The 57,671-nt window shown below is 37.9% G+C and carries 44 protein-coding genes (2 of these 44 cut by a window edge); 22 read left to right on the top strand and 22 right to left on the bottom strand.

The annotated features are described in order from the left end of the window. From QNI22_RS34930 to thiL, 4 genes are all read right to left on the bottom strand, one after another. Positions 1-649, bottom strand: partial view of a SulP family inorganic anion transporter gene (locus QNI22_RS34930; protein WP_314518548.1) — the start only. 968 nt of this gene lie to the left of the window's left edge; only the first 649 of its 1,617 coding nucleotides appear in the window; the start codon lies at positions 647-649; its stop codon lies beyond the left edge, outside the window. A gap of 171 nt (positions 650-820) precedes the next feature. Next, the gene (locus tag QNI22_RS34935; RefSeq protein ID WP_314518550.1) at positions 821-2,227 is read right to left on the bottom strand and encodes a hypothetical protein; all 1,407 of its coding nucleotides are present in this window, start codon (positions 2,225-2,227) and stop codon (positions 821-823) included. A 139-nt stretch (positions 2,228-2,366) separates the two neighbouring features. Beyond that, complete coding sequence (corA, locus tag QNI22_RS34940) at positions 2,367-3,311, bottom strand: magnesium/cobalt transporter CorA (protein ID WP_314518552.1); 945 nt, start codon at positions 3,309-3,311, stop codon at positions 2,367-2,369. A gap of 219 nt (positions 3,312-3,530) precedes the next feature. Beyond that, positions 3,531-4,562 carry a thiamine-phosphate kinase gene (thiL, locus tag QNI22_RS34945; protein WP_314518554.1) on the bottom strand — a complete coding sequence of 344 codons (1,032 nt, stop codon included), beginning with the start codon at positions 4,560-4,562 and terminating at the stop codon, positions 3,531-3,533. Between the two features lie 190 nt (positions 4,563-4,752). Here thiL and QNI22_RS34950 point away from each other — a divergent pair, with 190 nt between their 5' ends. The 3 genes from QNI22_RS34950 to wecB are packed head-to-tail and all read left to right on the top strand — an operon-like array spanning position 4,753 to position 9,125. Next, positions 4,753-5,562, top strand: coding sequence for a polysaccharide biosynthesis/export family protein (locus QNI22_RS34950; protein ID WP_314518556.1), 810 nt, complete (start codon positions 4,753-4,755; stop codon positions 5,560-5,562). 18 nt (positions 5,563-5,580) lie between these two features. Continuing rightward, positions 5,581-7,995: a GumC family protein gene (locus tag QNI22_RS34955; RefSeq protein ID WP_314518558.1), complete on the top strand. Its 2,415-nt coding sequence runs from the start codon at positions 5,581-5,583 to the stop codon at positions 7,993-7,995. A 29-nt stretch (positions 7,996-8,024) separates the two neighbouring features. Next, positions 8,025-9,125 (top strand): non-hydrolyzing UDP-N-acetylglucosamine 2-epimerase, encoded by a 1,101-nt coding sequence (gene wecB / locus QNI22_RS34960; RefSeq protein WP_314518559.1) that lies wholly within the window; start codon positions 8,025-8,027, stop codon positions 9,123-9,125. Between the two features lie 26 nt (positions 9,126-9,151). On the opposite strand, the gene mce is transcribed toward wecB, so the two are convergent. Next, positions 9,152-9,568 carry a methylmalonyl-CoA epimerase gene (gene mce / locus QNI22_RS34965; protein WP_314518562.1) on the bottom strand — a complete coding sequence of 139 codons (417 nt, stop codon included), beginning with the start codon at positions 9,566-9,568 and terminating at the stop codon, positions 9,152-9,154. A gap of 113 nt (positions 9,569-9,681) precedes the next feature. On the opposite strand from mce, the gene QNI22_RS34970 reads away from it, so the two are divergent. The 3 genes from QNI22_RS34970 (at position 9,682) to QNI22_RS34980 (ending at position 12,798) form a co-directional block, all read left to right on the top strand. After that, positions 9,682-10,008, top strand: coding sequence for a HesB/IscA family protein (locus tag QNI22_RS34970; protein WP_313978188.1), 327 nt, complete (start codon positions 9,682-9,684; stop codon positions 10,006-10,008). A 166-nt stretch (positions 10,009-10,174) separates the two neighbouring features. Next, positions 10,175-12,409 (top strand): ATP-dependent helicase, encoded by a 2,235-nt coding sequence (locus QNI22_RS34975; RefSeq protein WP_314518564.1) that lies wholly within the window; start codon positions 10,175-10,177, stop codon positions 12,407-12,409. Between the two features lie 74 nt (positions 12,410-12,483). Further along, complete coding sequence (locus QNI22_RS34980) at positions 12,484-12,798, top strand: hypothetical protein (protein ID WP_314518566.1); 315 nt, start codon at positions 12,484-12,486, stop codon at positions 12,796-12,798. On the opposite strand, the gene QNI22_RS34985 is transcribed toward QNI22_RS34980, so the two are convergent. Further along, positions 12,795-14,906, bottom strand: coding sequence for an ATP-binding protein (locus QNI22_RS34985; protein WP_314518568.1), 2,112 nt, complete (start codon positions 14,904-14,906; stop codon positions 12,795-12,797). The two genes, QNI22_RS34980 and QNI22_RS34985, sit on opposite strands and share 4 nt — an antisense overlap. A gap of 218 nt (positions 14,907-15,124) precedes the next feature. Here QNI22_RS34985 and QNI22_RS34990 point away from each other — a divergent pair, with 218 nt between their 5' ends. Both QNI22_RS34990 and murA read left to right on the top strand, forming a co-directional pair. Next, complete coding sequence (locus tag QNI22_RS34990) at positions 15,125-15,820, top strand: DUF4290 domain-containing protein (RefSeq protein WP_313978196.1); 696 nt, start codon at positions 15,125-15,127, stop codon at positions 15,818-15,820. A gap of 194 nt (positions 15,821-16,014) precedes the next feature. After that, positions 16,015-17,331: a UDP-N-acetylglucosamine 1-carboxyvinyltransferase gene (gene murA, locus QNI22_RS34995; protein ID WP_313978199.1), complete on the top strand. Its 1,317-nt coding sequence runs from the start codon at positions 16,015-16,017 to the stop codon at positions 17,329-17,331. Positions 17,332-17,368: 37 nt separating this feature from the next. Here murA and QNI22_RS35000 read toward each other — a convergent pair whose 3' ends face one another. Both QNI22_RS35000 and QNI22_RS35005 read right to left on the bottom strand, forming a co-directional pair. Further along, the gene (locus tag QNI22_RS35000; RefSeq protein ID WP_314518569.1) at positions 17,369-18,142 is read right to left on the bottom strand and encodes an SDR family NAD(P)-dependent oxidoreductase; all 774 of its coding nucleotides are present in this window, start codon (positions 18,140-18,142) and stop codon (positions 17,369-17,371) included. A gap of 133 nt (positions 18,143-18,275) precedes the next feature. Continuing rightward, complete coding sequence (locus QNI22_RS35005) at positions 18,276-19,106, bottom strand: phytanoyl-CoA dioxygenase family protein (protein ID WP_314518573.1); 831 nt, start codon at positions 19,104-19,106, stop codon at positions 18,276-18,278. A gap of 113 nt (positions 19,107-19,219) precedes the next feature. Here QNI22_RS35005 and QNI22_RS35010 point away from each other — a divergent pair, with 113 nt between their 5' ends. Further along, positions 19,220-20,341, top strand: coding sequence for a BamA/TamA family outer membrane protein (locus tag QNI22_RS35010; protein ID WP_314518574.1), 1,122 nt, complete (start codon positions 19,220-19,222; stop codon positions 20,339-20,341). A gap of 111 nt (positions 20,342-20,452) precedes the next feature. Here QNI22_RS35010 and QNI22_RS35015 read toward each other — a convergent pair whose 3' ends face one another. The 3 genes from QNI22_RS35015 to QNI22_RS35025 form a co-directional block, all read right to left on the bottom strand. Further along, the gene (locus tag QNI22_RS35015) at positions 20,453-21,088 is read right to left on the bottom strand and encodes a phosphatase PAP2-related protein (protein ID WP_314518576.1); all 636 of its coding nucleotides are present in this window, start codon (positions 21,086-21,088) and stop codon (positions 20,453-20,455) included. Between the two features lie 102 nt (positions 21,089-21,190). After that, on the bottom strand, positions 21,191-22,195 hold the full coding sequence (locus tag QNI22_RS35020) for an aspartate-semialdehyde dehydrogenase (RefSeq protein ID WP_314518578.1): 1,005 nt from the start codon (positions 22,193-22,195) through the stop codon (positions 21,191-21,193). 233 nt (positions 22,196-22,428) lie between these two features. Beyond that, complete coding sequence (locus QNI22_RS35025) at positions 22,429-23,709, bottom strand: OmpA family protein (RefSeq protein WP_314518580.1); 1,281 nt, start codon at positions 23,707-23,709, stop codon at positions 22,429-22,431. Positions 23,710-23,873: 164 nt separating this feature from the next. Here QNI22_RS35025 and QNI22_RS35030 point away from each other — a divergent pair, with 164 nt between their 5' ends. The 3 genes from QNI22_RS35030 (at position 23,874) to QNI22_RS35040 (ending at position 27,941) form a co-directional block, all read left to right on the top strand. Beyond that, entirely contained in the window at positions 23,874-26,189 is a 2,316-nt protein-coding gene (locus QNI22_RS35030) for a lamin tail domain-containing protein (protein ID WP_314518581.1), read from the top strand. A gap of 26 nt (positions 26,190-26,215) precedes the next feature. Next, positions 26,216-26,731 carry a hypothetical protein gene (locus QNI22_RS35035; protein ID WP_314518582.1) on the top strand — a complete coding sequence of 172 codons (516 nt, stop codon included), beginning with the start codon at positions 26,216-26,218 and terminating at the stop codon, positions 26,729-26,731. A gap of 79 nt (positions 26,732-26,810) precedes the next feature. Continuing rightward, positions 26,811-27,941 carry a CapA family protein gene (locus QNI22_RS35040; protein ID WP_314518584.1) on the top strand — a complete coding sequence of 377 codons (1,131 nt, stop codon included), beginning with the start codon at positions 26,811-26,813 and terminating at the stop codon, positions 27,939-27,941. Between the two features lie 6 nt (positions 27,942-27,947). Here the strand turns inward: QNI22_RS35040 and QNI22_RS35045 are convergent, their stop codons facing one another. The 3 genes from QNI22_RS35045 to gap form a co-directional block, all read right to left on the bottom strand. Continuing rightward, positions 27,948-28,685, bottom strand: coding sequence for a hypothetical protein (locus tag QNI22_RS35045; RefSeq protein WP_314518586.1), 738 nt, complete (start codon positions 28,683-28,685; stop codon positions 27,948-27,950). Positions 28,686-28,707: 22 nt separating this feature from the next. Next, positions 28,708-29,424 carry a hypothetical protein gene (locus QNI22_RS35050; protein WP_314518588.1) on the bottom strand — a complete coding sequence of 239 codons (717 nt, stop codon included), beginning with the start codon at positions 29,422-29,424 and terminating at the stop codon, positions 28,708-28,710. Positions 29,425-29,659: 235 nt separating this feature from the next. Next, entirely contained in the window at positions 29,660-30,667 is a 1,008-nt protein-coding gene (gene gap, locus QNI22_RS35055; protein WP_314518591.1) for a type I glyceraldehyde-3-phosphate dehydrogenase, read from the bottom strand. A 577-nt stretch (positions 30,668-31,244) separates the two neighbouring features. On the opposite strand from gap, the gene dprA reads away from it, so the two are divergent. The 4 genes from dprA (at position 31,245) to QNI22_RS35075 (ending at position 41,523) form a co-directional block, all read left to right on the top strand. Further along, the gene (dprA, locus tag QNI22_RS35060) at positions 31,245-32,360 is read left to right on the top strand and encodes a DNA-processing protein DprA (RefSeq protein WP_314518593.1); all 1,116 of its coding nucleotides are present in this window, start codon (positions 31,245-31,247) and stop codon (positions 32,358-32,360) included. Positions 32,361-32,481: 121 nt separating this feature from the next. After that, a complete protein-coding gene (gene pafA / locus QNI22_RS35065; protein WP_314518595.1) occupies positions 32,482-34,131 on the top strand; it encodes an alkaline phosphatase PafA in 1,650 nt (549 codons plus the stop codon). Between the two features lie 104 nt (positions 34,132-34,235). Further along, on the top strand, positions 34,236-40,253 hold the full coding sequence (locus tag QNI22_RS35070; protein ID WP_314518597.1) for an alpha-2-macroglobulin family protein: 6,018 nt from the start codon (positions 34,236-34,238) through the stop codon (positions 40,251-40,253). A 58-nt stretch (positions 40,254-40,311) separates the two neighbouring features. Further along, positions 40,312-41,523, top strand: coding sequence for a DUF2252 domain-containing protein (locus tag QNI22_RS35075; protein ID WP_314518598.1), 1,212 nt, complete (start codon positions 40,312-40,314; stop codon positions 41,521-41,523). A gap of 100 nt (positions 41,524-41,623) precedes the next feature. On the opposite strand, the gene QNI22_RS35080 is transcribed toward QNI22_RS35075, so the two are convergent. The 4 genes from QNI22_RS35080 to QNI22_RS35095 all read right to left on the bottom strand — a co-directional run bounded on the left by QNI22_RS35080 (position 41,624) and on the right by QNI22_RS35095 (position 46,916). Then, complete coding sequence (locus QNI22_RS35080) at positions 41,624-42,394, bottom strand: AMP nucleosidase (RefSeq protein WP_314518600.1); 771 nt, start codon at positions 42,392-42,394, stop codon at positions 41,624-41,626. A 233-nt stretch (positions 42,395-42,627) separates the two neighbouring features. After that, positions 42,628-44,346 (bottom strand): GMC family oxidoreductase, encoded by a 1,719-nt coding sequence (locus tag QNI22_RS35085; RefSeq protein WP_314518602.1) that lies wholly within the window; start codon positions 44,344-44,346, stop codon positions 42,628-42,630. A gap of 106 nt (positions 44,347-44,452) precedes the next feature. After that, a complete protein-coding gene (locus tag QNI22_RS35090) occupies positions 44,453-46,174 on the bottom strand; it encodes a GMC family oxidoreductase (protein WP_314518605.1) in 1,722 nt (573 codons plus the stop codon). Between the two features lie 85 nt (positions 46,175-46,259). Then, positions 46,260-46,916: a gluconate 2-dehydrogenase subunit 3 family protein gene (locus QNI22_RS35095; protein WP_314518607.1), complete on the bottom strand. Its 657-nt coding sequence runs from the start codon at positions 46,914-46,916 to the stop codon at positions 46,260-46,262. A gap of 370 nt (positions 46,917-47,286) precedes the next feature. Here QNI22_RS35095 and trxA point away from each other — a divergent pair, with 370 nt between their 5' ends. Continuing rightward, complete coding sequence (gene trxA, locus QNI22_RS35100) at positions 47,287-47,580, top strand: thioredoxin (RefSeq protein ID WP_314518610.1); 294 nt, start codon at positions 47,287-47,289, stop codon at positions 47,578-47,580. Positions 47,581-47,627: 47 nt separating this feature from the next. On the opposite strand, the gene QNI22_RS35105 is transcribed toward trxA, so the two are convergent. Next, positions 47,628-49,256 (bottom strand): phospholipid carrier-dependent glycosyltransferase, encoded by a 1,629-nt coding sequence (locus QNI22_RS35105; RefSeq protein ID WP_314518617.1) that lies wholly within the window; start codon positions 49,254-49,256, stop codon positions 47,628-47,630. 332 nt (positions 49,257-49,588) lie between these two features. Between QNI22_RS35105 and QNI22_RS35110 the strand changes: the two genes are divergently transcribed. The 3 genes from QNI22_RS35110 (at position 49,589) to ctlX (ending at position 52,520) form a co-directional block, all read left to right on the top strand. Beyond that, positions 49,589-49,858 (top strand): hypothetical protein, encoded by a 270-nt coding sequence (locus QNI22_RS35110; RefSeq protein WP_314518618.1) that lies wholly within the window; start codon positions 49,589-49,591, stop codon positions 49,856-49,858. Between the two features lie 177 nt (positions 49,859-50,035). Next, complete coding sequence (locus tag QNI22_RS35115) at positions 50,036-51,505, top strand: arginine deiminase family protein (protein WP_314518759.1); 1,470 nt, start codon at positions 50,036-50,038, stop codon at positions 51,503-51,505. A 61-nt stretch (positions 51,506-51,566) separates the two neighbouring features. Then, on the top strand, positions 51,567-52,520 hold the full coding sequence (gene ctlX / locus QNI22_RS35120) for a citrulline utilization hydrolase CtlX (protein ID WP_314518620.1): 954 nt from the start codon (positions 51,567-51,569) through the stop codon (positions 52,518-52,520). A gap of 1 nt (position 52,521) precedes the next feature. Here ctlX and QNI22_RS35125 read toward each other — a convergent pair whose 3' ends face one another. The 3 genes from QNI22_RS35125 to QNI22_RS35135 form a co-directional block, all read right to left on the bottom strand. Further along, the gene (locus tag QNI22_RS35125; RefSeq protein WP_314518622.1) at positions 52,522-53,796 is read right to left on the bottom strand and encodes an ATP-binding protein; all 1,275 of its coding nucleotides are present in this window, start codon (positions 53,794-53,796) and stop codon (positions 52,522-52,524) included. Positions 53,797-53,862: 66 nt separating this feature from the next. Further along, the gene (locus QNI22_RS35130) at positions 53,863-54,237 is read right to left on the bottom strand and encodes a hypothetical protein (protein ID WP_314518624.1); all 375 of its coding nucleotides are present in this window, start codon (positions 54,235-54,237) and stop codon (positions 53,863-53,865) included. A 73-nt stretch (positions 54,238-54,310) separates the two neighbouring features. Next, complete coding sequence (locus tag QNI22_RS35135; protein ID WP_314518626.1) at positions 54,311-56,407, bottom strand: ComEC/Rec2 family competence protein; 2,097 nt, start codon at positions 56,405-56,407, stop codon at positions 54,311-54,313. Between the two features lie 140 nt (positions 56,408-56,547). On the opposite strand from QNI22_RS35135, the gene QNI22_RS35140 reads away from it, so the two are divergent. Beyond that, positions 56,548-57,417, top strand: coding sequence for an SDR family oxidoreductase (locus QNI22_RS35140; protein ID WP_314518628.1), 870 nt, complete (start codon positions 56,548-56,550; stop codon positions 57,415-57,417). An 83-nt stretch (positions 57,418-57,500) separates the two neighbouring features. After that, a protein-coding gene (locus QNI22_RS35145) for a type I restriction enzyme HsdR N-terminal domain-containing protein (protein WP_314518630.1) crosses the window boundary here: on the top strand, positions 57,501-57,671 show its 5' portion. The gene runs 276 nt beyond the window's last position; only the first 171 of its 447 coding nucleotides appear in the window; its start codon is at positions 57,501-57,503; its stop codon lies off the right edge, out of view.

Consider the following 57,671-nt stretch of genomic DNA (forward strand, 5'->3'; position numbering starts at 1 on the left):
CCAATAAGACAATAAGAAAAGCAGGAATCTTTTTAATTATCTTATTCTGGATCAATGGCATTCCAAACATGATCAGTAAACTTATAATACCAATCATGGCAATAGAAGTATTCATTTCCAGTAAACTAGTAGGTATACGCTCCAATAAAGCAATCGAGCTTAATCCTTCCAGATCTTTGGGATCAGCACCTAGTAAGGTGTGAATCTGTTTGGCAAAAATCGTGATCCCTACAGCTGCCAGCATACCATGAATAGCTGATACTGGAATAAAATCAGAATACTTACCAAGTTTCAGAAAGCCTAAAACAACCTGTATTACTCCTGCCACAACGATTGCACCTAAAGCCAAATGCCATCCATGTTCACCGCCTCCAAACTCAGTTACAGCTCCAGTACAGATTACAATCAACCCGGCAGCAGGTCCCTTGATAGTCAGAGGAGACCCCGCAAACAGACTTACAACAATACCTCCTATTATAGCTGTAATCACACCATATATTGGAGGAAAATCACTTGCCTTTGCAATCCCAAGACTTAGAGGTAATGCCAATAGAAACACCAAAAATCCTGATAAAACATCAGAGTTGACGTTCTCTTGCAACCCACCCAAACCATCTTTGGGAATCACAACAGGCTCTGATTTTTTCATTGTTTGTTGGCGCATTTCAACCTAAGATTATTTGTAAGGGTTTTTCTGCTATGACACTACAAATGTGCTTTTGTACTATTAAACTCGAATTAAATACAGATTAAAAATCAATTAAAAATAAATAGCTCCAGCCTGTTACAGGCTGGAGCTATTTATTTTTCTACTTCTATACTAAATAAATATCTGATATTGCATCAATACTGTTCCTTTACGATCACCTGTTTGTACATTTCCATTTGAATCAGTTTGATATGTGGGACGATTCTGATAGTCAAGACTAAGCTTGGAATTATGTCCTTTAATCAACCAATTCAATCCAATATCAATTACATCCATTGGCTTACCATTCAATCTGTCATAACTGGCATGCATCCACGTTGCATAAGGCATCAATTGCCCATGTTTCTCTCCAAGTAAACTGGTTGGCAACAGATATCCCAATTGGCTGTAAAATACTTTACCGGTTCCAAACATAGGAAATGCATTACCATATGTTCCTCCTGCTCCTGAAATCGCATTTGTTGCATTACTGCTAGTAGCAGGATTCATGCTACCATTGAAACGTAAATAATTAGGGCCATAATTGGTGCTAAAGAAACCTGCATAGGCAGATAAAGCAGTTCCTTTCGATTTATTCAGAGGCATATCCAGGAATGACTCTACACTCCACAGAAGCATTTTAGTATATGTTGTATCCCCATTACTTTCTGCATACCACATAGCATCAGGCTGTGTAATAATTCCTGCAGCTAAATTAAATATCTTTTTCTTACCTAGATAAGTGCCTGTCATATACCCTGGAGTGGTATGTGACTCATGCTCGAAGAATTGGTACATCAGATAAGACTGAAACTGATGAGAGTGCCCTTTTTGTGCAAATGTAGCATTAGCAGTAGGTTTAGAAGCAGTAGATCCATTACTCAAAACAGGAAACGGATCACTAATAGCTACACGATAGTCAAATTTCCCAATCTGCCCACGAGCATATATACTTAGTTTACGGGAAAACTGATCTGTCTGATCTACAGTAGCCTGCGCAAAGACAGGTACATCCAGTGTCATAATACTGCTTACGCTAGGCTGGGAAAAGCGGGAAAGACCATTCACAATTGTCAGCCCTCCCCCTAACTTCAACTGATTTCCTTTGGTAGCTTTATATTCCCCAACAGCATCATGAAAGAAAGGCGCATTCTTACGATTAAGTCCACCTGAGGAATTATAATTATACTGTGAGTTAAAGTTGTTTTGTCCAAACTGAAAATACACAAATACATTATCGGTTATCTGTCCAAACATCTGAATACGCGTACGACGCAAACCAATATCAAACGTATTTGACTTTGCCATGCCATCTACCATAGTACCAGGATTACTCTGATTCCATCTCACCCAAGTTTGATTTAAAAAAGTAACCTGAAAAAAATGAGAACCATTTTCATTCAGATTAAACTTTAAAGCGTCTTTTTCTTTAGATGCAACCGAAGGACTAGCTGAATGGGAAACCTGTGTAGTATCTTGAGCATTAACATATTGTTGAATAGTCAATACACAAGCTACAAATAGAAAAGCTTTTTTCATCTGATAGCTGATTAATATCTAATAATCTGTTAATGACAGATTAAAATTAGTTTTAAGAATCTAGTAAAGTTTAGGAAAGCACCAATGAATGCAATGGTAAAATTACATTCATCAGGTAAAGGTATAAGTAGCCGGGGAATTAAATCCAGCGTTTTCGGCGAAAAAAGTACAGGATAAAGGCAGAGGATAAAATCATTAGTAATAAGGCAAAATAAAATCCCCATTCTTTTCCAGATGTAGGTAATGCCTGATAGTTCATCCCAAAAATGCCTGCAATTAATGTTGGAGGAAGAAAAACTATTGTAAATACTGTGAATATTTTGATAATCTGGTTTTGCTCCAGATTAATAAGTCCTGTGATAGTATCTTGCAGATACTCTAGTCGTTCAAAATTAAAAGTAGCATACTCCAGAAGAGAAGAAATATCTTTCAGAATAATGCGTAATCTTTCTTTATGATAGTCTGAAAATAACGCACTACGCAGCACAGCAGACATTACCCGTTGTTTATCAATGGTACTTTCTCTGACCATCATGGCATATTCCAGCAATTCACTGATTTTCAAAACGTAACTCTCGTTAGGCTTCTTCTCCAGATTCAATTTTTTACTCATCACTGTAATCTCCCGGGAAATACCTTCCAGCAAATCAGCATCTGATTCGATTCGAGTTTCCAGTAAGGTCAGAAACACATCATCTCCTGTAGAAAACATTTCTGCATTCACCTTCATTTTTCGAACCGTATCAGCAAAAGTTTTGGAGTCTCCTGTACGATACGTAAACAAAATATTGTTTCGCAGCATAAAGGAAACCGGATACAGATGATAGCCATTGTGATCTGGCTGTAAAAAGTTAGAGTTGGCATTGATGGTGCTGTTTTGTTCAAAATAACGGGCACTACTCTCGATTTCAACAATCTCCTGAGGTGTCTGAAAGCTAACATTACACTTCGTTTCAATCCATTCTTCATCATCACGAGTTGCCCCCTGCAGATCAATCCAAAGAATATTTTCCAAGTGACTCAACTCCCGCAGATCCGTTTCTTTCTGAATAAACCTTCCCTGTTTATAAAAAATACGCACCATAACAATTTCTGTTTAAGGCAATAAAGTACAATGCCCTCTGAAAAATACGACCTTTCAAAGAAAAAAAATATTCGTCCTAATTTTTTAGGATAACATATAGATAAAGAAGCCCTTTCTTTGTCAAAGAGAAAGGGCCATTAATATTTTAAAATAACTCTTATTCAAGTCACAAGTTCAGTTGTGATTATGAATCAATAAAACTCGAAAGATCTAGTTATATTAAAAATGAACCCATCCCTGAGCTTGAAGAGCGATTCGATTACCGGATTTTGTTACCAGTTCATTGCCTTTTGCTGCTTCCTGTATATATCCAATAAGTGAAATATCTGCATGATTTTTTATTTTTTCATAGTCAGACTGCTGTATGGTAAACAACAGTTCATAATCTTCACCCCCATTCAAAGCACATGTAATCGGATCTAACTTTAATTCTAAGGCTGTATCGTAGGCTGTAGCATCAATGGGGATTTTATCCTCAAACAAGGCAACTCCAACATTCGATTGTTTGCAAATATGCAGAATATCTGAAGCAACACCATCAGATACGTCGATCATAGCAGTCGGAACAACACTCATTTCACGGAGTTCATGAATAATATCCATACGAGCAGAAGGGCGTAACTGGCGTTGTAAAATGTATTCCCGACCCGTTAACTCTGGCTGCATAGACGGATCCTGCATATACACTTGTTTCTCTCGTTCCAAAACTTGCAATCCAAGATAGGCAGCCCCCAGATCGCCTGTCACACAAACAATATCAGTAGGTTTGGCAGTATTGCGATAGACTACCTTATCATGTTCTGTCACACCCACAACAGATATTGAAATAACCAATCCTGAACGGGAAGAGGTAGTATCTCCTCCAATCAAATCTACTTTAAAGGTATCGCAGGCTGCTTTTACACCTTCATAAAAGGCATCTATAGCTTCTACAGAAAACCTGTTACTTACAGCTAATCCTATAACAATCTGTTTAGGGATTCCATACATTGCTGCAATATCCGAGACATTTACGGCTACAGCTTTGAAACCCAAATGAGGTAATGGCGTATAACTAAGGTCAAAATGTACGCCTTCTACCAACATGTCTGTAGAAAGAAGTGTGTAATGTGTTGCATCCTGTGCAATTACAGCAGCATCATCGCCTATACCTTTAATTGACTCAGGATTTTGCAATGAGAAACGTGAGTTTATGTGATTTATGAGTCCAAACTCTCCTAATGAAGCAAGTTCTGTACGTGTTATATCCATAAAAAGGTAAAATCGGTAAGATGTAAATTTTCACAAACAATTAACAAAGCAACAAAAATAATGCTCATTTAAGAATCAAAATACAGGGATTTATTCAGATTAGTAATACAATTACCTGAGAATCGTTTTTTTGTCATACATTTGTCTATCACATTCTATTGATTGAGAGTTTGAAGCATATAGCTTATTTATGAAATATTACATCTGGTTTCTATTTATAGTTCTACTTATATCATCTTTTGGTTGCATTCCATATAAAAGAGTTGTCTACTTTCAGAAAACAGCAGCAGATGCACCGGACTCTACCTATCTGAACCAAGATTATGAGTTCACAATAGCTCCATTTGACATTTTGGCACTAAAGATGACAGGCTTTATCAATGAAGAAGGTCAAAATGTATTAAGCCCTTTTAATACTCCTGTAAATGCAAGTGGTGCTTCAGCAGGGGCAGCTTATGGGGCTGGAATTCTAGTAGATAAAAATGGAGAAATTGAATTACATTATGTTGGAAAAGTAAAAGTTGCAGGTTTAACACTTGATCAAGCTGCAGATACTTTGAAATCAGCGTTGGCAAAGTATATTATTACTGCAGATAATGGAATTAGTGTAGATATTAAAATACTTAACTATTCTATAACTGTTTTGGGAGAAGTAGGATCACAAGGAATTTTAAAGGTAGAAAATGAATATATAACTCTTACAGATGCAATAGCAAAATCTGGAGGGGTAACACAATTTGGCAATATGAAAACTGTCAGAATTATCAGATCAGATAGATTGACAAAGAAAACTACAACCTATCGTGTTGACTTAACGACCCAGACACCAGTATCTCCTATATTATCCAGATTGCAACCAAATGATGTTATTGTAGTAGATCCTCTTCGTCGAAAACAATTTAGTACAGCAAGTCAGGTAATTGCCCTGCTATCTACTGTTATTACAGTACCGCTACTAATTATAAGTACCGTCAATACTATTAACAATTTTACCAAATAACCAGCTTGGCCATTTAATATGAATCAGGAGTTTTCCTCCCCCTTGGAGAATAAGGATATTGATTTTGGACAAATATTTAAACTAATTCTAAGCCATTGGTGGGTGATTGTATTGTGTTTAATTATAGGTATAATAAGTGCCAATCTGTACAATCGATATACTGTTCCTATATATAGTTCTACAGGAACTATCATTGTCAAAGATGAATCCTCTACAACATTGGGAGCAGATGCGGCTCAACTACAAGAATGGGACATTCTTCATTTGAAAAAGAATCTGACTACAGAGATTGAGATAATAAAATCTCAGAGTGTTATAGAACGCGCTGTAAGTCATATGACTTTTGTTGATGTATCTTATTTTGCAATGGGTCGATTTAAAACCACCGAACTATATAAAAACACTCCATTTATTGTTGCTATTGACACATTTTATGCCAGAGAACAGAAATTTAATATTCAGTTTCTTGATACTGCTAGGTTTAAATTCAGCTATCAAAGGGGGGAAGAAGAGATTAGTTCCGTGCATAGAATCAATGAAAAAATTAATAATCAATTTGGTATATTCTCTATAACTAAAAACATCCAAAGACCGAGCAATCCTACTCTTAATGAACCTTACTCTTTTATTGTACATTATCCCTGGACACCTATAGGTAAATTCAGAGGAAGTGTAGGCATATCTCGAGGAAATGAAGAAACATCTATGCTCTATATTTCCTGCCAAGACAATGTTCCTGAAAGAGCTATGGATTTTGTCAATGCATTAATTAAAGCATATCAGGAGCGATCTGTCGAAGAAAAGACCAAAGTGGCTAAAAACACATTAAAATTTATTGGAGAGTTATTAGCTGCATATAGAGATTCATTAAATTCATCAGAACAACAGATTGAAAGATTTCAACGTAGCAAAGGTATTATTAATCTGACACCTGATTTTTCACAGAGCCGCCTTGTAAAGTATATTGATCAAAAAGCAAATCTGGAATTGGAACTTCGGGCACTGGATTCATTAGAAACATCTGTACGTAAAGGCAAAGATCCGAGCTTGATTTCCACAACAAACATGGGAACAGAAGATAGTCGTTTTGCTAGTTCTTTGTCACAGATAAGCCAGTTACAAATTAGAAGAAATATGATGCAGACATCATTAACTCCTAATAACCCTGAATTAAAACGTATTGACAGACAGCTAGAGCTAGCTCGAAAAAATTTATTCACAACACTGCAAAGCTATAAAGACGCACTGGAAAATAATTTGCGTACCATTAACCAGGAAATACGAAAATACGAAACTGAACTTGACAAGATACCATCAACACAACGCGAAAATACAGGTATTCGTCGGCGCTATGAAATACACGCATCTAATTATCAGTCCTTATTGGCAAGAAGAGAAAGCTATAGTATTGCAGAAGCAGCTACATTATCTGATGTAGTTGTTCTCGATTATGCATACCTTCCTGGTGGTCCTGTTCGTCCCAAGCCTAATTCTGCATATGTCATAGCAATATTTGTTAGTCTATCAATAGCTGCAACATTTATTATCATTAAAATCCTTTTAAAAGATACTATAACAGATCGCAGTGAGGTTGAGAAAAACACACGAGTTCCGATTTTAGGTATTGTCAGTCATAGCCCACGGCCAGGGAAATCTAATCTGGTAGTAATTGACAGGCCTAAATCTATAATTTCGGAATCTTTTCGTTCTATTCGAACTAATCTTCAGTATTTGGCAAGCCAGTCTGAACATAAAGTTGTTTTGGTTACCTCCACTATTAGTGGCGAAGGAAAAACGTTCTTTACATTAAATATTGGTTCTATCCTGGCTCTTTCTGACAAAAAGGTGTTGATGGTAGGTTTGGATCTACGAAAGCCAAAATTACAATTAGAATTTAACTTACCAGGAGAAAAAGGCATTACTCAAGTACTTATAGGCAAACTAAAATGGCAGGATGCTATTGTCCATACACCTGTCAATAATCTACATCTTTTACCAGCGGGGGCTATCCCACCTAATCCATCGGAGCTAATTATGAGTCCGGCAATGGAACAGCTTATGGAAGATTTACGCAATGAGTATGACTATATTCTTATAGATACACCACCAGTAGGTCTGGTAACAGATGCAGTAATTGCTATGAAATTTGCTGATGTAAATGTATACCTGGTTAGGCAAAAGAAGTCCAAGAAAGTCTTTTTAGAAACCATCAATAAAATATATCAGGAAAAAACAGCAAAAAACCTTGCCATTGTTCTTAACGATTTTCGCACAAGTTCAGGGTATGGATATAATTACGGATATGGGTATGGATACGGCTATGGTTATGGCTATTATGATGAGGATACAACTAAAAAGACGCTGTTAAAACGTATATTTAAACGCTTAGGATCTCCATTTCAGTGGATTCGCAGAAGATTCGACAGCCAATAGGATACTTAATTCTTAATAAAAACAGAGAAATGCAAAAAAAACTGCTTACAGTTGTAGGAACACGTCCCAATATTATTAAAATTACTCAATTTGATAAGGTTGTACAGCAATATCCTCAGCTTACTCATAAATTACTGCATACAGGCCAGCATTATAATCACAATATGAGTGATGTTTTTTTTGAGGAACTTCATCTTGCACAACCACAATACCGAATTCAGGCAGAAACTACTACTGTTATTACTCAGATGGCTCAGATTATGCAGGGCATTGAGGGGGTAGTCCGTGAATATAAACCAGATATGCTATTAGTAGTAGGCGATGTTACATCTACACTGGCAGCAGCACTGGTAGCAAATAAAACAAATACGCCATTAGCCCATATAGAAAGTGGCTTACGCAGTTATGATAGGGAAATGCCTGAAGAAATAAACCGGATATTGACAGACGCGATTACGGACCTGTTCTTCGTAACAGAGCAAAGCGGACTTGATAATTTGCTATCAGAAAAGAAATCGCCAGAATCAATTCATCTGGTAGGCAATACAATGATTGATACATTAGTAGCTTATGATGTAGATATTCAGCAATCCAAAATACTGGGAAAACTGGAAATACAGCCTCAACACTATGCACTGATGACTATGCACCGTCCAGGAAACGTAGATACTCTCTCCGGACTGGAACAACTGCTGGATATTATCGCCGAATTAACCCGTGAACTAAAAATTATTTTCCCGATTCATCCCAGAACACTCAATCGTCTTAAAGAATTTAATCTGTATGACCAGGTAGAAACTAATCCCAATCTTATTCTATCTGATCCTGTAGGATACTTGGATTTTCAGAAACTAATTCTGCATGCCCGTTATGTCATTACAGACAGCGGTGGAATCCAAGAAGAAACAACATTCAGAAAGGTGCCATGTATCACCCTGAGACCTAACACAGAAAGACCATCTACGATAGATCTCGGTTCCAATACACTTCTGCACTTTGACAAAGAAAAAATCCTGACAACTGTAAATCAGATTAATACTGGCGATTACAAGACTTGTGGCATTCCGCCTCTTTGGGATGGAAAAGCAACTGAGCGGATTTTCTCTTTAATAGATAAATTCCTGAACTAATTACACACATCTGGCAGTTGAATAATCTAACTGCCAGATGTATTCTCAATAGCTTGACATAACTCTATTAAGACCCCGTTAGTTGTCTTGGGATGTAAAAAACATACCAGTTTATTATCTGCTCCAAACTTAGGCATTGCATTAATCAGGGTAAACCCTTCTCCTTCCAATCTCTTCATTTCAGCATAGATGTCCTTCACCTCAAAAGCAATGTGATGCATACCCTCTCCTCTTTTTTCAATATATTTGGCAATTGCACTATCAGGGTTAGTAGCCTGTAATAATTCGATCTTGCTATCTCCAACCTGAAAAAAAGAGGTAATTACATTTTCAGATTCTACAAACTCCCGCTTGTAAGAAGCAACTCCCAATAATTTTTCAAATAACTGTTCTGAAAAATCTACATCTTTGACAGCTACTCCTATATGTTCTATTTTTTGCATAATGAACTTTTCTAAAAGACAATCCGTTTTTATATTTGTAAAAATAGCATTGTTTGCAAAGTATCAAAAACAAATAAATATCGGTATCTCTCATTCATTTCCTTTACATAGACATGATTACAATAACAGATATAGCCAAAGATAAAATCATTGAACTGCGTCAGAAAGATGGGTTAAACGGTGAACACAATATTCGTGTAGCAGTATCAGGTGGTGGATGTTCTGGTTTAATGTATGATCTGAAGTTTGATGCAGCTATCCAACCACAGGACCAGATCTTTGAAGACAAAGGAATTAAAATTTTGGTTGACAAGAAGAGTCTTTTGTATCTGTTGGGAACAGAGCTGGATTTTTCAGATGGATTAAATGGAAAAGGCTTCCAGTTCAAAAACCCTAATGCAACCCGTACCTGTGGATGTGGAGAAAGTTTTGCAGTCTAACTTTATCAGGCAATAAAAATCTATTTCGACCCATGAGAGTTTTCTCATGGGTTTATTTTTGTAACTTGCACCTCATTTTTCAAATCTATATTTCTTCAGACAGAGGATTTGATTCCCCGGAAAGCAAATTGTAGAAAAGAGTAACTTACCTGCCTAATTAACCAATATGAATTACTTAGAAGGACTTAATGAGCCACAACGCGAAGCTGTAACACATGGAGAAGGCCCTTTAATGATTATTGCAGGCGCTGGTTCAGGCAAAACCCGCGTATTAACCTATCGCATTGCCCATTTGATGAACAGAGGTGTAGATCCATTTCGGATTATGGCCCTGACCTTTACCAACAAGGCAGCGGATGAGATGCGTAGTCGTCTTGAGAAGGTTGTAGGAACTGATGCACGCAATATCTGGGCAGGAACTTTCCACTCTGTTTTTTCACGTATTTTGCGAATAGAGGCTCAAAAGATTGGATTTACGAGCCAGTTTTCCATCTATGATACGGATGATGCAAAATCGTTAATTCGAACAATCCTTAAGGAAATGAGCCTGGATGATAAAGTATATCGGGTTAATAATGTACTCTACAGAATATCATCTGCCAAAAATAATCTAATTTCTGCAGAAGCCTATATGAACAGTGCAGAATATCGTGCAGATGATGAAGCAAGTCGGGTACCCGAATTAGGAAAGGTGTATAAAACGTATCAGGAAAGATTACGAAGAGCTAATGCAATGGACTTTGATGACCTGTTGTTCAATACCAATGTGCTGTTCCGTGATCATGTGGATGTACTCAATAAATATCAACAAAAGTTCCATTATATGTTTGTTGATGAGTTTCAGGATACCAATATCTCTCAGTATCTTATTACCAAAAAGATTGCGGCTGTTCATCAGAATATATGTGTGGTAGGAGATGATGCGCAAAGTATTTATGCCTTCCGGGGGGCTAATATTCAGAACATACTTAATTTTCAGCGCGATTTTCCAGATACCAGAATTGTAAAACTGGAACAAAACTACCGATCCACACAGAATATTGTTAATGCAGCCAACTCTGTAATTGCTAAGAATAAAAGTCAGCTTCAAAAGAATGTATGGACAGCAAATGAGGAAGGCAATAAGATTGAGTTAATAAAAGCATCTTCTGATAATGAGGAAGGATCTTTGATAGCAAATTCCATCTTTGAAGAGAAAATGTTGTATCAAAGGCATAATGATGAGTTTGCGATTTTGTATCGTACCAATGCTCAATCCCGTGCATTTGAAGAAGCTTTGCGTAAGAAAAACATCAAGTACCGACTGATTGGTGGTGTTTCATTCTATCAACGGAAAGAGATTAAAGATCTGATCTCCTATCTGCGTTTTACAATCAATCAAAGCGATGAGGAGGCATTTAAACGTATTATCAATTTACCCAAACGTGGGATTGGAGATACCACTGTAGCTAAAATAGTGGTAGCTGCCATGGAAAATAACCTTACACTTTGGGAAGTAGTAGCGAATCCTAAACCCTATCTGGGAGATCGATTATCAGCTCCTATTGAAAATTTTTCGGCTCTGATTAAAAGTTTTCATGCAACTTCTGTTATCAAGGACGCTTATGAAACAGCTGCACATGTAGCCAAAGCGTCTGGCTTATTGAAGGAATTGCATGAAGATAAAACTGTAGAAGGATTGGCTCGCTATGAAAACGTTCAGGAATTGCTGAACGCAATTAAAGAGTATGTAGACAACCCTGAAAGCCCTGATAAAAGCCTTTCCTCTTTCTTACAGAGCGTATCTTTGCTGACCAGTGCCGATGATGAAAAAGATGATAAGGCAGATAGAGTTACACTAATGACTATACACTCTGCCAAGGGATTGGAGTTTAAACATGTATTCATTGTAGGTATGGAAGAAGATCTGTTTCCCTCTCAGATGATGTTGTCCAGCATGGCAGATTTGGAGGAAGAACGACGTTTGTTTTATGTAGCCATTACACGGGCTGAACATAAACTCACACTTTCCTATGCAGAAACCCGCTATCGTTTTGGAAGGCTGCAAACCTGTGAGCCAAGTCGTTTCCTAAAGGAGATTGATGCCAGCTATATGAGGATGACACAAAATACTCGTACGTTTGAAACAGAACGTAATACAAGCTTTGTCAAGAATCTCACAACACGCAAAGCGCCACCAGTCACTACTCCAGCCACTACACATGCTCCTTCAACTAACTTTATAGCTAGTGATACATCTACTCTTACAGTAGGAATGAAAGTTGAGCATCCGAAGTTCGGATTTGGGGTGGTTACCTCTATTGACTTTAGTACTCCAGATAAGAAAGCAAAGATTAAGTTTGAGAAGGATGGAGAGAAAACTCTGTTATTAAGCTTTGCCAAATTAATGATTCATGAATAATATGATAGCTTCTATAGCGGTTGGAGCTTTTACTATCGCTATAGAAGCTCTTATACTAATTATCTTTTCTCTGTATGTTTCTACTGATTATTCAGGTTGTGCTCAATCTGATTTATAGCTTCATTGCATCTAATACGTATAACAGATTATTTAAAACAACTGCCATTATCATCTTCCCACTATTGGCAATTTTCTTACCAATACTTCCATTATTAATCATAGTAAGTAGCTCATCCGCTCCAGATGCTTCTGCATTTGGATACTCAAATGATCTTTTATTTAGTTGGCTTATGCAGATAGGTATGTCTCTATTTATTCAAATCCTATTTAACCTCTTCTTAACTAACAAGATTCAGACTTTTAGAGTAAAAGCAAAAGGAATAAACTAGGAAAACTGATGTTTCGGTATTGAGAATGTAAATACAGATCCTTTACCAGGTTCGCTTTCAACCTGAATATCTCCTCCATTTTTAACCACAAAATCTTTACACAAGGTTAGTCCAAGCCCTGTACCTTTTTCATTACCTGTGCCCACAGTAGTAAAAGCTGTAGCTGTATTAAACAAACGTTCCTGATTTTCCTTTGTCATTCCTAATCCAGTGTCATGAATAGAAATATGAACAAATGAGTCATTGGATGACGAACGTATGGCTATTTTCCCATTGGATTTTGTAAATTTGACGGCATTATTAACCAAGTTTCGTATTACAAGATTAATCATTTCCTTATCTGCGTAGACCGCAGTCCTTGAAGTCATCTCATTACTAATTTCAATCCGTTTTTTCACAACCTGCCCTTGAACTAGTCTAACATTTTCGTCTGCAATCGTCTTCACATCAAATACCGTTGGATGTACACTCATGCCTTCCATCTGGGTTTTAGCCCAATGAAGCAAATTCTCTAAAAGGTGTAATGTAATCCCTAAACGCTCTCCTAATTGAGTAACCACTACTTTAGTCTCTTCTGGAGTTAAGGCTTCATTTTGCAATAAGCCTACAATGCCTTCTAAAGAGTGTAGAGGACTCCGAAAATCGTGACTAATAATGGAGAATAATCTGTCTTTAATGGCATTTAATTCTTCTAACCGTTCATTTTGTTGCTGTATAGATTCTTTTTGCTCATTAAGCAATTGATTATCTGCTCGTTTGGATCTATAGTTTCTGTAAAACGTAACAGAGAGCGCACCAAGCAGAACTACGATTATTCCCGTTGCAATTCCCCAAGCTTGCTGTCTTCCAATAATAGCTTCTTTAAGTTGCAGTTCTGTATCTTTTATTTGTTTGTCTTTCAGCAATTTTAGATTTTCCAGTTCCTTTCCTCCCAATTCTTGCTCAAACTGAAGCTTTTCCAATTGTCTGCCTTCTGTCTGTTGCTTAAGGGACAACTCAGCCAACTGTAATTCCGCTGCTTTTATCTGCTGATCTTTCGTCAATGCAAGTAATTCTGCTTTTCTTATTCTGGCATCCTTCAGCAAAGCACGGTTCTCCATTTCTTTTTTTTCCAGTTCATGGCCGGCCTTAAGTCGTTCAAACTTCCGGATATCTTCATCTGTATCCAGGCTGTCCAGATAAGCCCTTTGCAAAGACAAATAAAGATAGGCTTTCTCATAATTCTTTTGAAGCACATAGGTATTTGATAATCTACCACTTACTTGGGCTATACTTGCTTTGATCCCTATTTTTTTTGCGAGGTCTACAGCTTTTTCGCCATAGACAATAGATTTATCTAACTCACCAAGACTATCATATGCCTCATTCAGAATCATATATACATTCAATACTCCTATTCCTTCATTCGCCTCTTCGAAAAGAGGCAAAGCCTTACTCTGATAGTCAATACATTTCTCCAACTGATGTAATCTCAAGTATAATACCCCAATGTTTGAGAGAGCATAGGCAATACTCTTTTTATCCTTCCCTCCTCTTTTTATTTCCAATGCCTGAAGATAATATTCGAGTGCTTTGGAATACTCTTTCTTATTGTCATACACAACAGCAATGTTATTAAGGGTATGACCTATACCTATTTTATCATTAGTAACATATTGCTGTTTAATAGCCAGGGACTTTAAGTAGAATTTCAGCGCTTCATCAAAATCGCCCTCCCGACGATAGGTATTGGCCATATTATTGTATATAGTTGCAATACCCGGATAAAAATTCATGTTCTGAAATATTCGTAAGCCCTTCAGAAAGTTCTCTAAAGCAGCGGAATAGTCATTCTGGACATCATATCCAATTCCCACATTGGAATAACTATTAGCTTCACCTCTACTGAAATGTAATTTTTGAGATAACTGAAGTGCTGCCTGTGCATATGGCATAGCCTTTTTCACATCGGATGCAAATAAGTTACGAAACATTGCAATATTTACATTGACACGATTAGTATCCTGGGGCAGAGTTTTTAACAGATTCTGAAGGCTATCCAGTCTTCTGTTTTGTGCCATAACAGGCACAGATACCAGTAGTACAATTGGTAAGATCCGGAGATTCAAAGCAGTAATGTATAATTAGTAGCTCGTTGAGTCAAAGATACGAAAGGAAAATGTATGCACGTAAACCTCCTTGTACAATTTTCTCTTAAAAAGATGTCACTTTAACAGATAAAAACACAATTACAAAAATTACTATTGCTTTTATCCTATATCTTTTCTTTTATCTAATCTAAAAATAGTATCTTTGCATTGATACAAACCTGCCAATGGCACTTTGAATGGAGAACTTTGAGTATAACACCCAACTTGAGCCCCTTATTCAGAAAGAATATGGGCGTAATGTACAAAAACTAGCAGGTTATCTGCTCACCATAGATGATAAAAACAAACGTACTCGCCTGGCTCATGCACTGATTGAACTTATGCGGGAGATACATCCCAATATGCGGGAAGGTCAGGACTATACCATGAAGCTTTGGGATGATTTATATATTCTTACAGGTTTCAATCTGGATGTGGATAGCCCATACCCACCACCAGAAAAGACTGCATTAGGGAAGAAACCTCAACGAGTACCTTATCCTACACACGAATTCAGATTCAAACAGTATGGGTATCAGGTAATTCAACTTGTTGACAAAGCAATTGCCATCACAAACCGGGAAGAACAGATCCGGGCAATAGCATATATTGGCCGTCTGATGAAGGCATTCAACCAAACCTGGACAGAAAAGAATATTGAAGATGAAGTGGTTATTCAGCAGATACAGGAAATGTCTAAGGGTAAACTGACTATTGATCTCCAAACGGTGAAGTCTGAAGGTTTATTTGAAGCAGAAGCCGTTCGCCGATTCGATAATCGCAATGACAGAAATGACCGTGATAAGAATCGGAATAATAACAATGGTAACCGCAACGATAAGAAAAACGATAAGTTCGGCAAGAAGAACAATAACAAAAAGCGTAAAAAATAATCGGAAAGGTATCAAAATCTACATATATTCGTTCCCAATCCCCTCTCGCAGGGGATTTTTTATATATTCATACTCAACTTTTCAGGATTTTTCTTTAGTCTTGTAACCAGAAATGACCAAAGGCCGTTTGTTGAATAATGAATGGTCGCACTATATTTTACCATTTTTACTATTCTTCATTCTTAACTTAAGATATGCTTTCTTTTCGCATTGAAGGAGGACATCGCCTCAAAGGAGATATTATACCACAGGGAGCTAAAAACGAAGCTTTACAGATTGTATGTGCCGTTTTGTTAACTCCCGAACCTGTTACCATTCATAATATACCAGATATTCGGGATGTTAATAAACTAATAGAGTTATTAGGTGATATGGGAGTGGTAGTTGAAAAGTTAAGTTCGTCCTCTTATAGATTTACAGCCAAAGATATCGACCTGAACTATTTGGAGAGTGATGCCTATCGCTTAAAAGGAAGTGCATTACGTGGATCTATTATGGTATTGGGGCCTTTGCTTGCCCGTTTTGGAAAAAGCCGCATCCCTAAACCAGGTGGTGATAAAATAGGCAGAAGACGTCTTGATACCCACTTCCTTGGTTTTGAGAAGTTAGGAGCTAAATTTAATTATGATCCACAAAATGGATTCTATAATATTGATGCAAGCAATTTGCAAGGCTGTTATATGTTATTGGATGAGGCATCTGTCACAGGGACAGCCAATATCCTGATGGCAGCTGTCCTATCCAAAGGCACTACAACCATCTATCATGCAGCATGCGAGCCTTATATTCAGCAACTATGCAAGATGCTAAATCGCATGGGTGCAAAGATAAGTGGAATCGGCTCCAATCTACTGACTATTGAAGGAGTAGATTATCTGAAAGGAACTGAACATACTATGTTGCCCGATATGATTGAGATCGGTTCCTTCATTGGAATGGCAGCCATGACCCAGTCTGAAATCACCATCAAAAATGCTGGAGTTGAACATTTGGGTATTATTCCGGAAACTTTTCGCAGATTAGGTATCCGATTGGATATAAAAGGAGATGATATTTATATTCCGGCTCAGGAACATTACGAAATAGACACTTTTATTGATGGGTCTATTATGACAGTATCCGACCATCCGTGGCCAGGTTTTACACCTGATTTATTAAGTATTGTTTTGGTAACAGCAGTACAGGCGAAAGGAACAGTGCTTATTCATCAGAAAATGTTTGAAAGCAGGTTGTTCTTTGTAGATAAACTTATTGAGATGGGTTCACAAATTATATTATGTGATCCTCACCGCGCTACTGTAATAGGCTTGAATCGTGCTATCCCTTTACGAGGTATTCGTATGACAAGTCCGGATATCCGTGCAGGTGTTTCACTATTGATTGCAGCCATGTCAGCTAAAGGTGTGAGTATCATCGATAATGCAGAGCAAATAGATCGTGGCTATCAGCAGATTGATACAAGATTACGCAATTTGGGTGCTGTGATTGAACGTATAGACGGCTCAAAATAAGACCAAAAATAAATAAAGCGTGATTCACAATCACGCTTTATTTATATATACCACCAGCAATTTTCTCAATCATTGTTTTAGGAAGCAACCACGCCATAAAAGCGCCCAGTTGATTCAATCCGCCAGAAATAACCTCTGCCTTCCCAGCAAACATTTTTTTAACACCATCTTTTGCAACCGCCTCAGGTGTCATATTTACTTTTTTAGCAGCCTCCAGAGCTTTTGGTGTAATACGTGCTCTTTCTACAAAGGCGGTATCTGTAGAACCTGGACTCAGACAGGTTACTGATACAGATGTATCTTTTAGTTCATGCTTTAATCCCCTTGTAAAACTCAACACAAACGTTTTGGAAGCTGCATAGACACTCATATTTGGTAAAGCCTGATAAGCAGTAGTACTCGATACGTTTAAAATGTACGACTTAGATTGTTGTTTTAACATAGGGAGGAGAATATGACATAGCTTTACCAGAGTTGTCATATTCAATTGCATCATATTGGTTAGTTCATTAATAGATGAAGTATCAAAAGGTCCGCATAAACCATATCCCGCATTATTTACCAATATAGATACCTGATAATTATTCTGTCTACACCAATTATATATTTGCTCTGCTGCATTATTATCAGACAGATCTAATGACAGATACTTGACCTGCACAGAATATAATTTCTGAATCTCTTCTGTTACAGATTTCAATAACTGCTCAGATCGAGCTATTAGCAAAAGATCAAACTTACGTTTGGCAAGTTCTATAGCAATCGCTTTTCCAATTCCTTTACTTGCGCCTGTTACTAGTGCATATGACATAAACTCAGATATAATTAGGTTTGCTCAGTTTTTACGATACAACTTCAAACATACTATTTTTCCATAAAAAAAGCCGTTTGGGAAATACCGGAATCTGGCTTTCTCCAAACAGCTTTTCTGGGAATGGAAACAATTAATTTTGAACTTTACTAGCAAAACGATGATAGAAGGGTGTTTTACTATGTTCATTCTTCGGTTTGTAGTCTCCTGTAATGATAGGAATGTACATCACTCTACGCCGGCTCTTCTCTCCGAAATGAGGTGAAATGTGTACTCTGTGCCAGATTCTGCCATCATGTACCGTCAGATCCCCTGCATCTACATTCAAGCCTGCTTCCCTGGGATCAGGATTGTGATCAATAAAGTATTTTTTGGAAAACAACAGCTTTAACATCCCCTGCTTATGGGTTCCAGGCAAGACCCGCAAGCCTCCGTTTTCAAACGAACAATCATCCAGATGGATACCCACATTCAGCATAGGCATGATACGCTGACCCATAAACAGATCTCTGGGACTATCAGTATGCCATCCCATCTGTGAAAAATTACTGTTGGGTGTACGAACATAATGATTGACCACCAACCCATCTTTTTCATTTTCCCCTATGCGTCCTTCATATGGATAAAGCAACTCAACCAATGATTGCAGGCGTGAGTCTTGTAAGAATTCTCTGAGTACATCACTGTACAAAGAGGTGAATGCCAGGCGTTGGATCATACGGTTTCCATTCTGATCCTGCCCAAATTTTAAGGGGATACCGTTTATCTTCTCAATCTTCTGATCGAGCCACTTTTTCTCAATGGCATGAATCTCTCTCAGAAACAAATTGACTGTGTCTCTGCTGATAAAGTTTTTAAACTGAATGATACCATTTTTATGAAAGAAGCTCTTCTGACTTTCGGTCAGTGAGTTTTCGAGTACAAATACCGGGCTATCAAGAATTGTCGGTTTGGAAGCCATCATACTTTAAAGGTGTCTAGTTGTACTATTACCTCGTAAAGTTAAATTATTGTTAATTAATTATAAATTTTTTATTCAATGATATTTTCGTAAATATGTAAGCAATTTACTTAAACATGATCCGTTCACATTGTCACTGGTGTAGTTTTTTTTTCATCTATTTATTTGCCACCAGCACTATTATTGCTCAAAATCAGCAGGATATAAAAAATCCAACCGATTCTTTGCCTTCCAGAAGGTCATTATTGATTTTTCCGGTAATTGCCCGTTCTATTGAGACAGACTGGGCATTTGGAGCCGCCGGTTCTTTCACTTTTCGCCCTAATCGTAAAGATACAAGTAGCCGTACCTCCAATATACAGGGGCTGGGACTCTATTCGTTGAACAAACAACTGGTTATTGCTTTGAATGGCACTACCTATTTTGCCAATGAAAGATATATTTTGAATCAGCAGATTTCCTACAGTTATTTTCCAGACTCATTCTGGGGAATTGGACCTAATGCACCAGAGTCAAACAAAGAATCTTATATCTTTAAGCAATACTATATCTATCCACATCTTCAAAGACGCATAGGAAGACGCTTCTTCCTGGGTATGCTATATGAATATCAACGTCTCCTGGAAGTTGATTATAAAAAAGGAGGACTTCTGGATAGAGAAGAGATTCCTGGCAAGAATGGTTATCAAGTCTCTGGTGTCGGATTCAGTTTTACATGGGATAGCAGAAACCATGCATTTGTTCCGGATAAAGGAGAGTTGCTTCAGATCCAGTTTAATCATTTCAATGAAGCATTGGGTTCTGATTACAGATATACCAATTATATGGTAGATCTTCGTAAGTTTATCAAGGTTTACAAAAAACAGGTACTGGCACTACAGCTTTATGGATTCTTTAATGATGGAGTAGAAGTTCCCTTACGCAGTCTGGCTTCCTTCGGAGGATATAATAGCATGAGAGGTTATTATGATGGACGATATCGTGATCGTAATCAATTTGTATTTCAGACGGAATATCGTTTTCCTATTTACTGGCGCTTTGGTGGGGTGGTATTTGGTAGTACAGGAAATGTCACTCATCGATTCAAAGACATCAGTCTTGCCCATCTCAAATATTCCTATGGGCTAGGGCTTAGATTTCAGTTAAACCGTACAGAAAAACTAAATTTACGCCTGGATTATGGCATAGGTCAGGATTCTTCACGAGGGTTATATTTTCAACTGGCAGAAGCATTTTAACTAGATAAAAGAATTATTGAGACTGTCGATATAACCTATAAAGGCTGGTAGATTCGGGTTACGTCTTCACTCCAAAATCTGTTCGCTTCTTTAAAATTATCTTATATAACTTCATTTATAACGAATTATCTTTCTTGCAATAAGCCAGCACAAATATGTCAATACAGGTGCTGCCAGTACATCAATACTATAATGAACATGCTGAACCAACACACCAGCACCAACCAAAACAGTTGCAAGTAATCCTAATAATCGGTCTACCGGACGTTGTAAGCATAGAAACATAAGGAAAACGGAAGAAGTATGTCCAGAAAAGAATAAATCTTTGGTAACGAAACTTTTTCCATAGAAAGCATTACTAAGGGGATCTGTTAATTCAATAAGCCCTACAGGTGGATTCAGTGGAATGGTCAGAATAGTAATGATTCGTAAAACAGATACCAAAGTGTATCCTACCAGAAATAGCAATACACGATCTGGCTCTTTAGCAAAACGAATCAACGAAAGAATCACCATTCCCCAGATTGCAAGAAAGACCCAAATAGAAACATCTATGGCTGGAATGTTCACCAGTAACCAATCATGTAAAAGCATTCCTTCCCGTTTAACAATATATTGAAAGAATACAGGAAAGGTTGCGAGAAGTATGAGTACACTAAAAAGACTACCTATTAACTTTTTTCTAAAAATTGTATTCTGCCAGGCCTGATGCCAGCTTGCTTTCACTTCCGTCCAATACTTCTGCACTGATTTACTATTTCATGTAATACAAAAAACAAAAACTCCGCAAAAGTATATCTTTTACGGAGTTTTGTAAATCTTTCGCTAGAAAGAAAATTCACTACTCGATTAAACAGTAGTAGGTTTCAATACATTTTCCATCAGGTATTCAGCAATCTGAACAGCATTGGTAGCAGCTCCTTTACGCAGGTTATCAGCTACAACCCACATGTTCAATGTATTTGGCTGACTTTCGTCCCGACGAATACGACCTACGAAAACTTCGTCTTTTCCATGTGCATCTTTTGGCATTGGATATTTAAAGTTAGCTACATCATCTACTACTACCACACCTGGAGCATTTTTCAATAATTCAAATATATCTTTCAGATCGTAATCTTTCTCAAACTCTATATTTATAGACTCAGAGTGACCACCTATTACAGGAATCCGCACCGTAGTAGCAGTTACCTGAATGGAATCATCCCCCATAATCTTTTTGGTCTCATTGACCATCTTCATTTCTTCCTTGGTATATCCATTATCCAGGAATACATCAATATGTGGTAACACATTCAGGTCTATGGTATGAGGATATACTTTAGGCACTTCAGCATTTCCTTCCCGCTCTGCAAAAAGCTGATCCACGGCTTTTTTACCAGTTCCTGTTACTGACTGATAGGTTGACACAACAATCCGTTTGATTGTATAGGCTTTGTGCAATGGGTTCAATGCCACAACCATCTGAATAGTTGAACAGTTTGGATTGGCAATGATCTTATCTTCAGCAGTCAATACATGTGCATTTACTTCAGGAACTACCAGTTTTTTTGTAGGGTCCATACGCCATGCAGACGAGTTGTCAATCACGACAGTACCTACTTCGGCAAATTTTGGTGCCAGAGCCAGAGAAGTAGACCCTCCAGCAGAGAATATAGCAATATCCGGACGTTTTGCAATAGCATCGTCAACACTTACAATCTTGTAGGAGTTTCCCTTAAACTTAATTTCCTTACCAATTGACTTTTCTGATGCAGTGGGAATTAATTCTGTAACAGGGAAATTTCTTTCCTCCAGAACCTTGAGCATTTCGCCACCTACAAGCCCGGTGGCTCCTACAACGGCTACTTTCATAAGCGTTTAAATTAAAATAAGGTAAGAAAATAAATGAGTTGTGTAAAAGGATTGCAAAATTAGGAACTCTTATTTAAAAAGAGAAGTTTTCGCAGACAATCTTTATAGAATTAATAGTTAATTCTACTTATTTCTTTTACTTACCTGACATTTGGCAATACAAAATCTTGCAACAACAAAAATGCAGAGACATAGTATTTTTTGTCTCTGCATCGATATAAAACTTCAATACATCAATTTGTCTTAATAAACTCTACACGACGGTTATTTGCTTTGCCTTCAGCAGTAGTGTTTGGATTCACAGGCTCTGTAGCCCCTTTTCCATCTGTTGTCATTCGAGCATCTTCTATTCCGAATTCTTTTGAGAGAGCCGTTTTTACAGAGGTAGCCCGTCGTTTGGATAGTTCTGTATTTCTGGATGCATCTCCATCACTATCTGTATGTCCGATAATTTTAACCTTCAAAGATGGGTCTGATTTTAAGGCTTCCGCAATTTGCTTTAGCACTCCATACGATTCTGGTTTGATTTTATCTTCATTGACATCAAACAAAATGCCATTGGTGGAAAATTTACCAGCAGCCAGTTTCGCACGGATATCAGGATTACCAACAGCCACCCGAATATTACGGATATATACGTCATTTTCAGTTCGTTTTACAAACTGAATCGTATTGTATACATTACTACCATTAAATGTTCTTGCGATATCCATCACCTTTCTATCATTCAGATACATACGCAAACGCCCCTTTTGTCTCCAGATAGATACTTTAATATTCTTTTTCACATTCTCTTCAAAGACACTTCTTATACTATGGTCTGTGTTGGATTGAAAAGTAGGCTGATTAGGAATATATGACTCCATTTGTATCCAGTCTCCATATAGGTCAATAGAGATACCATCTTTCCGATAATCAGTCCATTCTATCTGACGACGTTTCAATTCCTCATTAAATATCTGAAAGAAAATCCCTCCGTCAGATTCTGTAAGTATCATGTCAAACTCAATTGTGGCGTTTTCTGGAATATTAGTAATAAACTCAGGTAGAAAGGCTGAATAACTACCCCCTTTTAGTGCCATCCATTTACCAGGATAATTGTTCAAAGTAACAATTTCACTGGAACCATTGGTATTCCATCCTTCTGGCAAATCATCATCTGCTCCTACCCGACTAAAATCTTCAAATGCAATCACTTTGTCACCAGGTACAAAATCAAACTTACTGTATGCTTTGAGAGGTGTTATCTCAAGAGTATTACCATTCGTACTACTATTCTCACTACCGGATTCTTTTTCTTGAGTCTCAGACGAATCTGCTGGGGCCTGTTTACCTTCAGGACCAGGCTTCTCGGTTGTTTTTTTATCTTTCTTCTGAGTTGACTTATTAATGGCTTCTTCTGTCTTATCTACCACTTTATCTTCTACCTTTTTTAACATTCGATCCAAAAGCTGACTATAGGATACATAGTGAATAAAAATAAAAAATAGAAAAGACATACTTACTTTCTTCATGTGCTTATCAGTTAAAGGTTACTAAATGATTGTCGTGTGTTTATGAAGTGCCATGTAAAAAGTAACCCTTTGACTCAGATAGTTTACAGATGTATTTTTTCTGTATAAAAACTATAAATAATTCAAAAATTTACCTCTACTTTCGCCAAAAAGTCTTTTGCTTTATGAGGACAGGTACACTCCTGCTATTTTTATCCTTATTTTTTCCTATTACTTCCCTAAAGGCTCAATTGACAGAGCACTTTTCTGATGGCAACTTTACGCAAAATCCTGCCTGGCAAGGTGATATTACCTCCTTTTGGGTCAATGCATCTCAAAAGCTACAGAGTAGTGGATCATCATCTTCATCAGTTATCTCATTAGCAACAACCAATACAGCTGCAGATAACACTACCTGGGAATTCTCTGTCCAGTTAACCTTTGCACCTAGCAATAGCAATTATGTCCGGATTTATCTGATGAGTTCACAAGCTAATCTGAAGAACGATCTGGATGGATATTATATTCGAATAGGTGAAACGGGAAGTGCGGATGGTGTTGATCTATACAAACAAAGCGGAAGTACATCCACAAAAATTATTGATGGAATAGCAGGTCGGGCAGCAACCAATCCTAACCTTACTATACGGGTATATAGGGATGCCATTGGGAACTGGCAATTATTTTCAAAACAATCCACCGAAACTGCTTTTGTCAGCGAAGGCACTATAACAGACAAAACCTTTACCAACACTAGTTATTTTGGGATTGTATGTAATTATACATCTACGAATGCATTAGGCTTTATTCTGGATGATTTGACGATAGATGGAACAACTCCTCCGCCAATCCAACCTATACGTCCTATCAGCTATAAAGACATTATCATTACAGAACTACTCGCAGATGAATCTCCTAGGGTAGAATTACCACAGGCTGAGTTTGTAGAACTATATAATACAACAGACAAAAGCCTTTCCCTGAAAGGTTGCACATTAAGTGATCCTTCCAGCAAAGTTATCTTACCTGATTTTACGATAGCTCCACAAGAATATATTATTTTATGTAAGAATACCTATGCAACAGAATTTGAAGCCTTTGGGAAAGTAGTATCACTTAGTAGCCTTCCCTCATTAAACAACTCAGGAGATGAATTAACGCTACGAAATCCAGTCGGTGTGATCATTGATCGGGTGAAGTATGATATAAGCTGGTATCAAAGTTCTGTAAAATCGGAAGGAGGATGGTCTATTGAACTTATTGACCTTACCAATCCTTGTGGTGAAGACAACAACTGGACTGCGTCGGTATCCGATGAAGGAGGTACACCAGGACAAGTTAATTCTGTCGCAGCCTCCAAGCCAGACCTTACCCCTCCGACTCTGGCTCTAACAGAAGTTATAGCAACCAATCAACTCCAGCTTACATTTAGTGAAAAACTAGATAGCATTTCAGCTAATACACTCAGTAATTACTCTCTCAATCCAACGATACAGATAGAAACGATCCTATGTGAATATCCATTTCGTTCTGTACGACTGACTCTCTCATCAGACATTCAACCCAAACAGCAATATACACTCAGTATAAAGAATCTCAGGGATTGTAATCAGAATATACAAACCAATATGCTGCAAACCCTACTAGCACTGCCTGAAACAGCAGATTCTGTAGATGTAGTGATTAATGAGGTTCTCTTTAACCCCAGAGTTGGAGGAGTAGACTTTGTAGAAATTTACAACCGATCAGACAAGTATATCAATTTGCAGAATTGGCAACTAGCCAATATTGAAGAAGATATTCCTGCCAATAAGAAAACGTGTACCTCTGTCAATCGACTATTACCACCTAAGAAATTTGTTGTCTTTACAACAGATGCCACAATCCTGAAAAATAACTATCCTAAAGCGCAGACTGAAAACTTTGTTGTGATGTCCTCCATGCCTACATTCTACGATGAAGCAGGTAATGTGGTACTCATCAACGAAAAAGGAAATATCATTGACCAGTTTGACTATTCAGAAGATTATCATTTCTCTATGATACAAGACAAGGAAGGAGTCTCACTGGAACGACTTAATGTTAATGTGGCAACGAACCTGCCAGCTAACTGGCATTCAGCTGCGGCCACAGAAGGATATGCGACTCCGGGATATCAGAACTCCCAATCTGTTGCAACAACCTCCACAACAGCGACTATTCAGGTTACCCCTAAAGTAATTACACCCAATGAAGATGGTTACCATGATTTTACGTCCCTGCTCTATCATTTCAGTACACAAGGTAACATAGCTACTATAACCATTTTTGATATGCTTGGAAGACAGGTCAAACAGATTGCCTCCAATCAATCACTGTCTACAGAAGGATTCTTTACCTGGGATGGAACCAGTCAAACAGGAGATAAAGTAAGGTCAGGCAGATATGTTATTGCTTTCTCTCTGTTTAATCCAACAGGAAGAACCCAATTGTTTAAAGAAGATGTAGTCGTAAGCTGGTAAATACAAAGATTCGAATCCAATACTATATGTCCAAATTCACCGAATTAGTACAGATCTACCAAACAGATCGTCAGTTTTATAATAACTATGAACAAGCCAGTTTCCAGTTCGCACAGTTGCTAACAGAAGCTGTAAAACAATATTACCAGATACCTGAAGAAAACTTCTTCTTTATAGGAGGAGAAGATCAGCAGAAAACGGTTGCCAGTTTAGCCGAAACCTTATTGATGGATGAAAAAGGTTTCTGGCATGTACGTTATGGTATTAATCTTCCTTATACAGATGCGCTTTCTCAAGGACAGGGTTTTCTTTTAATTGTGGAAATACTCTTCAAAAAACTCAATGGAAAATTTATAATACGCCTACCGGAAGAAGAAGATTTCTTTATTCATTCTGAAGAATCAGAAACAGACTTTTCTTCCTTTCTACATTATCTGCATAATTACCTATGTCGGTTTCTCGAAAATCGGTTTGAACGGTTTCTCAATGGTGAACAAACTGAACGGTCTGCAATAGGCTTTCGTATTCATGAAAAAGACTAGGTTTTTCACTTTTGTTGGATTACTCTTTTTCTGCCAGCCTCTGGTTTGGTATCTTTGCGGTTCGCCAGAACAAGACATCATGTATAAAAAACTGATTACCTTTGCTTTAGGGGTAAGCTACACAGCTACCATCCAAGCCCAGGATACATTAAAGATCAAACAGGATACTGTACAGATCTCATCAGATACACTTTCGCATAAGGCAGACACACTTACAATCATTGGTGTAGGAGATATTATGATGGGTACAGATTATCCGGATTCTTCATTTTTACCTCCCAATGATGGAGCTACTATCTTTCCGGATTCAATCAAAACGATATTGCGTAATGCCGATGTAACCTTTGGTAATCTGGAAGGAACCTTACTGGATAAAAACAAAGGTGGCAAAGTAAAGACTTGTTCCAATCCTGCTATCTGCTATGCATTCCGGACGCCTACGCGTTATGGAAAATATCTTGTAGATGCAGGTTTTGATATGATGAGTCTAGCCAATAACCATAGTGGAGATTTCGGGCCAGTAGGAAGACAAAGTTCTATGCAGACGCTTGAGTCCAATGGAATTCTTTATGCAGGTTTACAGGTAGCTCCCACTACTGTATTTGTAAGGGATAGTACCCGATATGGTCTAATCGCCTTTGCACCCAATGAAGGGACTCTGGATATACGCAAGATTAAAGAGGCACAGGAAATGGTTCGTAAACTGGCAGATTCCGTTGATATTGTAATTGTTTCCTTTCATGGAGGTGCTGAAGGTCGCGGAGCACAGCATGTAACCAAGAAAACAGAGCTTTTTGTAGGAGAAAACAGAGGCAATCCATATGATTTTGCACACAAAATGATTGATGCAGGTGCGGATATTATTCTAGGTCATGGACCACATGTTACACGTTCAGTAGACTTATATAAGGATCGGTTTATTATCTATAGCTTGGGTAACTTCTGTACCTATGGCCGCTTCAGTTTGACTGGTGAAGGAGGAGTGGCTCCTATTGTAAAAGTTTCTATTAACCGGAAAGGAGAATTTATAAAAGCCGAGGTTACTCCAATCAAGCAAACAGGAGAAGGAGGTTGCCAGTTGGATCAGGATAACAAAGCCATTAAAACACTGCAGCGTCTTCTGGCAAGCGACTTCCCGGAAGTACCTCTTTCTATAAGTGCAGCAGGAATTATTGAACGAAAAACAACTCCAGAAACTGTACAAGAGTAAAGATCTCTATATCTTTTCCTCAAACTCACAGTGTATGGTCAATGGCTCCAGAAATCGGTGTGTATATTCGAGCAAGGTATAGATAAACAGTATGATACCGATCATTTCCAATGATTCTTCAATGGTCATACATAACTGCATACCTATACCTTCTGCATGCACTTGGTAGTAGTAACTGCCAACAGTTTCCATTCCAATGGTGCCACTTAAATATACACATGCAGAGACAATAAAAAAAAGCCGAGTACGTAAAGGGAGTCTGATTAGAAATTTCAAATAGGTAAAACCAATACATATCACTATAAATCCCATTGGTATAACCCATCCCAAAAAAAATATTCCAGTGCTACTACCCGCAATATACCGAACAACGTCAATCAATATCTCGTGTAGACTAATCAACTCATCCATAGATAAAAACAAAAATATCAGAGACAAGCCTAGCCAATGGTTCCGAAAAGTCAATTGAAACTTACGTTTAATTGAAGAGATCATATATAGGATTACTGCAGTTGTCATAAGCAACAGCATAGAGAAGAAAGAAGGTATATTTCGTTCTCCATCCAAATCAAACTTCTGATATACCTTACTATTTATATCTATCTCATATTTGCGAAACTGCATACCAAAACTGACCATAGCCAGCACTAAGGCTACAAAAACTAAAAACCAGACAAAACGCTGATAATTAAACCGCAATACAACTTGCTCTTTCTCTGATCGCATTATTTCTGAAGAATACATAGCTCAACATGAAATAGGAGTATTAGAACTTTACCTGAAAATCAACCCTGGGTATATACTTATTCATATAATCCAGTAATGCAAAAATAAAAATGGCACCTCCCAGCATTTTTACGCCATCTGCAATGACCAATAGTACTTGAAGCGATAATGAATCTGGCAAACTATTTTTGTAATCAATACGTATCGTTTCTTCAACAAATGTGCTTGTGATATAAATAAACTCTGTAGCAATAAAGAATATTCGTGTCCTGAGAGAAAGATGAGTTAAAAACTTTGTGTAGATAACAAAGAGAATTACCAAAACTACAAAGATGGGCACGATCCATCGTTGGAAGAAGAGCATAGCAACAGGTTGAAAGCTTTTTTGTAAGGATTCGTCAAATTTGGCATACATATCTGTCGCCTCATAAAATGCTAATAGAAAGAATCCGACAGACAATCCAAACCAATGCCATACAAAGGATTTGTTTCTTTTAATATGAGCAATGACTGATAATAAGATAGCCGCAGCCAACAAAATTGCAACAATAAAGAATGTATTGATAGTCCCATTATTATGTACACTTTCTGTCTCTTTGCTGATTAAACTTTGAAGATTTTTATTGTATAGATAAATCAGCATGCCGGAGCGAATGAATACTAAGGCCAATATCAGAATCAGTAAGATCATCAAGACACGATAAGCATTAATAGAATAATTTATCCATTTCGGAGGATCAGAATGTACATCTAGCATATTGGCAACCTAATTAACTGTTTACCAGATTATTAATTTATCATTATCTTATTATTATTAATTTAGTATATAACCTAACAAAAGGTAAACTCTTTGCAGAAAAAATATAAATCTATTAATAATACGAAAACATACAGACCTTGGATTTCACATTTGGAACATACAACAAAATAAAAAAGCACGCTACCCCATTGATAGCGTGCTTTTTTAAATATCGTATGCTAGTTATTGCAGATTAGATTTTAGCAGTATAAGTGATTAACTCAACCAGTTTATTAGAGTATCCCCACTCATTATCATACCAGGAAACAACCTTAACAAAAGTTGGGCTTAACTGAATACCTGCTTTTGCATCGAAAATAGATGTACGAGAGTCTCCAATAAAGTCAGAAGAAACTACTTCATCTTCAGTATATCCCAGGATACCTTTCAGTTCCTGCTCAGAAGCACGTTTCATTTCAGCTTTGATTTCTTCGTAGGTAGCAGGCGTTTTCAGACGAGCTGTTAAGTCGACTACAGAAACATCAGCTACAGGAACACGGAAAGACATACCAGTCAGTTTTCCTTTCAGTTGAGGAATAACCAGACCTACTGCTTTGGCAGCACCTGTAGAAGAAGGAATGATGTTTTGATAAGCACCACGTCCACCTCTCCAGTCTTTCATAGAAGGTCCGTCTACAGTTTTCTGAGTAGCTGTTACAGCGTGTACTGTAGTCATCAAACCTTCTTCAATACCCCACTTATCATTCAACACTTTAGCGATAGGAGCAAGACAGTTGGTAGTACAAGATGCATTAGAAATGATCGTCATTTCTGGCTTATATGATTCGTTATTTACTCCCATTACAAAAGTAGGAGTGTCATCTTTTGCAGGAGCAGAGATAACAACACGTTTTGCACCAGCTTTTAAATGCAAACCAGCTTTCTCCTGATCCAGGAATAAACCAGTAGATTCAACTACATATTCAGCACCTACTTCATTCCATTTCAAGTTAGCAGGATCTTTTTCTGCAGTAACACGGATTGCGTTTCCGTTTACAACCAGTTTCCCATCTTCCACCTTCACATCCCCTTTAAATAATCCATGAGTAGAATCATAACGAAGCATATATGCCATATATTCTACATCAATCAAGTCATTGATACCTACTATTTCGATTTCAGGGTGGTTAGTAACGGCTGCACGAAATACCAGTCTACCGATACGACCAAACCCATTGATACCTACTTTTATTTTTGCCATGAGTAATATGAGGTTAAAAGGTTTCCAATTGAGACAGCAAATCTGAATAATCTTTTGAATACAAACAAGGAGGTTTTTTATTTTTTGCCTTCTAATGCATCTAAAGCAGATTTTTGATGCCTCTATTTAGATAACTTAAGTGTCTGTAAAATAATTCCGTATATCTACCTACAAAAGTAATGAGTAACAAAAAAGTTATGACAAAATAATAAAATCCACATATCCTGCTAACTCAATAAGGCTGTAAATAACTGCAAATCAACATAATACAACTAAATATTATTATTCACCAATAGTGTATAGTGACAGAAACATCTACACTTTAAACTATCTTATTTTATCAAAAAATCATTTTGCATAATCTCTCAATATACTTCATTTTACTACAGAAAATTTTTAGTTTCTATTGAGATGTTTAGTAGAGATATGCTCTCTCTCAGGTATTTCACATTTACTATCTCCATTAAATTTATACTTTCATACCTCTATATCTTCACACAGAAACAAAAAAACCATTACATAAACATTTACCTAAACTATTGAAACTGTATAAAATCAAAAATATTTTTTAGTCTATATGGAAGAAGAAATCATACATCAGATTGCGCTCAGTCTTACACCAGGTATAGGCATTGCTCTCTCCAGACAATTAGTAAGTTATTGTGGATCTGCTCAGGAAGTATTCAAAGCATCCAAGGGAAAACTAACCCGAATTCCAGGAATAGGAGAAAAGACAGCAGAGATTATACATGCCAGAGAAGGGTTTAGTGTAGCAGACTTTGTCTATGAACAAGCACTTAAGCAGAATGTCCGAATACTTTTCTATACCCATAAGGATTATCCGACTCGCCTTAAACAATTACCTGATGCTCCTATGTTATTGTATTACAAAGGCACAGCAGATCTGAATGCGAAGAAGGTTGTTGCCATTGTGGGAACACGTAATGCAACTACCTATGGAAAGAAAGTAACAGAAGAACTGATAACAAGTTTGTCTGTATATCCGGATGTATTAGTAGTGAGTGGTCTGGCTTACGGTATAGACATTACAGCACACAAAGCCTCTGTAAAACATAGTGTTCCAACTGTAGGCGTCTTGGGAAGCGGAGTTGATACAATCTACCCGGCTGCACATAAAAATACAGCTCAGCAAATGTTTGATAACGGTGGATTGCTTACAGAATATACCTTTGGAACCAAACCTGATGCCCCTCATTTTCCGGATAGAAACCGCATTGTAGCTGGAATGTCAGATGTAACCATTGTTGTTGAAGCAGCCATTAAAGGCGGTGCTTTAATAACAGCACAGATTGCCAATGATTATAATCGCGATGTGATGGCAATTCCTGGTAGCCTCGACCAACCTTATTCTGCAGGTTGCAATCGACTGATACGTAATCATCAGGCACATATTTATACATCATTATCTGATCTTGAGTATCTGATGGGTTGGGCAGAAGAAACAGGCGAGAAAAACAATCCATCAGTACCTATTCCATGGATGCAACAAGAGGGTTTATCTGAATCTGAAAAAAGTATTTTGACTCTGCTCACAACACAACCTGATATACTAATTGATGACCTCAGTTGGAAATCTCAGATTCCAGTTAATCAGATGGCATCCATACTTCTTACGCTTGAACTACAAGGATTAATTAAATCTTTACCTGGCAAACGGTTTTCTTTAGCCTGATTAGTAATAGAATACGTTTACCCAAAAGAAGTTTTTGCACCAATAACGTAATACTTAATAAAGAATTAATTCAAACCATATTCAATTCTGTTTTAATTTGCTGCAAAAACCAACAAACCCAATGAAAAAAATACTAATCCTACTGCTTGTCACACTTTCTTTACAGGCACAACATAAATCTGCAAAGAAATCTCCAGCGATAAGCAAAGCTACCACCAGCTCACAGCCTAAGCTGGTAATTGGTATTGTAGTAGATCAGATGAGTTATGATTTTCTGATCCGTTATAACAGTAAATTTAGTGAAGGTGGATTTAAAAGGTTGGTACGTGAAGGATTTTCCTGTAAAAATGCTCACTACAATTATGTACCTACCTATACTGCTCCAGGTCATACATGTGTATATACAGGTTCTGTTCCAGCTATTCATGGTATAGCTGGTAATGAATGGTTTGATCAGCGCACAGGCAAAGTGGTATATTGCACAGAAGATAGTACAGCACATACTATAGGCAGTGAATCTCAGGCAGGTCTGATGTCCCCACGTAATTTGCTGGTAACTACAATTACAGACCAGTTACGTTTGTCAAACAATATGCAGTCCAAGGTTGTCGGCATAGCGTTGAAAGATCGGGGAGCAATTCTGCCTGCCGGGCATCTTGCCAATGCAGCCTATTGGTTTGATTCGTTCAGCGGTAACTGGATTACAAGTGATTATTACATGAAGCAGCTACCAGAATGGGTACAACAGTTTAATGGGCAGAAGCTGGCAGCTAAATATCTTTCTCAGGTATGGACGCCTCTCCTAAATGCAGCTCAATATAGTGAAAGTACACCCGATGATCAGGCTCATGAGGGTCGTTTCCGGAACGAAACAAGCTCTTCTTTTCCCCATGACCTGCCTAAGTTAAGAACAGCCGATTTTGAATTAATTCGTTCTACACCATCAGGAAATACAATCACGAAAGACTTTGCACTGGCTGCTATAAAAGGAGAAAATCTGGGTAAAGGCAAAGTAACCGATTTTCTGACAGTTAGCTTCTCTTCTACAGACTATGTTGGACATCAATATGGACCATATGCCATCGAGACAGAAGACACCTATCTTCGTCTGGATCGCGATATTGCCGAATTACTAACTTACCTGGATACCTACATCGGAAAAAACAACGTACTGGTATTTTTGAGTGCAGATCATGCGGTTGCTCCTGCAGCAGAACACATGACAAAAATGAATATTCCAGCAGGAGTATTTGATGGCAGAAGCATGCTTACCAACCTGAAAAAACAACTGAATACACAATTTGGCGAAGGTGACTGGATACGTAGTTACGAAAACAATCAACTGTATCTAAACTATACTTTGCTACAACAAAAAGGAAAAACAGTTGAAGACATTTATGAAAGCATCACACCTTCCCTTCTGCAATTAAATGGGGTGGCAAATGTGATCAATCTTCACGAAATCAATGAAAGTATTCTGCCTGAGCATTTTATCAAAATGATCAAGAATGGTATACATCGTAAACGTTCTGGAGATATCTACATTGCGCTGGAGCCTAACTGGTTTGAAGGTCGCAAACAAGGTACTACACATGGTTCATTTTATGCCTATGATACGCATGTACCTGTGATCTTTTATGGAGGCCCAGTAAAACATGGCAGCAGCATAGATGAAGTTTTTGTAACGGATATATCTGCCACAATAGCCCAACTGCTCAATATTATGGAACCTAGTGGTTGTATTGGCAAACCGATCCCTGTAGGAAAATAATCTTTCAAAAAGTTATCTGATTACCAGGCATCTGATAGTACAGGTAATTTATTTTTTATGGAATTTAACAGCTTGCGGCATCTGAAGAAAAACCGCAAGCTGTTATGAAAACACTTTTTCTACTCCCTTTTTTTGTTTTTCTCTCCTTTATATCAATAGGCCAGAGCTTAGTCCATAGCCGGACAACAAGCTTCTATACGTATGTTTTTCAGATTACTAATACAGAAGCTCGTACCATTTATAAGAAAGATTTATCATCTGTCACAGACAAATTCTTTCACACTGTTATAGATTCCTTTCAAACAGACAAAGCATACACTCGTACACTTCCACAAGGCCATTATCTGTTGGCGTATGCTTCAGAAGATCGGTTGGTTTATGAATTAAAATCAGTGGGACAGTTACAGGTAAAGCTTCTGAATAATAAAAATGATTTAGCCATCCATCTGCATGACTCGTTAGGCAATCGTATTTCTACCGCCAATGTGTTTCTTAAAAAACATAAGATTTCGTTTGATACCAAAACACAGTCATATCGTATTCGAAATACTAATCGGAAAGGGTTTCTGGCTATTGACTATAAAGGATTTACTTCCTATACATCGGTCACCACTCAATATGGTAGTAACCACTTAGCAAATACTATGCGTAGGGTCTTTTTGGGACGGCCCGGATTAGGGTATGTAACCATGCCCTTTTACCAGGTTTATGCATCTGTCAGAAGTGGTTATCCCCAAGGCTGGATTAAGGACGTAACACATCTGTTTGATGGAGCCTGGTGGGAAACAAATTTTTCCGGCTTTCAGAGAGATGTTAGAGTTGCCCGACGTCACCAGGGACTAGTTATCTTCAATAAACCTCGTTACAGAGCTGGAGAAACGGTTCGATTGAAAGCATTTATTCGTAGAAGAAGGTCAGGACATCCTATCCATAAAGAACTGGAGGCATGGCTTTACAAAGGACATACACAGGAAAAGCAAATTAAATTAGGTATTATACGACCTTATCAACCTGGCTTATATGAGTTTTCATTTATTCTTGTAGATAGCCTGCGTATAAAGTTAGGCACTACCTGTCAGGTTATTTTCAAGGATAAAAAAGAGGGAGAATATGTGACAGGAAATTTCACCTATGAAGATTATGAACTGAAGTCCAACACATTTACAATCCGTAGTGATAAAAAAGAATATACTACTGGTGAGAAAATACAGCTTTTTGCCAGAGGAACAGATGAAAATGAGTTGAATGTAATGGACGCCCGTGTGCAACTCAGACTCTATCCCCAAAACACAGGAAAATTTCCTCAATCTCAGGTGATTGTTCCTGATACAATCTGGAAGCAGGATCAGAAACTGGATGCAACAAGCGAAACCCGAATCATAGTACCCGACTCTATTTTTCCCAATGCCACGATACAATACCAACTGGAGGCGACATTTCTTAATAGCAACAACGAACGTCACAACCACACACTAACATTTAGCCGAACCTATAGTTCTTCCACTTTAAAATTGTCTATACAAAATGATTCACTGGTTGCGGATTATCTGGTAGCAGGAAAGTCCCAATCCCATCAGGCGATGCTTACTTTATATGCAGAGGATGATGAAGAAGGTAAAATCGTACACAAAGATGTTTCTTTACCTTACAAAGAACTTGTCAATCCCTATACTAAAACCTATTCACTGGAAGATTCCTCTCAAAGTGTATCCTTAGAACTGCAATCTCAATCTTCCGGTTTCCAGATCTTTACAAACAGAACAATTGACTCTGTATCAGTTCAGATAGTTAACCCCAAACACCTTCCATTCTGGTATACACTCCATCATAAAAACAAACGACTCACTTCCGGACAAGACCATACAGACTTACAGATTAAACGTAAAGCGTCACTTCGTCAAAACTACTCTGCGTCCGTACAATACATCTGGAACAATAAGGTATATGAGAATGAGTATGAAATACCATTGGCAAATAAACAATTACAGATTGAAACTACTCAACCTGCTACCATATCTCCTGGGCAGGCTATTCCTATACGTGTGAGTGTACGGGATATCAAAGGCAAGCCTGTTGCTAATGCTGATATGACAGCCTATGGGATTACGCGCAAATTTACAGAACTAAGAACTCCCAATATACCTGATTTCAGCAAACGTTATCATAGCCGTAAAATCAAAAATAGCTTTCAATTAAGAAATAAGTTTGAGGGTAACCAGGCAGAAACCAATCGCAAATTGCAATGGAATCGCTGGCATAAAGAGATGGGGTTGGATAGCCTCGCCTATTTTCAGTTTCTCTATCCCAAAAACGGTATCTATAAACAATATCTGTCAATGCCAAACCTCATGACTCAAATAGCTCCATTTGTAGTAATAGATGGCAAAATCCAGCAAATTCACTTGCTGTTTATTGATGAACAACCTGTCTATTTTCAGGTGGCAGATGTAGGTCAGCGGTATAGCTTTCATGTTGACTCAGGATATCATCACATAAAGATCCGTACTCAAACCTTACAAATAAACTTGGATAGCATATATCTGAAACCACACCATAAATTAATTCTTAGTATTGACCCAAAAAGCTTCTACAAACCTAAAAAAGGAGAAAAGGCAGAACCTTTTATCCGAAATACATCCACTACACTTCAAAAACAAACTCAGATAGACACTCTTAAACCCTACCTGTCTTCAACAGAGCTTGCAGTGCTCAATCAATATCTGATGCCAGTTAAACAAAACTACTATTTTGGGAACGATTATGTATACATTCATCAGGATAAACAAATATTCACTCTTCATGGACCTTTTCAAAGTAGGTCTTCCTATTTCATTGGCCCTGTAAAACCAAATCTGACTCATTTTGTATCGAAGAACTCATTTTCTACAGACTTTATCTTTGAGCCCTCGTTTGAATACGACTTTCAACCTCAGCTACTCAAACTACGTACATGGACTGGTTTTAAAGACTTATTCTTAGCCAATAACAACATTAGTAAGCCTAACTTCGCAGAAAGAGCATGGACTGTGGAGGAAATAGATTCACTTACCAAAGCCTATCAGGCAGTTCCCTCCTATCCTACTGAATACTATAATAATCCAAATCATACTACTTCCGGACATGGGAAACTGGAAATACGATATCTACAAACAACTAAAAAGCAAAAAATCATCCGGTATTTTGTCTTATATCAGGAGAACAATCCATTGTTCTTCCGCATATACCCGTCTTATTCCCAGCTAATGCATGATATGGAAGCAGGTACTTATTGTATGGTAATTCTTCTGGATAAGAATGAATATCTAATGGCATCGCCCATCTATATTCAGAAAAACGCGACAACCTATTATCAACCTGATTGGAATGCTGTTCTACCAGCAGATAATTACAGCAATAATCTTTTTGAACAGATAAAAAAATCTGTACAGGTTAAAATAGATCTTGCTTACCAATTACAGGACAATAAGCCTGTCATAAAATCCTATTATCCATCTCAGGTTTCCTCTGAAGGCTTTACACATTATGTACAAGGCAAAATACTGGATGAAACTGGTTCACCCCTGCCAGGAGTATCTGTATCTGTAAAAAACACAAATCGTGGTACAGTTAGTGACACCAATGGGTTTTATAAACTGTATGTCCCAGCAGATGGGATTCTAACCTTTTCTTTCATAGGATATATGACAGAAGAAACCCCAATTCACAATCGCACTGTGATAGATGTCCAATTAGTGGCAGATGTAAAAGCATTGCAGGAAGTAGTAGTCATAGGTTATGGGACGCAACAAAAAAAATCCATCACAGGTGCTATCTCAACAATAAATCAATCTTTGCAAGGTAGGATTGCAGGTGTGATTATTAAGGAAGATAAACGCATTCGAATAAGAGGCATGTCAAGTATACCAACCACACAACGTCCGCTTATTGTTATTGATGGAATTCCCTACGATAACTTAACAGACATAGATCCTGCCCTGATTGCATCAGCAGAAATCCTTCAGGCTGATATGGCTACAGAATTGTATGGGGCAAGGGCAGCCAATGGAGTAATACTTATAACTTCTAAGCCCAATAGTGTTTTACCCAAACCCAAGGAATCAGCTTTTCCCGAAATAACAGCCGTCCCGGCTGAAAATGCGATCCGGAGCCGATTCTCTGATTATGCGTTTTGGCAACCCAGACTTACCACAGATAAAAAAGGAGAAGTTATTTTTACAGCTGCGTTTCCAGATGATATCACCAACTGGCGTACGTTCTTTGTTGTCATGGGAAATAAAAAGCAAACTGGATTTTCAGAAAGCTCTGTCAAAGCATTTAAAAGTTTGGCAGCCACATTATCAGTTCCACGCTTTTTGGTCCAGGGTGATAGTACACAGGTGATTGGCAAGTCTCTCAATTATACTTCAGATACCATTGCTTTACAAACGAGTTTTGAGATAAATAATAAGATCCAATCCAGAAAGCAAATACAAGCTATCAATGCTACTGTTGATTCGTTGATACTTTCAGCTACGACCTCAGATTCACTAAAGATCAAGTACTACCTGCAAAAACCAGATGGTTATACAGATGGAGAAATGCGCTCTATTCCTATATTTCCAGTAGGTGTAACAGAAACCAAAGGTCAATTCTGGAATCTGGAAAGAGACACCACCGTTCAAATGCGTTTTGATACGACTTTGGGTAAAGTAAAAATATACGCTCGTGCACAGGTACTGGATATCTTAGTAGAAGAGATTGAACATCTGCATCGATACGAATATCTGTGTAACGAACAAATTTCCTCTAAGATTAAAGCCTATCTCGCCAGCAAACGTATCTGTAATCAGCTACATAAATCCTTTGCATTTGATCAGGACATACAAAAACTTATCCGGAAACTGGAACAGGCACAATTAAAGGAAGGAGCATGGAGTTGGTGGAAAGAAGGACCTGTTGCTGTTTGGGTAACTACCCATGCAACAGAAGCCCTACTTGATGCACAGACAGCCGGATATACTGTATCTTTTAACAGACAAAATCTTATCAACTATTTCACCTACCAGTTGGAAAAAGAAAAGGTATCTTTTGATGATCAGATACGCATGTTACAGATTCTCAAACGTCTTCAGGCAAACAGCAACTTTACAAAGTATATTACAGGGCTTGATATCTTCTTTATTACTAAAAAAGAGAGTATAGTAAAAAATAAACTAGGGTATCAGAAAGTAATTGAAGAACCTAAACCTTCTTTGTATCAGTATTTGCAACGAATGGCCTTACGTCAGCAATTTGGACTTGCTTACTCAACAGATACACTGTTTCGTATCCGACAACAAACCCTATTTGGCAGTAGCTACTGGGGAGAAGTTCAATACCATCCATATTTGAATGAGATACAAACTACGCTTCTTGTATACCGGATTCTGAAAGTACAAGGAGGGCATGAAGCAGAACTTAGTCGCATACGGAATTATTTTTTCGAGAAAAGAGCAACTGGCTACTGGCGTAATACCTATGAGTCTTCTCAGATCATTGAAACGATCCTGGCGGATGTGTTAGGAAGTGATACCACAATACAAAAATCACAGCTAATTGTAAAGAATAGTTCGGAAAGCAAAGCTATAACCACCTTTCCATTTGAAACAGAAGTGGCAGCAAAAGAGGTTCTGACAATTCAGAAAAGTGGTACCTTACCTGTATACCTGACCAGCTACCAACAGTTTCACAATTCCAGCCCTTCTAAAGTTGAAAAAGACTTTATAGTCAAAACCAGTTTTAAAGGAAGTGAACATACCCAACAAGTCCTTAAACAAGGAGACAAAATAACACTACATGTCACTGTCAATGTAACCAAAGATGCCGATTATGTGATGGTAGAGGTACCCATTCCGGCAGGATGTTCCTATAGTGATGAATCCCAGAAAAGCTGGGCACAAAACTGGTATGAAACGTATCGAGAGCCATTCCGGCATAAAACTTCCATTTATTGTACCAAACTGAATAAAGGGACATACATTTTTGATATACAACTGGTTGCCCGCTATGCAGGTGCATATACACTAAATCCGGCTAAAGCAGAACTCATGTATTTTCCAACATTCTTCGGACGAAATGAATTAACAAAAATTCGGATAAAATAGGAATATGAAGGATATTATAGCATTTTAAGGGCCTATTTTGTATCTAATAAATCCTTTTATGCTGAATATTCCAGAAACTATCCATCAGTTCAATAAGGATAGAGATGCCCGTTTGCTACCCCGAAAGTATGCTCAGATGGCAGCCAACCCTCTCAGTTTTTTCAGAGGTTGCTGCCATCTGTTTTATCACACTATTCAACAGGAATCATTCTTATACCAATCTCCAATTGTCTGGTCCTGCGGGGATCTACATCTGGAGAACTTTGGAAGCTACAAAGGACATAATTCCCTTACCTATTTTGACATCAATGACTTTGATGAGTCATTACTGGGTCCAGCTTTATGGGAATTAGTACGTATCACAACAAGTATATTCCTGGCTACAGATTTGTTGCATTTCAAACGAACAGAGCAACAACACTTTGTCAAATTATTTCTGAAACAATATACAACTACCTTACAAACAGGTAATCCCAGATTACTGGAAAGGGATTTTGCTCAAGGTCCTGTCAGAGACTTTATGAAGAAATTAAGTGGAAGAAAACAAAAAGATATCTTTAAAGGAAGAGTAAAAAAACAGAAAGGCAAGCTGGTACTGGATACCAACTCAAAAAAGGCGTTACCGATTAATCCAATTAAGAAAGAATCTTTAATGCATGATTTGCAAAACTGGCTTGATATACATCATTATCATGGTAAGGTTCTGGATATAGCTCATCGTATTGCAGGTACAGGCAGTCTGGGAATGGAACGTTATATTGTATTGTCAGAAAGTAGTGCAAAAGACAAGAAAAAGAAATACCGTTTGTGGGATTTGAAAAAAGCTGTTCCATCAGCTACTGCCAGCTTCACAACATCACCTCAACCAAAGTGGAATAATGAAGCACATCGTATTGTATCCATCCAGCAACGGATGCAAGCCTTTAGCCCAGCATTCCTCACAGCTATGGAGCTTGATCAAACAGCCTTTGTTTTGAAACAACTACAACCCAGTGAAGACAAAATAGATTTTGCATCATTAGGCCATAAACCCAAGAAAGTCATCAAAATATTGGAAAATATAGCCCAGTTGCTGGCATGGGCACAGATACGGAGTGGAGGAAGGCAAGGATCTTCGATAACAGACGATCTGATTACATTCTCACAGGAAAAAGGATGGCAAAAAAATCTGATGACATACACAGAGGACCTGTCCGAGCAGATGAATCAACATCACCAAAGTTTTACCAAAGCTCACCAGGATGGCTTCTTTATCAACAGAATAAGGTAATTGTTAAGACATAAAAAAAGCCACAAGGTATACTTGTAGCAGCCACTCACAGCATCATTGGAATCAAGGGATTCCAATGATTTTTGACACAAAAATCAATTTACTCAAATTTCAGGTGTTTCACTGACTCACCAGAATTGGCTAATTCAACCAACGCATCAATACCAATTTCCAGATGTTTCTTGGCAAAACTAGACGTTACTTTTTTGTCACTCTCAGAGGTTTTTACACCTTCAGGTGTCATAGGGTTATCCGACACCAGTAATAGTGCACCATGTGGAATGGAATTGGCAAATCCTACAATAAAGATGGTTGCTGTTTCCATATCAATAGCCATGGCTCTGACATCTCTCAGGTATTCTTTAAACTTTTCATCATGCTCCCATACGCGGCGATTGGTAGTATATACCGTTCCAGTCCAATAATCAAGTTCATGCTTTTTGATCATAGACGAAACCGCCCGTTGTAAACGAAACGATGGTAATGCAGGAATTTCCGGAGGCATGTAATCATTTCCGGTACCTTCTCCTCTGATAGCAGCAATAGGCAGGACCAGATCTCCCAATTTGGTTTTCTTTAATCCACCACATTTTCCTAAGAAAAGAGCAGCTTTAGGTTCTATGGCCGATAAAAGGTCCATCACGGTAGCCGCCATCGCACTTCCCATCCCAAAATTGATGATGGTAATGTTCTCGGCTGTAGCTGTTTGCATAGGCTTCCCATGTCCTTTGATCTCTACGCCAAACTTTTCAGCAAACATCTCAACATAATTGTGAAAATTGGTTAGTAGAATATACTCACCAAACTCGCTCAAAGGCACCCCCGTATAGCGGGGTAACCAATCTTTTACTATTTCATCTTTTGTATTCATGCCCGCAAAAATAAGCAATTTCTACGATCTTTCAGATGAAGGCTATGTTAAACTATATATCTAAATTATTTAACAATCTATTATAGGTCGTAACCATCTATTTACATTTGTATATGTTTCAGTCCAAATATAATCTTACAGATAGAAAGTAGTTGTTAATCTGAAATCGTGAAAGACTTCCGAATGATATTATAAAAAAGAAAGGCGATGAGTTATCTTCATCGCCTTGTGTATTATATATTTTGCTTATTGAGTTCCTTAACAGCAAAATCAACAGCACGGGCAGTCAATGCCATATACGTTAATGAGGGGTTTACACAGGAAGAAGAAGCCATCGCAGCTCCATCTGTTACGAAAACGTTTTCACAACCCCATACCTGATTGTTCTTATTCAGAACTGAGTTTTTAGAACTTGTGCCCATACGAGCCGTACCCATCTCGTGTTTGCTTTGTCCAGGTACACCTCCTCTATCATACCCTTTCACATCTTTCAGTCCAGCAGCTTCGAGCATTTCAGCCGCATCATTCATCATATCGATACGCATTTTCTTTTCATTGTCCCGATACTCACAATCAATCACCAACATAGGCAAGCCATAAGGATCTTTTTTACTTTTATCCAGATACACATAATTTCTATGATCTGGCAAGTGTTCGCCAAAGGAAGACAATCCCATTGTCCATGGACCTGGTTTTGTGAGTTGCTCTTTAAAATCAGCACCAAAACTCATTTCGGCCACTCCTCTTGCCCAACCTTGTCGGCTGGCACCACCCTGATAGCCAAATCCGCGTAGATAATCCCGTTTGTCGCTACCCACATTCCGAAATCGAGGTATATAAATACCATTTGCCCGTTGCCCATAATAGTATTTATCTTCAAACCCCTCCATTACGCCGGAAGCACCCACACGTGAATGGTGATCCATTAGATTATGTCCTAATTCGCCGCTTTCATTTCCCAAACCATTCGGAAAACGATCAGAAGTAGAATTTAAAAGAATATAGGCACTATTAATAGCAGATGCATTCACAAAGATGATCTTAGCAAAATATTCACTGGATTCCTTTGTTTGAGCATCTACAATACGTACTCCTTTTGCCTTGCCTAGTTTATCATCATAGATAATAGAATGTACAATGGAAAAAGGTCGCAAGGTTAGCTTACCTGTTTTCATCGCAGCAGGTAAAGTAGCAGCATTGGTACTAAAGTATCCGCCATATACACATCCTCTGCTACACTGATTCCGATACTGACATTGCGAACGTCCCAGATCCAGTTGTATCTTGCCAGGTTGAGTCAGGTGGGCAGCCCGTCCCATAATCATCTTTCGTCCAGCAAAGCTTTTTTCAATACGTTGTTTTACTTCTTTCTCTACACAGTTCATCTCCATAGGAGGCAGAAATATGCTATCTGGAAGCACATCCAACCCTTCAATAGCACCGCTAATGCCTACAAACTTTTCTACATACTCATACCAGGGGACCAAATCTTTATAACGGATTGGCCAATCTGTCCCTATACCTTCCTTTATATTTGCTTCAAAATCCAGATCACTCCATCTGTAACATTGTCGCCCCCAAGTTAGTGATTTACCACCTACCTGGTAACCCCGATACCAGTCAAACCGTTTCTCCTCTATATATGGATTAGCCAAATCATCAGCCCAGAAATTGCCATTCTGCTCATTATAAGGATAGCTTCCTTCCCGGGTTTGCACAGGCCGTCCCTCTTTCTGGCCAAGAGTCAAACGTCCTCTATGCGGAAATTCCCAAATTTGTGTATTGGCAGTGGTATAATCTTCAATATGTTTGACATCCTTACCCCGTTCCAGTAACAGTACCCGAAGTCCTTTCTCAGTCAGTTCTTTCGCTGCCCAGCCCCCACTGATACCTGAACCTATTACAATGGCATCATAGGTATGCTGGTCTTCTGCTTTCAGATTAAGATTCATAGCTCAATTATGAATAGATTATAGTCCTGTGGTAGATTGAAAAAGCTCACGAAATAAAAAAACCCTGATACCGGAGTTCCAGGGTTTTTTCAAATATAGCGTATGCTTATAGATTTTGTTTTTTAAGTTCCTTAACAGCAAAATCAGCAGCACGGGCAGTCAATGCCATATACGTTAATGATGGATTCACACAAGAAGCAGATGTCATCGCAGCTCCATCTGTTACGAAAACGTTTTCACAACCCCATACCTGATTGTTCTTGTTCAGTACTGAGTTTTTAGGACTCGTTCCCATACGAGCCGTACCCATCTCGTGAATACCAATACCCAGGTGTTTAGACTCATCATTGTATGGCGTCACATCTTTCAGTCCAGCAGCCTCGAGCATCTCAGCAGCATCATTCATCATATCGATACGCATTTTGCGTTCGTTTTCACCATATGCAGCATCAAAGTTTACCAATGGAAGTCCCCATTTGTCTTTCTGATCAGGAGATAATGTCATCCGGTTGTCTGGATTAGGTAACACTTCACCAAATCCTCCGATGTTCATTCCCCATTCTCCTGGTTCTGTCAGACTTTCTTTGAACTCAGCTCCAAATCCTACCATACCTGTTCCGCGGCCCCAGCCTCCACGACTAGCACCACCCTGATAGCCAAATCCACGCAGATAATCCCGTTTGTCGCTACCCCAGTTGCGGTAACGAGGTATATAAACACCATTGGCACGACGTCCATAATAGTATTTATCTAACATACCTTCAAAGCGCCCGCCTGCACCTACAGCCAGATGGTGATCCATAACGTTACGTCCCAACTGGTCACTTTCATTTCCTAATCCATTCGGGAAACGCTTGGATTTAGAGTTCAGCAGGATGGCAGTAGAAGCAATAGCAGAGGCATTCAGGAATATGATTTTCGCATAATATTCCTTCACATCTTTGGGATCATGCTGATTGATTACCCGAACTCCTTTTGCCTTACCAGAAGCCTCATCATAAATAACTTCAGAAACGATAGAATCTGGCACAAGAGTGAGATTACCTGTTTTCATCGCAGCAGGCAATGTTGCTGCTTGTGTACTGAAGTATGCCCCAAACGGACAACCTCTCATACATAGGTTACGGTACTGGCATTGTGCTCTCCCTAACTCTGTATGAAACTGTTGTGGCTGAGTCAGGTGAGCTACACGACCAATAATAATTTTACGTCCGGCAAAATTTTTCTCTACCAAACCCTTTACCTCTTTCTCTACACAGTTCATTTGCATAGGAGGTAAAAATTTACCATCAGGCAATACATCCAAACCTTCTATAGAACCACTGATACCTGCAAATTTTTCTACGTAATCATACCAGGGAGCCAGATCTTTATAACGGATTGGCCAGTCAGTACCTATACCCTCTTTCGCATTAGCCAGAAAATCTTCTTCATTCCAACGGTAGCTCTGACGCCCCCACATCAGTGAACGACCGCCTACATGATATCCACGAATCCAGTCAAACGGACGTTTTTCTAGATAAGGATTTTCTTTATCGTTTTCAAAATGATGACGCCATTCTTCATTGGCTGTATAGCCTGTACGCACATTAGCCCAATACTCTTCTTTAGCCAGATTGGTTAATCTTCCCCGATGCGGAAAATCCCATGGATTTTTCATGGCTGTTTCATATCCAGATACGTGCTTAATATCCCGGCCTCGTTCCAACATAACAACTTTCAAGCCTTTTTCAGTTAATTCTTTGGCAGCCCAACCTCCACTAATACCTGAGCCTACAACAATGGCATCATAGGTAAACTGGCCATCTGCTTTTATATTTAAGTTCATATTCTCTTTAAAACAATGTTAAGATGATTAGGAAATGATTAGATCGGAGCAACAATGATTCCTTATTTAACTAATACAGATAAACTTAGATCACCCAGGCTTTCTGCCCTGGTTTCAGGTCAACGCAGCCATCGTATCTGCCAGGAATAGCCACATACGCTAATGCTTGTGTTGCACCTACCTCTGATGTGAAATAACCTAACAACGTCAGGTCTTTCATGGTAAAGTAGAAAATAGGAGATTTTGGCTTTGGAGACTCACTTTTCTCTTCACTAATCTCTTTGTCCAATCCTTGTTTTGGACGTTCTTTTTCTTTTTTAGCTTCCTCATCCCGTTTGGTTCTTTCGTCAAGCGCATCCTTTTCTACCTGTTTGAATACTTCATTACGTTCATTGGCAGCCAGACTTACAAAGGATTTGCTATACGCTTTCTGACTTTTGTCATCTACATCCTTTAATCCTTCAAAAAAAGCCTGACGATCATCATCCGTGTAGCAATCGGTTAGCATCAGCTTAATAAAGTCTGCAACTCCTGCTTCTTTTGCACCAGGTGTACCTGTTTTAGGAATGATCGTTTCTGCAATTTCACCGATCAACGTCAACGTATCAGGAGTAAAAGACAATGCGGCAGTTTCTTTTGTAGCAGCAGAATTGCAGCCTTCCATTACTGCCAGTAAAGTGGGTGCCGAAAGTGTTGTACCCATAAGGGCAGCCACTCTGGCAATGGCATCTCTTCTATTCAAGGTTTTGTATTGTTAAATGATTAAATTATGAAAGGAATGAAAATTTTACTGACCAAAATACAAAAAATATCTTTTCGTATTCAAGTAAATTATTCTATATAGATTGTTTCTAAATAAGAATAGCTTGTTTTTTAAAAAGTATGTTTGATTATCAATATGTTTGGGAGAATTCCAATAAAACCAAATGAAATTTTATCTGGAGGCTTTTACAAATTTGTAAATACTTCTGTTATACAGAACGAAACTGATTAGGCAAATAGTATACCTGGTGCTTAACTTTCTGTATATCTAATTCTGATTCCCATTTATAGACTGAACCTTTTCTATAGTTCCCATCGTTCTCACACTAAAACAACTAATAAAAAATTGTATGAGCTTTCAGGAGATAATTAATGCTGAGACACCTGTACTAGTTGATTTTTATGCAACCTGGTGTGGTCCATGTAAAGTACAAGCACCTATTTTAGAAGATTTGTCAAAACGAGTAGGAGATCAGGCCCGTATTCTTAAAATAGATGTAGATAAAAATCCGGCTGTAGCTGATAAGTATGGAATTCAGGGAGTACCTACACTGATGATATTTAAAAACGGAAAAGTAGTATGGCGTCAGTCAGGTGTTATGCAGTCTAATCAATTGCAAAAAGTACTCCAGCAATATATATGATTTTACTAAGTTGTAAAACATCTTATGCTGTTTTACAACTTAGATCTTTATTTACTCAACAAGCTCTTTCCATCATAAATAGCAACAACCTTAAAATCATCAACATTAACAGAGAAAAGTTCTTTGTAAAAAGGAGTAGGATCTGATATATAACGAAATTCAGTAATAAAATAGTCGCATGACAAATCTTTAGGCAAAGTTTGAGCTCTCTTTTCAGGATCAATAGTTTCGATACTTATTCTACTTTTATCTTTCGGATCCAGAAATATTGTATTAGTAATTCCAGGAGGTAAATTACATATAATATGTATAGAAGAGGAAGAATCATGAGCTACAATATATTCTAAGGCTTGTTTATAGGATAAACCCCAGTAATCTCGTTCAAAATTCTTCTCAATATTCCGCCCTGCCAAAGTATTAAAATATACATTTTGATAGGGGTGGTTCTTTATCATCCAATAAATAGTATAGCATACGTTAAAAGAAACCAACGACAGGACAAATAAAGAAATCCATTTAATTCTTTCATTTTTTACTAACTGTGCATAAAGCCATTGAATTCCTTTTAAAGCTATTAACAAATATGCACCATAAATAAAATATAGCTGGCGCCATCCATCATAGACAACAGAATCAAGTATTATTATGGCTAAAAGCGGACCTGTAAACAAAGCCAATAATATAAGTATTGTACGGTTCTTACTAGCAAATATGTGTTTGGGATCTTTTATAAATCGTATAACACTTTCGCCAATACCTAGAAAAAAGAAAAGACTATAAAGTATTGGTGTTGTAATAAGAATATAAACAGGAATGTAGTGTTTTGGCAAATCTCCTGCAGGTACATACATACCCATATATAAGACAGAATTTTTCCATCTGAACTGTTTCATATTCTTAAATACTGTAGCAATGTTTGAAAAAGGATCTTCCCATAAAAAAGGCCAGAATAATATAGAGAAGAACAGAATAAGACTCAAACAAATAAATGTATTCAACAGGATTTTCCGGGGAGTATATTTCTTTTCTACCAAAGCCTGAATAGATACAAAAACAATAATTAAGGGAACCATCAATGCTACTACTCGGGTACAAATAGCCATTGACGTAAACAAACTAAGCCAAAAGCAATAATTTAATGTAAAACTTTCTGAGAATAAAAGAAGATAATATGTTGTAATTATAAAAAAAGCTAAGCACACAATGTCTTTGCTATTATAAAAAGATTCAGCGAAAATGCGAGGGCTTACAATCAGAAACAAAGTAACCAAAAGAGCCAGTAACCTTTGATTAGTTATAAGTATTGCTGTTTTGTAAAAGTAAATTGTAGAAATAAAAAATATTAGGAAAGTAAAAAAATGTCTTAATCTAAAGCTATCCTTTACATTACATTTTAGAAGCTTTTCAATGATTAACATAGGTAAGTCAAAAATCACACCATAGTCTTGGTCTTTATAATCATATAAATCAGGAATAGCTTTCTGATCTCCCAAAGGAACATTTATACCTAACTTTTTGATTGTATATTTAGCAGATACAAGTCCATTCATTCGATTTGTTTTTTCATCAAAGGAAATACCATAATCTGTAAATGAGAAAATTCCTACAAAAAGATATATTAGAAAAAAACCAGTAATCAAGCTATTGAGTGTAACAAGCTTATTTATTAATTTCATTAGTAATTAAGAATCTAAAACACTAGAATATATATAGGGTATCTACACGCTTTATCTGACAATTCATTTGATAATGTACTTGTTGAAGCCAGTATCATCCAGTTGCAAATTGTCTCAAAATAAAATTTTGAGACAATTTGCACCAACTGTATTGGTATCTTGTGTTGAAACCTTGTTACAAATATTGAAAAATAATGTATTTCAAAAAAGTCATTGTTTTTTTAAAAGAGATTTATCTCTAATTATATTATCTTCATAACTATAAAATAGTCATTTTGTATTCCCATCAAATGGCTTTAACTTGCAGAAAAGGTTAAAGCCATTTTTCATTTATGGGATTATTCGATTTTTTTAAAAGTCACAAAGATCAATCTAGCAAAAAAGAGGATGTAAATAAGCCACTAATGGCAGACCTAGAACAAAATCCTCTACAGGCAGGAGATATTGTGGATGCACTCCGGTATGACCTAGGTAGGTGCAAACTTGTAGAAGGACAATCAGGATATGAATACGAATCATTGGAAACAGGTACACGTGTCAGCTGGCTGCGTATGATAGATGCAGCCACACAACTGCAAAAAGTAAAAAAAGTTACTTCCTAAAAAACCGGCTTGAAGAACTCATCAAAGAGCAATCTGCGGTCTTTGATTTTTTATTTCAAACCTCTAACAATTTGATGAATAACTGCCAGCTAATCTTTGATCATAAGATTATATACTATTTCTGGCATTTTACGTATTGCCTCACATCAGCAAACTACATATAAGCATTTTCCATTTATGTTAGTGACTACATCACATTCACAGAAAACCAGCCATCAGGTTAATGTATCATCCGAGATAGGAACACTTCGCCGCGTTATTGTACACAGCCCTGACAGTGGTCTGGGTAAGGTTGTACCATCAAAGGCTCAGGATTGGTTGTTTGAAGATATTGTTCATCTGGATACCATGCGTCGTGAAGAATATGACCTATATATTAAGATATTGCTTTATTTTCTCGATCCACAGAAAGTAAAAGGAAAGATTAGTACGATTGATGCTCCGGAAAATAGCAGAAACTTTTATAAGCCTGAACACCCTGATTATTTTAACTCCAATAAGGTTATAGATCCTCAATCTCTCCTTTCTCATATACTGGAAGATGAAAAAGTAAGAATCCGTTTGCTTGCAGCTATATGTGCAGTTGAAAGATGTTCTTACACTACACAAGAATATCTAACAACGCTGCCATCCAAAGAATTATCCAAAACACTTATATCTGGGACATTACCTGATAAATCTATGATTTTTGCTCCTATTCCTAATTTCATTTTTACAAGGGATATTGGCATTACCATTAATGATCATATTCTACTGAATAAACCTGCTAAGATAGCCAGGACACGGGAAGCATTATTAACCCAATATATTTTCCATAATCACCCCATTTTTGTTCATCTGAAAGATAAAATAATAGAGATACCTGAGAGCGAACACCATTTCCTGCTTCCTGACGGTGAAAAAGATTACAAACGGGCAACACTCGAGGGAGGAGATGTAATGATGGTTAGCCCTAATCATCTACTTATCGGTCTTAGTGAACGGACCTCACCTTATGCAGTGAACCAGGTTATCAAGATCTTGTTTGAAAAAGAAGTTGTTGAGAAAATTACGGTTATCAAAATACCTAAGAAAAGAGATTTTATGCATATTGATACCATCTTTACACAGGTAAAACAAAACGTTTGGGTACTTCTGGGGACATTGTCCAGAGAAGGAGAAGAACTGGAGAAGCGGGATTTTATGGAAAGCCTGCAAGAAGTAAAGCCGTCAGAGAAACTTAAAATTATGCAGTTTGTTAAAGGATACGGAGACAAACCTGTACACTATGAGTATCTGGAGGATCTGCTGGACGACATTAGCCAGAATGATCTTGGGTGTAAGGAACAAACTGTTTTTGTATATTCGGGCAACAATGAGTTTCCGTTTGGTGCCAGAGAACAATGGACGGATTCCTGCAATCTGTTAACTATCAAAGAGGGAGTTTCTATCGCCTACGACCGGAATGATAAAACCATAGAAGCCTTTAAACAAGCTGGCTTTGAAGCAATAGGAGCAGCAGAATTACTCGATCAGTTTGAAAAGGGAACTATTACGCCCGAAGAAGTTGAAAATACTATCATTTTACTTCCTTCAGCCGAGCTTTCACGAGCCAGAGGAGGATCTCACTGTATGAGTATGCCATTGTTGAGAGATCCTATTCAATAATGTAGTCGTTAGTTTTTAGGGTATAAGTATAACTTCCATTTTAAAGTATAGATAAAGCACTATGGCAAACGATTCAATCCATAATTTCCAGCAAACTACCTCTCATATTCTGATGATTCGTCCAGTGAGATTTGCCTTCAATGAGCAAACGGCTGAAAGCAATGCATTTCAGGACGCTACAGCTACAGAAGATCCGGAAACTGTTCAGTCTAAAGCTCTACGGGAATTTGATATGATGGTAGACAATCTGCGGGGGTTTGGTATAGATGTTACCATTATAGAAGATACTCCTGACCCTCACACTCCTGATGCTATATTTCCTAATAACTGGATTTCATTTCACCAAACTGGCAATGGAACCGTTTATTTGTATCCTATGCAAGCCCATAATCGTCGCTTAGAACGGCGTATGGATATTATTGAGATGTTGAAACGGCGTTATCATATCTCTCAGATTGTAGACCTTTCTCACTTTGAGTCAGAAGATAAATTCTTGGAAGGAACCGGAAGTCTTGTACTGGATCGGGACTACCGTATTGCCTATGCCTGTCTGTCGCCACGTACTCATGAAGAATTACTCAAGGAGTTTGCACAAAAAATGGACTACCGGGTAGTATCCTTTCATGCAACAGATGAGCATAACAAACCAATCTATCACACCAATGTCATTATGTGTATTGGAGAGCAGTTTGCTGTTATTTGTCTGGAATGTATTCAGGATGAGAAAGAGCGTTATCACGTCAGAAAAACCTTGGAAGAAACCAACAAAGAAATCATCGAACTGAGTATTGAACAGGTAAATCGGTTTGCAGGAAACATGTTGCAATTACGTACCCGAAAAGGGGAAAGATTGCTGGTTATGTCATCTCAAGCCTATCAGGCCCTATTACCGGATCAGCTTCGACGCCTTGAAAAATATACTCAGATTACGTATACTAACCTAAATACCATTGAACGTAATGGAGGCGGTAGTGCACGTTGTATGATAGCCGAAGTTCACTTGGCTCCGTTATAGATCAGGCCACCAAGGGTCGACCCAGATTGGGAATACTGATCATAAACTCTGATCCTACACCTTCCTGTGAAGTGGCAGAGATTCTTCCTCCAATACGTCCTGCCGTTTCACGGGCTATGTATAGTCCTAAGCCAGAGCCTGGTTTGGTAACATTAGAACGATAAAACATAGTAAATATCTTTTCCAGATCTTCACTGGCTATTCCAATTCCATTGTCTTTTATACGGATGATCACATGCAGTGGCAATACATGACAACTGATCTGTATCTGAGGATCTCTATCTGGTTTATGATAATAAAAAGCATTGGAAATAATCTTGGCCAAAACAATACGTAAACGATATCTGTCTGTATAGAAGGCATCTTTCATCTTGGATTCTACCTCTATTAAAACGCGAGCAGCCGTATTGTCTTCTCTCTGACAACAACCTTCTACAATACTTTTAATTTCTTCCTTTAAATTTATTTCTTCCTGTTTCACAGCCAGCCGGGTATTACGGGAATAATCCAGAATATCCAGAATATAGCTATCCATACGAAGTAAACTACGTTTCATAAGATGAGTATATTCCTGCATTTCTGCCATATTCTCTTCCTGCTTGCCCAGATTTGTTAATCCAAGAATGGATGCAACCGGAGAACGCAAATCATGGCTTACACTGTAAATAAACTTATCTAGTTCCTGATTACCCTTTTTCAGGTTCTCATTCTGTGCCCGTAACTGCTGTTCAGAAATAACAATAGCACTTTCTGCTTTACGGCTCGCATTCACAATCTGAAATACAAAAAACTGGCAGAAAAACACAGATAAAACCATATTTACCTGACCAATGATTTTCAATTGTGAAGGTGGCATATCCCCAACTATATAATACGAATTATCATAAAAAGTCAAAAGCAGCCAGAAAAGGGTAATATGCGAAACATGGATCAGCAATAGTTTCTTGTTGCGAAAATCTATTAAAAAAGGCAGCCCAATCACAAAGGGCAAATAGAATAGATATGCATTGCTTTTACTTGAGAGTGTAATTGCCGAAAAAAATATAACCAGGCTAATACCGAATGCAAAAACATTACCTGCCAGCACACCTCTACCTCTTCTGTTCAAAAGATAGGCAATGATACATACAGGCAATCCTGGTACCAGATACCAAAGGGTGCCCCATGATCCAAAGATCATATCCGGAAGTCCACTAAGGATAAATACAATAAATGCGGCCTTGGTTGTTCTCTCCAATAATGCACTCCTACCCTCCTTTAGATCCAGGTATGCCATTGTTTTATTGCCTGTTGATTAATGTAAGAAGAAGGAGCCTGATAGTTAATAGCTCCTTCTATAAAATTATTGTCTGGATTGACGTCTCTGCTGGACTTTATCCATCTGCTCTTCTTGTAAGTCTAAATACCTTTTGTACTGCTCAGGTGACAGCACTTTCTGCATATTTGCATCTCCTGCATCTTTAATAGCTTTGAGTTGCTGCATGCGCTGTGCTTTATCCATTGTCTGGTCAGCACGTACACTATCTACCTTTACGGCTCTACTCAACAAAATATTTTTTACCTGTGTTTGCTGATCGGCAGTCAATGTAATTTCTTTTGTCAAACGTTTTGTCTGCATTTCAGCACGTTGCTCAGGAGTACGAGGCATACGTTCCTGTGCCATAGATAATCCTATAAACATTACTCCCATAAGGGCGCTTAAAATAACCTTTTTCATTGTTTTTAAAATTGTTAGTTCTAATAGCTTAGAAAACTATTACACAAAAAGGTTTAAACAGACAATGCGAATTTTATAGTGTAAATGTAAAGGCGCCTTGCTCCTGCACATTGTGACATACTATTTTTTGCCTCCTTAACTCATTGCTCAATCGCTTTGATAAATAATACCGGTTTGAGGCGTCCAGAATAATTGTAGTAAATGACTGTATCGGAAATTGTTTAATGTTTTTCAGACTATTGTTCTGTATAATCAGATAGTCAAACTTTTGCTTCTGAAACAGCTGCATATTAACAGGTTGATGCAGAATGCAGATATGTTTTCCATGCCAGATAAATAAAGAAAACTGTTTGTTTTGGTGAATTGCCAATATGTTAGAATCTACGTTTGAGAAGACCATAGAACGTACATCCAGAATTTGTCTTCTTGTCCAGTGGTTTTGCAAATGGTAAGAAATTTGGCTCTTATTCTGAGACAATGCAGAATCTGCAATAAATACATGCTGCTTATGATCAACAATGTCTAACGCAGAGTGACCAGGTATGGCATATACAGCTAAAAAATGTTGCTGTGTGTAGTTGATCTTGTGATAGCCTTGGTTCACTGTTAGACAAAGCAACAATACCAATACCCCACTCCATACTCTAAGTCTTGGTATATACAAAAACCATAATACCAGAAACAGCAAGACATATAATACACCTAGTTCCCATAGTTCCAGATAGTTTCCATGCATCAGAGCTCCAGGCGTATGTTCTGTCCAAAAGGCAATCTGATTCATCAGCCAGGTTAGCCATTTGAGTATAAAACCAATGGAATCTGAAAGATAAGGTATCCAGGAAACTGCTAATAATGCCAAACCTCCATATAATACACCAACCGACACAGGTATCATCAACAGATTGGCTACCAGGAAATAGGTTGGAAACTGATGAAAGTAAAAAAGCGAAAGAGGCAATACAGCTATTTGAGCAGCAATACTACCACAAACAAGTTTCCATAACTTATCTATCCAGGTAGTCTCAAACTCAACCCAAGTATAGATACGAGGATATAGGTATATAATGCCTGCTACGGCCAAATAGGATAACTGAAAACCAACATCCTGCAACAAATAAGGATCATAACATAAAAGTACAAATGCGGAAAACCCCAACGTATTAAATAATGTCCCTTCTCTACGCAATACCTCACCTAAAACAACCAAAGAAAACATCACAACAGAACGCAATACAGAAGTTGACAAGCCAGTAATAAAGGCATAGAACCAAAGTAGTACTAAAGCTGTGATCGCAAAAATCCAGTTCCCATACCGTACTTTTTTAATTCGCCCAAATACAAAAAAAATCAACTGAAAGATAATGATGACATGAGCTCCGGAAACAGCTAGGATATGCATAGCCCCTGCTGCTGCATAAGCTCCCTTCAGTTCATCATCCAGCCCACTCCGAAGTCCAAGCACTAGACCGGAGATAATAGCATATTCGTTCTCAGCAGTAATATACGTGCGAAAAACCTTATCTGCCCAAGCTCGTCCCTGTAAAGAGGCAGAGATGACAGCATTTCCTGCGGTATGTTCATATACAATAAATTTTCCTTTTCTGACAAATTGCTGGTAGTAAATCTGTTGGAGAGAAAGATATTTCCTATAATCAAACTCATCCGGATTGGGAGGAGGTTGTACAGGTAATGGGGCACCATAGATAATCAGCTTATCTCCATATAAAGGTGCGGGTGCGTCTTTAGAAGTGTATATCAGTACTTTTCCAGTTGCAGGTTTGAGTTTTTCGTGAGATAACACTTGTTCTATCTCTATAACAGTCCTGTAATTTTTAGCTTTGGATTGAACTTCTGAGACTACTTTTCCAGTATAATATGTAACTTCGCTCAGGTGTAAAATGTGATTCGGGTGATTGGTATCGGTTTGCTCATAGGTGCATAACCATCCAAATGCACTTGTAACAACGAAAGCCAACAGACCAAACCAAAGCGACATTCGCACTTTTTGCCTTTGCTGTATCAGCCATAAAACCAGATACCCAATAAAGGAAACACTAAAAACAGATACAACAACCAATAAGGGAATGTTAGGAAAGGCTCTGTATAGCAGTATACCTGCCAGTAGAAAGATCGTAAAACGGATAAAGACATACGGAGTCCACCTGAACATAAAATCTGGTATTGAGTATCTGGCTTTGGAGAAGCACTACTACATTCACGAAAAAATAGCTTTATCTGGTTGCAATGTAAAGCTACTATTCTGTTGAAAATCTGTTTTGTATATTTTTTTATAAAAACCTACACTTGTGTATGTCTAACAAAATTTGTCTGATTACAGGCGCCAACTCCGGAATAGGAAAAGTAACAGCCAGAGAATTGGCTAAAGCAGGGATGGACATCATTCTGGTTTGCAGAAATGAAGCAAAAGGGAAGGAAACGCTGGCAGAGCTACGTCTACTGGCAAAAGGCAAACTAGATCTGTTCGTTTGTGATCTGGCGAATCAGGAATCCATTGTGCAACTTGCACAGCAGATATATGCATCCTATGATCATCTCGACTTGCTGATTAATAATGCAGGCCTTATTCTGGATAAACCCGGCCTGACTCCTGAAGGATTTGAAAGTACGTTTGGCATTAATCACCTAGGTACCTTTCTGCTTACCAATTTATTGCTAGACTTATTGAAGAAAGGAAATGAGGCACGTATTGTTACGGTATCATCTGATGCACACAAATGGAGCAAATGGAATCTGAATGAAGTAGCTCATGCTGCCCATTTTAAAAGTCTGACAGCTTATGCCAACTCCAAACTTGCCAATATCCTTTTTACACGGGAGCTAGCCAAGCGGGTCAAAGAATTTGGTATTACAGCTAATAGTCTTCATCCAGGTGCAGTACAAACCAACTTTGGTGCAGGTACACAAAATGGCTGGTTCGTTTCGTTATTTAATCTGGCCCGTCCATTTTTCCTTACACCAGAGCAGGGAGCTCAAACAAGCATTTACCTGGCAACTTCACCGGAAGTCAAAGGTGTCAGTGGCTTGTACTTTGTCAAAAAGAGACCTAAAACACCGTCAAAAGAAGCCCAAAGTGATCTAAATGCGCAACAGCTCTGGCAGAAAAGTGAAGAGTGGACACAACTCCCCAAAAGACTAAAAGAACTGCAAAAAGTATCCTGAGCAGATATATAGATAGCTGTTATTCTAACGTTTATATACTACATACCACCTGATACTATTGAAAAATACAATCGTTGTAAAACATGCTTGAGTTAAATCTGCCTCCTTATAAACATGAGGTAATTCGCAAGAAAGATAAACTGTACATCTTTGATATTCTACGAAAGAAATATATATACCTGACTCCTGAAGAATGGGTAAGGCAACATTTTGTACACCTTCTGCTGAATAAATACAGTTACCCAAAGGCTCTC

This window comes from Xanthocytophaga agilis, from assembly GCF_030068605.1.
GTDB lineage: Bacteria > Bacteroidota > Bacteroidia > Cytophagales > 172606-1 > Xanthocytophaga > Xanthocytophaga agilis.

Excerpts from the sequence above, each read along its gene's own strand:
- QNI22_RS34935 (WP_314518550.1), bottom strand. The coding sequence starts at position 2,227 with ATGAAAAAAGCTTTTCTATTTGTAGCTTGTGTATTGACTATTCAACAA.
- corA (WP_314518552.1), bottom strand. The coding sequence starts at position 3,311 with ATGGTGCGTATTTTTTATAAACAGGGAAGGTTTATTCAGAAAGAAACG.
- thiL (WP_314518554.1), bottom strand. The coding sequence starts at position 4,562 with ATGGATATAACACGTACAGAACTTGCTTCATTAGGAGAGTTTGGACTC.
- QNI22_RS34950 (WP_314518556.1), top strand. The coding sequence starts at position 4,753 with ATGAAATATTACATCTGGTTTCTATTTATAGTTCTACTTATATCATCT.
- QNI22_RS34955 (WP_314518558.1), top strand. The coding sequence starts at position 5,581 with ATGAATCAGGAGTTTTCCTCCCCCTTGGAGAATAAGGATATTGATTTT.
- wecB (WP_314518559.1), top strand. The coding sequence starts at position 8,025 with ATGCAAAAAAAACTGCTTACAGTTGTAGGAACACGTCCCAATATTATT.
- mce (WP_314518562.1), bottom strand. The coding sequence starts at position 9,568 with ATGCAAAAAATAGAACATATAGGAGTAGCTGTCAAAGATGTAGATTTT.
- QNI22_RS34970 (WP_313978188.1), top strand. The coding sequence starts at position 9,682 with ATGATTACAATAACAGATATAGCCAAAGATAAAATCATTGAACTGCGT.
- QNI22_RS34975 (WP_314518564.1), top strand. The coding sequence starts at position 10,175 with ATGAATTACTTAGAAGGACTTAATGAGCCACAACGCGAAGCTGTAACA.
- QNI22_RS34980 (WP_314518566.1), top strand. The coding sequence starts at position 12,484 with ATGTTTCTACTGATTATTCAGGTTGTGCTCAATCTGATTTATAGCTTC.
- QNI22_RS34990 (WP_313978196.1), top strand. The coding sequence starts at position 15,125 with ATGGAGAACTTTGAGTATAACACCCAACTTGAGCCCCTTATTCAGAAA.
- murA (WP_313978199.1), top strand. The coding sequence starts at position 16,015 with ATGCTTTCTTTTCGCATTGAAGGAGGACATCGCCTCAAAGGAGATATT.
- QNI22_RS35000 (WP_314518569.1), bottom strand. The coding sequence starts at position 18,142 with ATGTCATATGCACTAGTAACAGGCGCAAGTAAAGGAATTGGAAAAGCG.
- QNI22_RS35005 (WP_314518573.1), bottom strand. The coding sequence starts at position 19,106 with ATGATGGCTTCCAAACCGACAATTCTTGATAGCCCGGTATTTGTACTC.
- QNI22_RS35010 (WP_314518574.1), top strand. The coding sequence starts at position 19,220 with ATGATCCGTTCACATTGTCACTGGTGTAGTTTTTTTTTCATCTATTTA.
- QNI22_RS35020 (WP_314518578.1), bottom strand. The coding sequence starts at position 22,195 with ATGAAAGTAGCCGTTGTAGGAGCCACCGGGCTTGTAGGTGGCGAAATG.
- QNI22_RS35025 (WP_314518580.1), bottom strand. The coding sequence starts at position 23,709 with ATGAAGAAAGTAAGTATGTCTTTTCTATTTTTTATTTTTATTCACTAT.
- QNI22_RS35030 (WP_314518581.1), top strand. The coding sequence starts at position 23,874 with ATGAGGACAGGTACACTCCTGCTATTTTTATCCTTATTTTTTCCTATT.
- QNI22_RS35035 (WP_314518582.1), top strand. The coding sequence starts at position 26,216 with ATGTCCAAATTCACCGAATTAGTACAGATCTACCAAACAGATCGTCAG.
- QNI22_RS35040 (WP_314518584.1), top strand. The coding sequence starts at position 26,811 with ATGTATAAAAAACTGATTACCTTTGCTTTAGGGGTAAGCTACACAGCT.
- QNI22_RS35045 (WP_314518586.1), bottom strand. The coding sequence starts at position 28,685 with ATGTATTCTTCAGAAATAATGCGATCAGAGAAAGAGCAAGTTGTATTG.
- QNI22_RS35050 (WP_314518588.1), bottom strand. The coding sequence starts at position 29,424 with ATGCTAGATGTACATTCTGATCCTCCGAAATGGATAAATTATTCTATT.
- gap (WP_314518591.1), bottom strand. The coding sequence starts at position 30,667 with ATGGCAAAAATAAAAGTAGGTATCAATGGGTTTGGTCGTATCGGTAGA.
- dprA (WP_314518593.1), top strand. The coding sequence starts at position 31,245 with ATGGAAGAAGAAATCATACATCAGATTGCGCTCAGTCTTACACCAGGT.
- pafA (WP_314518595.1), top strand. The coding sequence starts at position 32,482 with ATGAAAAAAATACTAATCCTACTGCTTGTCACACTTTCTTTACAGGCA.
- QNI22_RS35070 (WP_314518597.1), top strand. The coding sequence starts at position 34,236 with ATGAAAACACTTTTTCTACTCCCTTTTTTTGTTTTTCTCTCCTTTATA.
- QNI22_RS35075 (WP_314518598.1), top strand. The coding sequence starts at position 40,312 with ATGCTGAATATTCCAGAAACTATCCATCAGTTCAATAAGGATAGAGAT.
- QNI22_RS35080 (WP_314518600.1), bottom strand. The coding sequence starts at position 42,394 with ATGAATACAAAAGATGAAATAGTAAAAGATTGGTTACCCCGCTATACG.
- QNI22_RS35085 (WP_314518602.1), bottom strand. The coding sequence starts at position 44,346 with ATGAATCTTAATCTGAAAGCAGAAGACCAGCATACCTATGATGCCATT.
- QNI22_RS35090 (WP_314518605.1), bottom strand. The coding sequence starts at position 46,174 with ATGAACTTAAATATAAAAGCAGATGGCCAGTTTACCTATGATGCCATT.
- trxA (WP_314518610.1), top strand. The coding sequence starts at position 47,287 with ATGAGCTTTCAGGAGATAATTAATGCTGAGACACCTGTACTAGTTGAT.
- QNI22_RS35105 (WP_314518617.1), bottom strand. The coding sequence starts at position 49,256 with ATGAAATTAATAAATAAGCTTGTTACACTCAATAGCTTGATTACTGGT.
- QNI22_RS35110 (WP_314518618.1), top strand. The coding sequence starts at position 49,589 with ATGGGATTATTCGATTTTTTTAAAAGTCACAAAGATCAATCTAGCAAA.
- QNI22_RS35115 (WP_314518759.1), top strand. The coding sequence starts at position 50,036 with ATGTTAGTGACTACATCACATTCACAGAAAACCAGCCATCAGGTTAAT.
- ctlX (WP_314518620.1), top strand. The coding sequence starts at position 51,567 with ATGGCAAACGATTCAATCCATAATTTCCAGCAAACTACCTCTCATATT.
- QNI22_RS35125 (WP_314518622.1), bottom strand. The coding sequence starts at position 53,796 with ATGGCATACCTGGATCTAAAGGAGGGTAGGAGTGCATTATTGGAGAGA.
- QNI22_RS35130 (WP_314518624.1), bottom strand. The coding sequence starts at position 54,237 with ATGAAAAAGGTTATTTTAAGCGCCCTTATGGGAGTAATGTTTATAGGA.
- QNI22_RS35135 (WP_314518626.1), bottom strand. The coding sequence starts at position 56,407 with ATGTTCAGGTGGACTCCGTATGTCTTTATCCGTTTTACGATCTTTCTA.
- QNI22_RS35140 (WP_314518628.1), top strand. The coding sequence starts at position 56,548 with ATGTCTAACAAAATTTGTCTGATTACAGGCGCCAACTCCGGAATAGGA.